The organism is Paenibacillus amylolyticus (assembly GCF_051136285.1).
GTDB lineage: Bacteria > Bacillota > Bacilli > Paenibacillales > Paenibacillaceae > Paenibacillus > Paenibacillus amylolyticus_F.
In genome coordinates this window covers 5,302,955-5,360,625 of the sequence record NZ_CP194938.1, presented here as the reverse complement: position 1 = coordinate 5,360,625, position 57,671 = coordinate 5,302,955, and the positions used below count along the sequence as shown (strand labels likewise).

General features: G+C 47.7%; 49 protein-coding genes, 9 tRNA genes, 3 rRNA genes and 2 other annotated features (1 of these 63 cut by a window edge). Of the genes, 2 read left to right on the top strand and 59 right to left on the bottom strand.

Annotated features, from left to right (window positions below; all coding sequences use genetic code 11):
• Positions 1-35 precede the first annotated feature (35 nt).
• From secF to ACR8BL_RS23345, 3 genes are all read right to left on the bottom strand, one after another.
• Entirely contained in the window at positions 36-944 is a 909-nt protein-coding gene (gene secF / locus ACR8BL_RS23355; protein ID WP_434749751.1) for a protein translocase subunit SecF, read from the bottom strand.
• Positions 934-2,184, bottom strand: coding sequence for a protein translocase subunit SecD (gene secD / locus ACR8BL_RS23350; protein ID WP_434756452.1), 1,251 nt, complete (start codon positions 2,182-2,184; stop codon positions 934-936). The genes secF and secD overlap by 11 nt, the downstream gene beginning before the upstream one ends.
• A gap of 91 nt (positions 2,185-2,275) precedes the next feature.
• Entirely contained in the window at positions 2,276-2,515 is a 240-nt protein-coding gene (locus tag ACR8BL_RS23345; RefSeq protein ID WP_036617497.1) for a post-transcriptional regulator, read from the bottom strand.
• A 227-nt stretch (positions 2,516-2,742) separates the two neighbouring features.
• Between ACR8BL_RS23345 and ACR8BL_RS23340 the strand changes: the two genes are divergently transcribed.
• Entirely contained in the window at positions 2,743-4,386 is a 1,644-nt protein-coding gene (locus ACR8BL_RS23340; protein WP_434749749.1) for a putative polysaccharide biosynthesis protein, read from the top strand.
• Between the two features lie 2 nt (positions 4,387-4,388).
• On the opposite strand, the gene ACR8BL_RS23335 is transcribed toward ACR8BL_RS23340, so the two are convergent.
• Complete coding sequence (locus ACR8BL_RS23335) at positions 4,389-5,135, bottom strand: YetF domain-containing protein (RefSeq protein WP_434749748.1); 747 nt, start codon at positions 5,133-5,135, stop codon at positions 4,389-4,391.
• A 181-nt stretch (positions 5,136-5,316) separates the two neighbouring features.
• On the opposite strand from ACR8BL_RS23335, the gene ACR8BL_RS23330 reads away from it, so the two are divergent.
• Positions 5,317-5,712: a TIGR04086 family membrane protein gene (locus tag ACR8BL_RS23330; RefSeq protein ID WP_434749747.1), complete on the top strand. Its 396-nt coding sequence runs from the start codon at positions 5,317-5,319 to the stop codon at positions 5,710-5,712.
• Between the two features lie 90 nt (positions 5,713-5,802).
• Here the strand turns inward: ACR8BL_RS23330 and yajC are convergent, their stop codons facing one another.
• From yajC to ccsA, 55 genes are all read right to left on the bottom strand, one after another.
• A complete protein-coding gene (gene yajC, locus ACR8BL_RS23325) occupies positions 5,803-6,114 on the bottom strand; it encodes a preprotein translocase subunit YajC (protein ID WP_434749746.1) in 312 nt (103 codons plus the stop codon).
• A gap of 67 nt (positions 6,115-6,181) precedes the next feature.
• Positions 6,182-7,318: a tRNA guanosine(34) transglycosylase Tgt gene (tgt, locus tag ACR8BL_RS23320; RefSeq protein ID WP_434749745.1), complete on the bottom strand. Its 1,137-nt coding sequence runs from the start codon at positions 7,316-7,318 to the stop codon at positions 6,182-6,184.
• Positions 7,319-7,351: 33 nt separating this feature from the next.
• Positions 7,352-8,380, bottom strand: coding sequence for a tRNA preQ1(34) S-adenosylmethionine ribosyltransferase-isomerase QueA (queA, locus tag ACR8BL_RS23315; RefSeq protein ID WP_434749744.1), 1,029 nt, complete (start codon positions 8,378-8,380; stop codon positions 7,352-7,354).
• Between the two features lie 33 nt (positions 8,381-8,413).
• Positions 8,414-10,498, bottom strand: a complete 2,085-nt coding sequence (locus tag ACR8BL_RS23310) for a SpoIID/LytB domain-containing protein (RefSeq protein WP_434749743.1) — start codon at positions 10,496-10,498, stop codon at positions 8,414-8,416.
• Positions 10,499-10,668: 170 nt separating this feature from the next.
• A complete protein-coding gene (gene ruvB, locus ACR8BL_RS23305) occupies positions 10,669-11,679 on the bottom strand; it encodes a Holliday junction branch migration DNA helicase RuvB (RefSeq protein ID WP_434749742.1) in 1,011 nt (336 codons plus the stop codon).
• A 55-nt stretch (positions 11,680-11,734) separates the two neighbouring features.
• Positions 11,735-12,349 (bottom strand): Holliday junction branch migration protein RuvA, encoded by a 615-nt coding sequence (ruvA, locus tag ACR8BL_RS23300; RefSeq protein WP_434749741.1) that lies wholly within the window; start codon positions 12,347-12,349, stop codon positions 11,735-11,737.
• Positions 12,346-12,849 (bottom strand): crossover junction endodeoxyribonuclease RuvC, encoded by a 504-nt coding sequence (ruvC, locus tag ACR8BL_RS23295; RefSeq protein WP_434749740.1) that lies wholly within the window; start codon positions 12,847-12,849, stop codon positions 12,346-12,348. The genes ruvA and ruvC overlap by 4 nt, the downstream gene beginning before the upstream one ends.
• A 277-nt stretch (positions 12,850-13,126) precedes the next feature.
• Positions 13,127-13,753 carry a BofC C-terminal domain-containing protein gene (locus ACR8BL_RS23290; RefSeq protein WP_434749739.1) on the bottom strand — a complete coding sequence of 209 codons (627 nt, stop codon included), beginning with the start codon at positions 13,751-13,753 and terminating at the stop codon, positions 13,127-13,129.
• Positions 13,754-14,005: 252 nt separating this feature from the next.
• Positions 14,006-14,079: transfer RNA gene (locus tag ACR8BL_RS23285), tRNA-Pro, on the bottom strand.
• A 7-nt stretch (positions 14,080-14,086) separates the two neighbouring features.
• Positions 14,087-14,165 (bottom strand) — tRNA-Leu (locus tag ACR8BL_RS23280).
• Between the two features lie 15 nt (positions 14,166-14,180).
• Positions 14,181-14,257 (bottom strand) — tRNA-Arg (locus tag ACR8BL_RS23275).
• A gap of 7 nt (positions 14,258-14,264) precedes the next feature.
• Positions 14,265-14,339, bottom strand: a tRNA-Gly gene (locus ACR8BL_RS23270).
• Between the two features lie 15 nt (positions 14,340-14,354).
• Positions 14,355-14,432: transfer RNA gene (locus ACR8BL_RS23265), tRNA-Asp, on the bottom strand.
• 27 nt (positions 14,433-14,459) lie between these two features.
• Positions 14,460-14,533 (bottom strand) — tRNA-Met (locus ACR8BL_RS23260).
• Between the two features lie 15 nt (positions 14,534-14,548).
• A tRNA-Val gene (locus ACR8BL_RS23255) sits at positions 14,549-14,624 on the bottom strand.
• Positions 14,625-14,747: 123 nt separating this feature from the next.
• Positions 14,748-14,819 (bottom strand) — tRNA-Glu (locus ACR8BL_RS23250).
• 4 nt (positions 14,820-14,823) lie between these two features.
• Positions 14,824-14,899, bottom strand: a tRNA-Asn gene (locus ACR8BL_RS23245).
• A gap of 85 nt (positions 14,900-14,984) precedes the next feature.
• Positions 14,985-15,101 (bottom strand): 5S ribosomal RNA (gene rrf, locus ACR8BL_RS23240).
• A gap of 96 nt (positions 15,102-15,197) precedes the next feature.
• Positions 15,198-18,245, bottom strand: a 23S ribosomal RNA gene (locus tag ACR8BL_RS23235).
• A gap of 365 nt (positions 18,246-18,610) precedes the next feature.
• A 16S ribosomal RNA gene (locus tag ACR8BL_RS23230) occupies positions 18,611-20,166 on the bottom strand.
• Together the 16S, 23S and 5S rRNA genes with 9 tRNA genes alongside form the textbook arrangement of a ribosomal RNA operon.
• Before the next feature lie 551 nt (positions 20,167-20,717).
• Positions 20,718-22,346, bottom strand: coding sequence for a LysM peptidoglycan-binding domain-containing protein (locus tag ACR8BL_RS23225; RefSeq protein ID WP_434749738.1), 1,629 nt, complete (start codon positions 22,344-22,346; stop codon positions 20,718-20,720).
• 200 nt (positions 22,347-22,546) lie between these two features.
• Positions 22,547-23,428, bottom strand: coding sequence for a branched-chain-amino-acid transaminase (gene ilvE / locus ACR8BL_RS23220; RefSeq protein ID WP_434749737.1), 882 nt, complete (start codon positions 23,426-23,428; stop codon positions 22,547-22,549).
• A 146-nt stretch (positions 23,429-23,574) separates the two neighbouring features.
• Complete coding sequence (gene pheA / locus ACR8BL_RS23215) at positions 23,575-24,450, bottom strand: prephenate dehydratase (protein ID WP_434749736.1); 876 nt, start codon at positions 24,448-24,450, stop codon at positions 23,575-23,577.
• Positions 24,447-25,415, bottom strand: coding sequence for a homoserine kinase (gene thrB / locus ACR8BL_RS23210; protein ID WP_434749735.1), 969 nt, complete (start codon positions 25,413-25,415; stop codon positions 24,447-24,449). The genes pheA and thrB overlap by 4 nt, the downstream gene beginning before the upstream one ends.
• Positions 25,412-26,482 (bottom strand): threonine synthase, encoded by a 1,071-nt coding sequence (thrC, locus tag ACR8BL_RS23205; protein ID WP_434749734.1) that lies wholly within the window; start codon positions 26,480-26,482, stop codon positions 25,412-25,414. Before thrC ends, thrB begins: the two co-directional genes overlap by 4 nt.
• 50 nt (positions 26,483-26,532) lie before the next feature.
• Entirely contained in the window at positions 26,533-27,819 is a 1,287-nt protein-coding gene (locus tag ACR8BL_RS23200; RefSeq protein WP_434749733.1) for a homoserine dehydrogenase, read from the bottom strand.
• A gap of 45 nt (positions 27,820-27,864) precedes the next feature.
• Positions 27,865-28,302: an ACT domain-containing protein gene (locus ACR8BL_RS23195; RefSeq protein WP_110898886.1), complete on the bottom strand. Its 438-nt coding sequence runs from the start codon at positions 28,300-28,302 to the stop codon at positions 27,865-27,867.
• Positions 28,303-28,516: 214 nt separating this feature from the next.
• Positions 28,517-29,827 carry a GTPase ObgE gene (gene obgE / locus ACR8BL_RS23190; protein ID WP_434749732.1) on the bottom strand — a complete coding sequence of 437 codons (1,311 nt, stop codon included), beginning with the start codon at positions 29,825-29,827 and terminating at the stop codon, positions 28,517-28,519.
• 16 nt (positions 29,828-29,843) lie between these two features.
• Positions 29,844-30,581 carry a Spo0B domain-containing protein gene (locus ACR8BL_RS23185; protein WP_434758274.1) on the bottom strand — a complete coding sequence of 246 codons (738 nt, stop codon included), beginning with the start codon at positions 30,579-30,581 and terminating at the stop codon, positions 29,844-29,846.
• 152 nt (positions 30,582-30,733) lie between these two features.
• A complete protein-coding gene (gene rpmA / locus ACR8BL_RS23180) occupies positions 30,734-31,045 on the bottom strand; it encodes a 50S ribosomal protein L27 (protein WP_017692622.1) in 312 nt (103 codons plus the stop codon).
• A 23-nt stretch (positions 31,046-31,068) separates the two neighbouring features.
• Positions 31,069-31,398, bottom strand: a complete 330-nt coding sequence (locus ACR8BL_RS23175; RefSeq protein ID WP_434749730.1) for a ribosomal-processing cysteine protease Prp — start codon at positions 31,396-31,398, stop codon at positions 31,069-31,071.
• A gap of 13 nt (positions 31,399-31,411) precedes the next feature.
• Complete coding sequence (rplU, locus tag ACR8BL_RS23170) at positions 31,412-31,723, bottom strand: 50S ribosomal protein L21 (protein WP_090919085.1); 312 nt, start codon at positions 31,721-31,723, stop codon at positions 31,412-31,414.
• A 14-nt stretch (positions 31,724-31,737) separates the two neighbouring features.
• Positions 31,738-31,821: a sequence feature (ribosomal protein L21 leader region), on the bottom strand.
• Positions 31,822-31,877: 56 nt separating this feature from the next.
• Positions 31,878-33,128 carry an Rne/Rng family ribonuclease gene (locus ACR8BL_RS23165; RefSeq protein ID WP_434749729.1) on the bottom strand — a complete coding sequence of 417 codons (1,251 nt, stop codon included), beginning with the start codon at positions 33,126-33,128 and terminating at the stop codon, positions 31,878-31,880.
• 107 nt (positions 33,129-33,235) lie between these two features.
• Positions 33,236-34,096, bottom strand: a complete 861-nt coding sequence (locus ACR8BL_RS23160) for a M50 family metallopeptidase (protein ID WP_434749728.1) — start codon at positions 34,094-34,096, stop codon at positions 33,236-33,238.
• Positions 34,089-34,976, bottom strand: coding sequence for a peptidoglycan DD-metalloendopeptidase family protein (locus tag ACR8BL_RS23155; protein WP_434749727.1), 888 nt, complete (start codon positions 34,974-34,976; stop codon positions 34,089-34,091). The genes ACR8BL_RS23160 and ACR8BL_RS23155 overlap by 8 nt, the downstream gene beginning before the upstream one ends.
• Before the next feature lie 194 nt (positions 34,977-35,170).
• Positions 35,171-35,965, bottom strand: a complete 795-nt coding sequence (gene minD / locus ACR8BL_RS23150; RefSeq protein WP_434749726.1) for a septum site-determining protein MinD — start codon at positions 35,963-35,965, stop codon at positions 35,171-35,173.
• Between the two features lie 3 nt (positions 35,966-35,968).
• Positions 35,969-36,631 carry a septum site-determining protein MinC gene (gene minC / locus ACR8BL_RS23145; protein ID WP_434749725.1) on the bottom strand — a complete coding sequence of 221 codons (663 nt, stop codon included), beginning with the start codon at positions 36,629-36,631 and terminating at the stop codon, positions 35,969-35,971.
• 74 nt (positions 36,632-36,705) lie between these two features.
• Entirely contained in the window at positions 36,706-37,239 is a 534-nt protein-coding gene (locus ACR8BL_RS23140) for a rod shape-determining protein MreD (RefSeq protein ID WP_434749724.1), read from the bottom strand.
• A complete protein-coding gene (gene mreC, locus ACR8BL_RS23135; RefSeq protein WP_434749723.1) occupies positions 37,239-38,111 on the bottom strand; it encodes a rod shape-determining protein MreC in 873 nt (290 codons plus the stop codon). Before mreC ends, ACR8BL_RS23140 begins: the two co-directional genes overlap by 1 nt.
• A 179-nt stretch (positions 38,112-38,290) precedes the next feature.
• Complete coding sequence (locus tag ACR8BL_RS23130) at positions 38,291-39,325, bottom strand: rod shape-determining protein (protein ID WP_434749722.1); 1,035 nt, start codon at positions 39,323-39,325, stop codon at positions 38,291-38,293.
• Between the two features lie 186 nt (positions 39,326-39,511).
• Positions 39,512-40,201 carry a RadC family protein gene (gene radC, locus ACR8BL_RS23125; protein WP_434749721.1) on the bottom strand — a complete coding sequence of 230 codons (690 nt, stop codon included), beginning with the start codon at positions 40,199-40,201 and terminating at the stop codon, positions 39,512-39,514.
• 31 nt (positions 40,202-40,232) lie between these two features.
• Complete coding sequence (locus ACR8BL_RS23120; protein WP_434749720.1) at positions 40,233-40,847, bottom strand: Maf family protein; 615 nt, start codon at positions 40,845-40,847, stop codon at positions 40,233-40,235.
• Between the two features lie 89 nt (positions 40,848-40,936).
• On the bottom strand, positions 40,937-41,179 hold the full coding sequence (locus tag ACR8BL_RS23115; RefSeq protein ID WP_434749719.1) for a DUF4321 domain-containing protein: 243 nt from the start codon (positions 41,177-41,179) through the stop codon (positions 40,937-40,939).
• Positions 41,180-41,325: 146 nt separating this feature from the next.
• On the bottom strand, positions 41,326-42,579 hold the full coding sequence (locus ACR8BL_RS23110) for an SPOR domain-containing protein (RefSeq protein ID WP_434749718.1): 1,254 nt from the start codon (positions 42,577-42,579) through the stop codon (positions 41,326-41,328).
• A gap of 182 nt (positions 42,580-42,761) precedes the next feature.
• A complete protein-coding gene (murC, locus tag ACR8BL_RS23105; RefSeq protein ID WP_434753217.1) occupies positions 42,762-44,081 on the bottom strand; it encodes a UDP-N-acetylmuramate--L-alanine ligase in 1,320 nt (439 codons plus the stop codon).
• 56 nt (positions 44,082-44,137) lie between these two features.
• Positions 44,138-45,514: a bifunctional folylpolyglutamate synthase/dihydrofolate synthase gene (locus ACR8BL_RS23100; protein WP_434753216.1), complete on the bottom strand. Its 1,377-nt coding sequence runs from the start codon at positions 45,512-45,514 to the stop codon at positions 44,138-44,140.
• Between the two features lie 87 nt (positions 45,515-45,601).
• Positions 45,602-48,265 carry a valine--tRNA ligase gene (locus ACR8BL_RS23095; protein ID WP_434749717.1) on the bottom strand — a complete coding sequence of 888 codons (2,664 nt, stop codon included), beginning with the start codon at positions 48,263-48,265 and terminating at the stop codon, positions 45,602-45,604.
• Positions 48,266-48,324: 59 nt separating this feature from the next.
• Positions 48,325-48,605 (bottom strand) — a binding site (T-box leader).
• 164 nt (positions 48,606-48,769) lie between these two features.
• Positions 48,770-50,248 carry a LysM peptidoglycan-binding domain-containing protein gene (locus ACR8BL_RS23090; RefSeq protein ID WP_434749716.1) on the bottom strand — a complete coding sequence of 493 codons (1,479 nt, stop codon included), beginning with the start codon at positions 50,246-50,248 and terminating at the stop codon, positions 48,770-48,772.
• Between the two features lie 247 nt (positions 50,249-50,495).
• Entirely contained in the window at positions 50,496-51,416 is a 921-nt protein-coding gene (locus ACR8BL_RS23085) for an RluA family pseudouridine synthase (RefSeq protein ID WP_434749715.1), read from the bottom strand.
• Positions 51,413-52,717: a glutamate-1-semialdehyde 2,1-aminomutase gene (gene hemL / locus ACR8BL_RS23080; protein ID WP_434749714.1), complete on the bottom strand. Its 1,305-nt coding sequence runs from the start codon at positions 52,715-52,717 to the stop codon at positions 51,413-51,415. Before hemL ends, ACR8BL_RS23085 begins: the two co-directional genes overlap by 4 nt.
• A 22-nt stretch (positions 52,718-52,739) precedes the next feature.
• Positions 52,740-53,741 carry a porphobilinogen synthase gene (gene hemB, locus ACR8BL_RS23075; protein WP_434749713.1) on the bottom strand — a complete coding sequence of 334 codons (1,002 nt, stop codon included), beginning with the start codon at positions 53,739-53,741 and terminating at the stop codon, positions 52,740-52,742.
• A gap of 86 nt (positions 53,742-53,827) precedes the next feature.
• Positions 53,828-55,387 (bottom strand): uroporphyrinogen-III C-methyltransferase, encoded by a 1,560-nt coding sequence (cobA, locus tag ACR8BL_RS23070; RefSeq protein ID WP_434749712.1) that lies wholly within the window; start codon positions 55,385-55,387, stop codon positions 53,828-53,830.
• Positions 55,388-55,391: 4 nt separating this feature from the next.
• Positions 55,392-56,345: a hydroxymethylbilane synthase gene (gene hemC / locus ACR8BL_RS23065; RefSeq protein WP_434758273.1), complete on the bottom strand. Its 954-nt coding sequence runs from the start codon at positions 56,343-56,345 to the stop codon at positions 55,392-55,394.
• A 2-nt stretch (positions 56,346-56,347) separates the two neighbouring features.
• Positions 56,348-56,998, bottom strand: coding sequence for a precorrin-2 dehydrogenase/sirohydrochlorin ferrochelatase family protein (locus ACR8BL_RS23060; RefSeq protein WP_434749711.1), 651 nt, complete (start codon positions 56,996-56,998; stop codon positions 56,348-56,350).
• Positions 56,999-57,003: 5 nt separating this feature from the next.
• Positions 57,004-57,671, bottom strand: the 3' portion of a protein-coding gene (ccsA, locus tag ACR8BL_RS23055) for a cytochrome c biogenesis protein CcsA (protein ID WP_434753215.1). The gene runs 160 nt beyond the window's last position; only the last 668 of its 828 coding nucleotides appear in the window; its start codon lies beyond the right edge, outside the window — the gene reads right to left on this strand; its stop codon occupies positions 57,004-57,006.

Below are 57,671 nucleotides of genomic sequence, written 5' to 3'. Positions count from 1 at the left end.
CCGCGCCTGGCAGACGCGGCTTTACATTCCGATGTTTAATTAGTAGCTTTAGCCGCTGTTTTTGGCTTATTGCTCTGTTTGCTTTTAAGTGTAAACCACAACGGAGCTGCAATGAAAATGGAAGAATACGCTCCGAAAAATGTTCCGATAACCATCGCAAGAGAGAACATGCGAATGGACTCGCCGCCAAAAATAAACAAGCAAAGTGAAGCAATAAATACGGTGAATGTTGTATTCAAGGAACGAGTCATCGTTTGAGCCAAACTATGATTCACCACTTCACGAAGATCAGCTTTTGTTGATTTTTTAGCAAAACGAAGATTTTCACGAATACGGTCAAAAATTACGATGGTATCGTTGATGGAGAAACCGACAATGGTAAGAACAGCCGTAATAAATGTTAGATTCACTTCAAGCCGGAAGATAGAAAATACACTGATAACCACAAAAGCATCATGGAATATAGACACAACCGCCGCAAGAGCGAAGCGCCATTCAAAGCGAATTGCAACATAGATCATAATCCCGATACTTGCAATAAGCACTGCATAGATTGCATTTCGTTCCAGTTCCTTGGCCATTTCAGGATCAACCGTATTGACCTCGTAGGAAGCTGTGGAATCCAGCTTGCTGAATTCCTTCTTGAATTTACTCTCCTGATTTTCATCCAATACGTTGGAAAAACGAACATTGACCCGATCTGCGCCCGGTGTGATGTGTACATCACCATCATCGACACCCATGTCCTTGATGATCGGATTAACTTGCTCTGTAGTAATGGCTTTGGATACCGTAATATCTACGTTGGAACCTGATTTAAAGTCAACTGCGTAATTCAGTCCCAGTCCGAGAACACTGACGATCCCCGCCACGGTCAAAATAATCGAAAAGATATAGGCAAACTTACTGCCTTTTACGTAATCATAATTCCAATTAAAGCGCACGAATTTCACTCTCCTTCACTCCGAAATACTTAGGCTTCTTGACCACGTTACCCCGTACAAGCAGGACTAACAGGAAGCGGGAGAAGAAAATATTCGTGATGATACTGGTCACAATATCGAAAATCAGTACGAGTGCAAAACCTTTAACCGCACCAGTACCCAAGAAGAACATCACAGCTGCTGCAATAATCGTTGTGATATTGGAGTCAATAATCGTACGGAAGGAGTGTTTGCCTCCCGCTTTAACGGACGACAGAATCGATTTACCGCTGCGCATCTCTTCCTTAATCCGTTCGTACGTAATGATGTTCGCATCAACCGCCATACCTATACCCAGGATGAAGGCTGCAATCCCTGGGAGTGTAAGCACAAATTCGCCCAGATAGAAAATCGCAAGTACTAGCCACGTGTGGGTGATCAGAGCGAAACTTGCGATGATACCCGGTATGCGATACAGTCCAATCATGAAGATCAGGATGATGACAGAGCCAATCAAACCGGCTTTGATCGTCTGATCCAGAGACAATTTACCGAGAGTTGCCCCTACGCTTTGGGAGTACTTCTCTGTAAGTTTCAACGGCAATGCACCCAGGTTAATGGTATCACGAAGCTGATTGGCTTCTTCACGTGTATACGAACCTGAGATTTGTGCCGATCCGTCGGTCAACTGTTGCTGCACGGTTGGTGCAGAAAGCAGTGTATCATCCAGATAAATAGCTAGAGGTTGTCCCATCAATCGTTTGGTGATTTCAGAGAATTTCGCTTTGTCTTTTACTTTAATGTCGATCATGGGCTGGTTCAAACTTGTAAAAACAACCTTGGCCGCATTTTCGACAAATTCATTCCCGCGAAGCTCAATTTTGGAGTACTCGCCTTCTTTGTCATTTGGTGCTTTACTCCGGAATGTCAGAACAGCGGGTTCTTTCATTTTGGCTCTAACCTCAGCCTCATCTGTAACCCCTGCCAGTTTCAACCGAATCCGGTTGTTTCCTTCTGTAGTTACTTCCGGCTCACTTGTTCCGAGCGCATTGGCACGGCTTTCGAGGCTTTTGGCTGTTTGCACCAAGGAAGCTTTGCTGAGTTGTTGCCCTGCTTCGAGCGGCTCTGCTTCATATAAAATCTCGTAGCCTCCTTTTAAATCAAGGCCCAATTTTATATTTTTGAGCAGCTCCGGGCTTGTACCCACCATAACCCCTGTGGTGACAAGCACAACCAGAATGAAACTGATAATTCTTTTCATGCCGTTCCTAGATCCCCTTTCGTTCTCAATATTCCTATTATAGCGATGCCGTAAAAAGCAGTCAATTTTCAACAAAAAAGATCCCTTTCGTCTAGAAAGAGGACCCCCGGTATGCAGACACCGTCATAAAGTTCATAAAGCTTGTTGCTTTCAGTGACAATATGTCGTTCACCAGTTGGTGAAGCGGTGGAATACCCTGTTTTTCGTATTTATGACTGACGCAATTCCATACATCTTTGCTGGTGACATATTCGTAACCGACAAGCCTTAATTCCTCTGCCTTACTTCGGCAGAGCATCTCTATTGACTGTTCCAACTCCACATCATTCATTTCTTCCAACGGGGAGCCTCCCTTCGTACATCCGAGCCTTTATGCGGCACCAATACTACATCATTCGACCTCACCCGATCATATTCCTTCTTGCCGGTTATGGTTCTTTTTGTTAATCGTGTCCAAGTTGTCATGAGATGATGAAAGACCGGCATAGGATGAAGTACAACGGCTTTGTCCCAATCATGAGGATAACCTGTACCTTCAACCGGGAAAGAGGGGTAGTTTTGAAGAAACAGACATTTATTCAGGGGGCTATGATCCTGCTCGCAGCAGGCATAATCAATCGGATTCTCGGCTTCATTCCGCGTATCGCACTGCCGCGAGTGATCGGTGCAGAGGGTGTAGGCATATATCAACTGAGCTATCCCTTTTTCATCGTGCTGGTGACGCTGATTACCGGTGGTATCCCTCTAGCTGTGGCCAAGCTTGTCGCGGAAGCTGAAACGGGTGCCAACCGTTATTCCCCCCAACGTATTTTGCAGATCAGCCTTAGCTTCACACTCACTCTCGGAGTTGTCTTTATGTTTTTATGTATCTTGTTTGCCCCCTGGATCACCCAATATGTCCTGACGGATGAGCGGGTATACCATACGTTTGTCAGTATGAGCCCTATGATTGCTATTATTGCCGTTTCAGCGGTATATAGGGGGTACTTCCAGGGCAAGCAAAATATGATGCCTACAGCCATCTCATCCATTACCGAAACGATTATCCGTATCGTTTGTGTCATCTGGTTTGCATGGCTTCTGTTGCCAAAAGGAATTGAACATGCGGCCGCTGGGGCAATGCTTGGTGCCATGGTCGGGGAACTGGGGGGCATGCTGGTTCTCCTGTGGAATTATGCAAGATTTAAAAAGGAGCCGCCCCTTACTCATCGTACGGAGCATGCCTCGTCTCCTTCATCGAGGTCTGTGACAGAAGCCCCGTCCAATACGGAGGAGAAAGAGGAGTTCTCTGCAGCATCTCCTTCTCAGAGAGGATTAATCCGACGCTTGCTGGCTATATCCGTCCCTGTTACAGCAGGTCGTCTTGTCGGTTCTCTATCCTATCTTGCTGAAACGATTGTAACCGCTCAGAGTCTCGCCCTTGCCGGTATCGCCAAGGGACTAGCCACAGCACAATATGGCGCTCTCCAAGGGATGGTCATCCCGTTGTTACTACTCCCTGGAGCACTGACCTCTTCTCTCGCGACTTCTCTCGTACCGTCCTTATCAGAAGCCGCTGCCCGAGGGGATCGTGCGCTTATTCATAAGCGAATGCATCAGGCTCTGCGGCTTGCTCTGGTCACTGGCGCACCATTTTCAGTTTTTATGTATGTGCTTGCCGAACCGATGTGTCTGCTGCTTTATGATGATGCATCGATTGGAAGCATGCTGAAGCTGATGGCCCCTTTTGCTTTGTTTATCTATATTCAAGCTCCGCTTCAGGCAGCGTTGCAGGCGCTTGATCGTCCAGGTAAAGCACTGCTGAATACGTTTGTCGGGGCTGTCATCAAAATCTCTTTAATTCTAATGTTGGCTTCACAGCCTGAATACGGCATTTTTGGTGCTGTCATTGCCATCTGTATTAATTCCATGATCGTGACTTTATTACACGCGCGTAGTGTGCGCCAGTTGTTAGATTTCCGCTTCAAGCTGATGGATTGGGTCAAAACAGGAGCTGGCATGTTCATTATGGGTGCTGGGACCTTGCTCATCTATGAGCACACAGCGGCCATATTTCCATTTTGGTTACGAATGATCACAGCCCCAGCGGCAGGCCTAATCATCTACTTTCTCGTTATGGGTATCACCAAAATGATAGACTTCCATGATCTGTCCCGTGCTCCACTCATTGGCTCATGGTTCAAACGCCGCTCCGGCAAATAATTTTATTTTTTGTCCTCCCGAGCACTGATATATAACTTGCCATTGTGGTCGATTGAACATATAAACACATTTTTGAAATCCGTAATGCCTTTTTGCTGAATTTGATTTTTCAACCAGAAACGAGTTTTCTCAATCATCTCCAGATTCTCATCCTGTACCTTCCCATCCATAATCAGCGGCACGGGTAGGCCTTCATACTTGATGCTAGGGAAGCCTTGTAATTTAATATTACCGTTTTGGCTTGATGACGAATTTCCAGAACTGGAACCGGAAGAACTGCTTCCTGAACTTTGATCCTTCGGAAACACAGTAAGCTTGCCCGTTGTCTCTAGCAACGCAAAATCCACATCTCCAATGCTATCAATATTCTGTTCCCGTAATTGCAGCAGCAGATCATCCAAGTTATAACGCTGCTTACGCATTTCATCCCGATGAAGCTTACCTTTAGAGATTAGAACCGTAGGCTTCCCATCAATCATCAAACGAAGCTTTCGGCTTTTTAAACCGACATAGGCCATACCAATCTGCATAATAATGACGGTCAGCATTGGCGCAATACCATGAGACAACGGCTTTTTAATATCCTCAATGACAAAAGCAGCCATTTCCGCAAGCATAATCGACACGACAAGATCAAACATGGACAGTTTACCGATCTCACGCTTGCCCATAACACGGATTGCGCAATATACCAGAAAATACATGAGTACGGTTCGAAATATGTGTGGGCCGATATCAGTGAAATTCATAACAGGGACCTCCTTCGAATTTCAGCATGTGGACAGATATCTGAAGTGCAATCCCTATTTTGACCTGAACCTGACATGCTCATACAGAAATAATCCGTTCATTTAATGGAAATCAGTTCATAAGTCAGAAGGCTTGACCATACACTGTAATAATTTCAAACTTGTACAAGGGGGTTGCTTCATGCAATTGATTCGCCGCTTGTTCTCATTTCGGATGTCCAATCCGATTCTGTCGGGTCTCAGTCATGCTTTTGTCTGGATGTTTATCGGCGCATTAATTCTTTCTTTCTTCCTGTGGATGAGTGGCATGCGAGAACAGGAACTCTCCACCTATACTTATGTGGTTCATGGTTTGTCACTGCTCATCGGCGGTTTCATTGCGGGCAAACGCTCTGGTGAGAAAGGATGGTATTACGGCGGAGTTACAGGCGTTGTTTACGGTCTTCTGGTGCTGCTCATCGGTTTCCTGGCACTGGACGCATCTTTTAACTGGAAGGACAGCTTACAGCTGATCAGCGCATTTATGCTTTCCGCTCTTGGCGGCATCTTTGGTGTAAACACACAGCGTTCATCGTAATTTACTCCCATAAAAAAAGAGAACCGGATCTGCTCAGATCCGATTCTCTGTTCGGGAATATGTGGGTGCATATTCTCATCATATATCCAATTATTCAGCCGTTTCACGACTTACTGCACTGCTGATGGCATTCCGGTCAAACGTAAGCTTGGTAACATCGTTAACACGCAATACCACTACGTCGTCTGTAATTTCAGCAATCGTACCGTGTAATCCACCGATCGTTACAATTTTATCGCCTTTTTTCAACTGGCCTAGCATCGCATTACGTGCCTTTTGCTTTTTGTTCTGTGGACGAATCATTAGGAAGTAGAAAATCGCTACCATCAATACCAAAGGTACGACCAACGAGAAAATTCCACCACCTGCATTAGGTGTTGTTGCAAACATTCCTTGAAACATCAAAACTCCCCCTTATCGACTATACGTACAGTTACTGCTTGTTGCACAGGCTCCGCAAAAACCTCAATTAGAAACCTCTGTCATTGTCATGCAGACCATATTGATCGAAAAATTCATCCCGGAAATCAAGCAAACGATCTTCCATTATGGCTTTGCGCACATTACGCATCAAGTTCTGTAGGAAATGAAGATTATGGATCGTTGTCAGACGCAAGCCAAACGTTTCGTCTGCTTTGATCAGATGGCGCAAGTACGCTCTGGAATAGTTGCGGCAAGTGTAGCAATCGCATTCCGGATCAAGCGGCCCAAAATCCGTTGCAAACTTGGCATTGCGAACGACCAGACGTCCCTGGCTTGTCATCGTTGTTCCGTTACGGGCAATTCGGGTCGGCAACACACAGTCAAACATGTCCACTCCACGAATCGATCCCTCAATCAATGCATCGGGTGAACCTACCCCCATCAAATAACGTGGTTTATTGGAAGGCAGCAAAGGCAGCGTATAATCCAATACACCATACATCAAATGTTTCGGCTCTCCAACACTCAGTCCACCAATAGCATACCCCGGGAAATCCATGGAAGTCAAATCAGCCGCGCTTTGACGACGGAGATCCTCATGCATGCCTCCCTGTACGATGGCAAACAATCCTTGATCATGGGGACGAGCATGACTTTCAAGACAGCGTTCCGCCCAGCGGCTTGTTCTTTCAAGTGACTTTTTAACGTATTCATATTCAGCTGGATAAGGAGGGCATTCATCAAAAGCCATCATGATATCCGATCCCAGGGCGTTCTGGATTTCCATTGCCACTTCCGGGGAAAGGAACTTTTTGTCTCCATTAAGATGGGAGCGGAAATGTACGCCCTCTTCGGTAATTTTACGCATCTCACTTAGGGAAAACACCTGAAATCCGCCACTGTCGGTCAAAATAGGCCGATCCCAGTTCATGAACTTGTGCAGACCGCCAGCCTGACGGATAATTTCATGTCCCGGTCTCAGGAACAAGTGATAGGTATTACTCAAGATAATCTGAGCATCCATTTCTTTCAGCTCTTCAGGACTCATCGTTTTTACAGTTGCTTGTGTGCCTACTGGCATAAAGGTTGGTGTTTCAATGATTCCATGGGGTGTATGTACACGTCCCAGACGCGCACCAGATTGTTTACATGTTTTGATATGTTCGTACGTAATTGCTGCCATTGGTTATAATCATCCTCTAAATTTAATCGTTTATTAATATATCAACATCGCATCGCCAAAGCTAAAGAAACGGTATTGCTCCTTGATCGCTTCCTCATACGCATGCATAATATGTTCTCGACCCGCAAGTGCACTAACGAGCATCACCAGTGTTGATTTGGGCAGGTGGAAATTCGTCAGCATTCCATCAATGATTTTGAAGGAGTATCCAGGATAGATGAAAATACTCGTCCAGCCGCTGCTTTCCTGCAACACACCATCTTCGAATTTACTGCCCACCGTCTCCAGCGTCCTGCAACTGGTCGTACCTACCGCAAAAACTTTATTGCCGCGCTGTTTGGTCTCGTTAATCAGATCGGCAGTTTCCTGTGACAAAGAATAATACTCTTCATGCATAACATGATCCTCGACTACGTCAACAGACATCGGTCTGAAAGTTCCTAGTCCAACATGAAGGGTGATAAAACCGATGTTCACACCTTTAGCACGAATCTGATCCAGCAACTCATCGGTAAAGTGTAAACCTGCTGTCGGTGCAGCGGCCGAGCCTTCGTGTTTGGCATATACCGTCTGATAACGCTCACGATCATCCAACGTCTCTTTAATATAAGGTGGCAGCGGCATTTCGCCCAAACGATCCAAAATCTCTTGAAAAATGCCGTTATACTCAAATGTTAGCGTACGTGCTCCCATCTCGCCTACTTCATTAATGACGGCCTTTAGTTCATCACTAAATACAATGACCGAACCGGCTCTCAGCTTTTTGCCCGGCTTGACCAGTGCTTCCCATTGATCACCTTCCACGTTTTTAAGCAGAAGTACCTCAGCTTTGGCTCCGGTGTCCTCTTTTGTACCAAACAGGCGGGCAGGCAATACACGTGTATCATTCAAAATCAGTGTATCCCCCGGCTCCAGAACGTTGATAATATGAGGAAAATGGTGATGGGCAACCTCACCCGTCTCTTTATTCAATGTAAGCAATCGAGAAGCCGTGCGATCCAGCAACGGTGTCTGAGCGATTAACTCTTCTGGTAATTCAAAATCATATAAGTTCACATTCATAATCAATTCATTCCTTAATGCAATAGTAGTCTTTTATTCCTTTACAATAACCGCATTTTGATAATAGTGTTTCAATATTGCCTGGTAATCATACCCTTCATCAGCCATACCTTTGGCTCCCCATTGGGATAAACCAAGCCCGTGGCCATTACCTTGACCAATAAACATAAAGGTCTGACCTTGTGTCACGGCTCTGGCTTGACCATCCGCACTCATGACAACCAGGGCACTGCTTGAAGAGGTTCCTTTGCCTGATGCAGATAATACAGATGCACCCTGCGATCCGGTCTTGCTTACTTTTTGTCCGTCAGCGCCTAATACAGTATAACTTCCGGTTCCTGCAATATCAAATAAAGTGCTTGGTAATCCGCCTAGTGCAGAACGATAGGTATCAGCATATTTGACTAGCATTGGTTGTCCGTTAGCTGTAACTTCGAGGGCTCTTCCCGAAGGTCCACGCTTGGTTACTTCAAGTGTTGAAATGGAAGATGGAACGGCTGCGGTCGTTTTGCCTTGAAGTGTCTTGACCAGTTGTGCCGAAGTAAATGGCCCTCTCACCCAAGCGTAATCATTAGATTGAGCGACTTTTGCCAATACAACAACCTCAGTTCCAGGATTGATCTTGGCAACCGGTTCAACATTGGATTGGATGAGCGGTATAGGTCTTACGTTTGTATTTGGAGCGGTTACGGTCACTTTGGAGAGACCCGCATCTGTTTTCGTCGTTAATTGTTTTACATTGTCCTCACGAACATATCCACTCACACCTGAGCTCAACAGAACATGATACCAAGTATGCAGCCCAGCCTGAGCAGACTGGTCACCCCGGCTGTTCACATTGGTAAACACGCCAGCCCCACCGTTCCAGACTTCCGAAGGATGAGCAGTTTGCCCTCCGGCGTTGGAAGAAAATACGGCTTCTACAATTTTGTCACCACTTTTGATTACTTCTCCAGCCGTTGCATCCACCGCACTCGATACTTTGTCGTTCTCGGAATTCATTCCGTTATACGCCTGACTAAGCGTTGTATCCACAACATTGGCGATCTTGAAACGCTCGCCTTGCTGAAGTGCGTAGGAACGGGCAGCAACAGCCTGCACTTTAAGTGCTTCAGCAGGCCAGGAAGAATATACTTCTGCACCAACAACCGAGTACAGATACTGTTCCAGCGGCACAACGTTAACCAAGGCTAAATCCCCATTAACGGTGCTGATCTCCATATCTCCGCGATATGTCCGCTGGGAGCGCTCCATAACTTTTATACCGTTGCCACTACCTTGCACCATCACTTTGGAATCCTTGCCTGTGATCGTATAATGTGGAGCTGTTTTAAGCGCATCCGTACTCAATCCTGCATCCTGGCGGATAATCAGACCCGCACTGTTACCTACAGGAGAAAGATTAATGCCAGCTGCACTTGCTTCCACACGCTGTTTTAATGTGGATAACTCTGCCGCAGATGTGGCTTCGCCTACCCATACCGTATAGGCTTGGCTGCTTCCATCCAACTGCAGTACCGGATACGCTGTAAATCCTGCTGACAGCAGATTTGCCTGCACTGCTTCTGCTTCCTGAAGAGAACTGTACGTGCCTGCTGACAGTCGTTCGCTTCCTGTTACAACGGGCTTCTGTCCCGCCAATTGAGCTGCGGCTGTCTTTTGCACTCGAGTGACGGCTTGCCCTGCCAGCACTGCTGTCCCATAATTGCCTGTGTACAGCTGATATAGTGTTGTGCCATTAAACGATGCTGCGAACAGCAAAGGTTTATCAGCGGTAGCTTGAAGCGATTTTGCTGCAGCTGCGGCTGTTTTAAAATCAGCAGTCTCTAATACTTTTACGCGAAATCCATCCGCACTAAAACGTGCTTGCCCAGATGAAAGAGTGACATTTGTTCCCCCGTCGGCCTGAAGAGTCCATGCCCCTGTCGATTCAAGTGTAATCAATGGTGTCGTTGATTTATATGTGCTCCCCAAATTCGCAAACAGGGCTACACGGATCAACTGTCCATCATTACCTGCCGCAAAAGCAGGCAATTGCAGACAGCCTACTGTCAACAGAGCAGCCGCCAGTACCTTCAATCGACGACTCCACTTCTTCGTGCGTATTGCTTTTCCCACAATCAGGCTCCTCTCCATGCATGTCTTTCATTTATATCGGTTAGATTCTCTTGAGATTTCAACTTCAATCTTGGCGACTTCCATTTTGGCTTATATCCAAGCTATATCTTCTTCGTCATTTATTGTCCCATAGTTCTCGTGTCCACGAGGTAAGGAGCCGAAGCAAAGCCTTACTTACCGTCCCTTGGCGGAACAGGCAAACCAAGGTGATGATAGGCCAAATCGGTTACGACTCGTCCTCTCGGCGTACGCTGAATCATACCGATCTGTAGCAGATATGGTTCATATACGTCCTCAATCGTCTGAGATTCTTCCCCAATTGTAGCCGCAATCGTATCCAGTCCAACGGGGCCTCCACGGAAGCTGTTAATCATGGATTTGAGCATCTTATGGTCGATTTCGTCTAATCCGCGTGGATCAATCTGCAGACGTTGCAATGCCTCTTCTGCCAGCACTTGCGTAATTATGCCGTCACCACGTACTTGTGCAAAATCACGTACTCGTTTCAACAAACGGTTCGCAATCCGTGGTGTACCGCGTGAACGTAGTGCTATCTCTTCCGCCGCATCCCCAACGATCTCTACACCCAGAATTTCAGTGGATCGTGAAACGATGTACGCAAGTTCATCAACGGTATAAAACTCCAGACGACTGATGACTCCAAAACGGTCACGAAGCGGAGCAGACAAAAGCCCTGCGCGCGTCGTAGCTCCAATCAATGTAAATGAAGGCAAGTCCAACCGAACGGAGCGTGCACTTGGCCCTTTGCCGATCATAATATCCAGAGCAGAGTCCTCCATCGCCGGATACATGACCTCTTCAACAGTACGATGAAGTCGATGAATCTCGTCAATAAATAGAACATCCCCTTCTTGCAGATTCGTCAGCAAAGCCGCCAGGTCACCTGGACGTTCAATTGCAGGGCCAGAAGTTGTTCTCAGGTTTACGCCGAGTTCATTAGCAATAATATTAGCGAGTGTTGTTTTGCCAAGTCCCGGAGGACCATATAACAGTACATGATCCAATGCTTCATTCCGTAACTTAGCAGCTTCAATATATATTTTAAGATTTTCCTTCACCTGATTTTGTCCAATATATTCATTTAAATATCGGGGACGAAGGCTTAATTCGACGTTCTGGTCCTCCATCATCAGGTTAGCGGATATTATCCGATCATCCATGTTTTTCCCACCTTTTTCTTGCAGGTTGCAACTCTAGTTCTACTATGAAAATAAATTATCCCGTAAATAACATCTGCAGTGCCCGCTTCATCAACACATCCACAGAATCTGCGGTTGTCACATCTTTTTTCAGCTTGAGCCATACTTTGTCCAGTTCACTATCCGTGTATCCAAGCGCCTTCAGGCCTTCTCGCGCCTCGTCCCATGCAGAACCGCTTCCAACCTCTTCGGATGGAGGTGCAAAAAGACCTGTTTCATACGCTGCTGTACCGAAACCGTCCAGTTTGTCCTTCAGATCGAGGATCATCCGCTGCGCTGTTTTCTTACCGATGCCTGGCAGTTTCGTGAGGAACGTCAGATTCTCCTGATAAATGGCTGTGACCACATGATCAGGCGTGCCTCCAGCAAGAATCCCTAATGCCACTTTTGGCCCAATACCAGATACTTCAATCAGTTTGCGGAACAAACGCTGCTCCTCTCGTGTCACAAATCCAAACAATAACATCGCATCTTCACGCACATGGTGATGGGTATATACGATAATTTCGCCTTCCTGCTTGGCAAACGCATAGGGGTTCGGGCAGAACACCCGATAACCTACCCCATGAACATCCAGCACAATATAATCACTTTCGACATGTATGAACTGTCCTCTTAAAAAATCAATCATTTTCGCAATACCTCATTCAACTTGGAATTTAGTGTATAAGAATGTGCATGACAAACAGCAACAGCCAGTGCATCTGCAACGTCATCCGGTTTAGGTACAACCTGCAGGCGAAGGAACATTTTGACCATCTCCTGCACTTGTTTTTTCTCCGCCTTGCCATATCCTACAATGGCCTGTTTGATCTGCATCGGAGTATACTCCGCAATAGGCAGACCTTTCTGGGCAGCTGCAAGGATCATAACACCTCTAGCCTGGCTGACAGACATCGCTGTTGTTACGTTCCGGTTAAAAAAGAGCTTCTCCAGTGCAACGGCATCAGGTTTATATTTATCAATCAGCTGCACAATGCCCTCATATACGTGAAGGAGTCGCTCTTCATCAGGAGTATGAGCCTCCGTCTGAATACATCCATATTGTACGGGCACAACTTTGCTCCCGATCTTATCCACAAAACCAAACCCCACAATCGCAATCCCCGGGTCAATTCCCAAAAAACGCAAAACCATCTCTCCCTTACAAAAGCGAACATATGTATCGTTCATTTCATTATAACAAAAGATAGGCCTTGCGGCAGGAAAAACTTTGTCTATGATAAACCTTGTTATATTTCGTGGACATTCCTCAAAATTCTTGTTCTATACAGACGGCTGGTTATTTTCAAAAACGAAAAAAAGGACATGCGTCCGATGTCCTTTGCTTAAAAATTTGCTCTATATGTTTTATTCAACATGTGTGCTTTATTCTACAGTGTTAAACTTATATTCCTTATCTCGTTGTTTACCCGCCATTTCGAAGCAATCGATGTCTTTCATCTACAGCAAAGTCACTAAATGTCGAGATCACACTATCATACTCATCTTTATCCTGAATACGAATACCTTCTTGCAATTGCTCCAGCACTCCTTCAGGCAGTGAGCTTTCCAGTGTACCTACATCGAGTTGAAAAAATGTGCGAATAACGTTTTCCTCAGCCGGTTTGCCCTCATACAAATTGAGATTACCGCCAGCATCGATACTAATGTATGCTTGTTGTTTACATATCGGTGAAAGATCATTTACGCTTTGACTCAGAAGTAAGGTATCCGATGAAGTAACCTTTGCCTCCCATTCCGGATGTTGAGCAAGTAGTGTTTTTAATTGGGGGATATCCATTCTGCCCAATTGCTCAGACTCCACACCGCAAATATATTCGGTTTGCAGAACAACACGTATTAACTGACTCCCCTCAGTTTCAAGCTGTTCTATAAGCACCTGAATCTCCTGTTCAGATCGTTTCTCCTGTTTGACCGTGCTCATAACACTTACGGCTTCTCCAAAATTGGTTGTTAATAAACGTTCAACTGCTGCAGAGATCGACAAACCTTGGTATGCCAATAATGTAACCGCGCATATAGCGACAGTCATCCACAATGTTCGTTTCCATCTCCGCCATCGTTTCCTTAATTGTTTTTTGAAGCTGAACCTGTTCACATAGACCCCTTCAATCACTTTTTTAAACCTATTGTGACCGATTGGATAAACCTTTATGCAAACCCACTCTGATTGTACCGATAAAAGCCTTGAGCGATGAATAACAATAATGCAGAACCCCGAATTGTATGCAGCTTTTATTTAAAACAAAAAAACACTATCTGATCAGATAGTGTTTTTTAGGAATCGGGATGACACGATTTGAACATGCGACCCCCTGGTCCCAAACCAGGTGCTCTACCAAGCTGAGCTACATCCCGTTATAAATACCGGCGAGAGGACTCGAACCTCCACGGTTTCCCACTCGATTTTGAGTCGAGCGCGTCTGCCATTCCGCCACGCCGGCAAACTATTAAAATAATGGCGCGCCCTGAGAGATTCGAACTCCCGGCCTTTTGATTCGTAGTCAAACGCTCTATCCAGCTGAGCTAAGGGCGCAAAATATTGGAGCGGAAGACGGGAATCGAACCCGCGACCCTCGCCTTGGCAAGGCGATGCTCTACCGCTGAGCCACTTCCGCAAAAAAATGTAAAGATGGCGGAACCGACGGGATTCGAACCCGCGATCTCCTGCGTGACAGGCAGGCATGTTAGGCCAACTACACCACGGTTCCAAAACACTTTCGCTTAGGAAAGTTTAATTGCGGGGGCAGGATTTGAACCTGCGGCCTTCGGGTTATGAGCCCGACGAGCTACCGGGCTGCTCCACCCCGCGTCATTAAAATATATATGGTGGAGGCTGAGGGGATCGAACCCCCGACCCTCTGCTTGTAAGGCAGATGCTCTCCCAGCTGAGCTAAGCCTCCATAATTATAACCCGTAGGGTATACTCTCACTTCGTTCGAGACTGCGAAGCAGCTGCTAACGATGTTGATCCTCCGACGAACCTTTGGGATTCTCATCCCACTCTTTAGTTATTAAAATAACTATGACCCGTAGGGGATTCGAACCCCTGTTACCTCCGTGAAAGGGAGGTGTCTTAACCCCTTGACCAACGGGCCTTAATGGCTCCCCGAACAGGACTCGAACCTGTGACAACTCGATTAACAGTCGAGTGCTCTACCAACTGAGCTATCAGGGAATAATTAAACATTTGCAATGCAAATGCAATTCATCGTACAACGTTCACATGCAGAGCTTGTTTTCTATGTATGATGAAAGAGTTCGCTTGGCGGCGTCCTACTCTCCCAGGACCCTGCGGTCCAAGTACCATCGGCGCTAGAGGGCTTAACGGTCGTGTTCGGGATGGGTACGTGTGGAACCCCTCCGCCATCGCCACCAAACGCGATTGGATCGAAGCATAGCTTCTTCCATTCATCAGAGTGTTGTTCTCTGAAAACTAGATTCGAAACGAAACTTACGCAAACTCAAACGTGCTATTGGATAAGCCCTCGACCGATTAGTACTGGTCAGCTCCATGCATTGCTGCACTTCCACCCCCAGCCTATCTACCTCGTCGTCTTCAAGGGGTCTTACATACTGGGAAATCTCATCTTGAGGGGGGCTTCACGCTTAGATGCTTTCAGCGCTTATCCCGTCCGTACATAGCTACCCAGCGGTGCTCCTGGCGGAACAACTGGTACACCAGCGGTACGTCCATCCCGGTCCTCTCGTACTAAGGACAGCTCCTCTCAAATTTCCTACGCCCACGACAGATAGGGACCGAACTGTCTCACGACGTTCTGAACCCAGCTCGCGTACCGCTTTAATGGGCGAACAGCCCAACCCTTGGGACCTACTTCAGCCCCAGGATGCGATGAGCCGACATCGAGGTGCCAAACCTCCCCGTCGATGTGGACTCTTGGGGGAGATAAGCCTGTTATCCCCAGGGTAGCTTTTATCCGTTGAGCGATGGCCCTTCCATGCGGTACCACCGGATCACTAAGCCCGACTTTCGTCCCTGCTCGACTTGTTGGTCTCGCAGTCAAGCTCCCTTATGCCTTTGCACTCTTCGAATGATTTCCAACCATTCTGAGGGAACCTTTGGGCGCCTCCGTTACTCTTTAGGAGGCGACCGCCCCAGTCAAACTGCCCACCTGACACTGTCCCCGTACCCGATGAGGGTACCAGGTTAGAACCTAGATACGATCAGGGTGGTATCCCAACGGTGCCTCCACACAAGCTGGCGCTCATGCTTCTAAGGCTCCCACCTATCCTGTACAGATCGTACCCAAATTCAATATCAAGCTGCAGTAAAGCTCCATGGGGTCTTTCCGTCTTGTCGCGGGTAACCTGCATCTTCACAGGTATTAAAATTTCACCGGATCTCTCGTTGAGACAGCGCCCAAGTCGTTACGCCATTCGTGCGGGTCAGAATTTACCTGACAAGGAATTTCGCTACCTTAGGACCGTTATAGTTACGGCCGCCGTTTACTGGGGCTTCGGTTCACAGCTTCGGATTACTCCTAACCACTCCCCTTAACCTTCCAGCACCGGGCAGGCGTCAGCCCGTATACTTCGCCTTACGGCTTCGCACAGACCTGTGTTTTTGCTAAACAGTCGCTTGGGCCTTTTCACTGCGGCCCCCTCGTGCTATTCACACTACCGGGGCACCCCTTCTCCCGAAGTTACGGGGTCATTTTGCCGAGTTCCTTAACGAGAGTTCTTCCGCGCGCCTTAGAATTCTCTTCTCGCCTACCTGTGTCGGTTTGCGGTACGGGCACCTTCATCTGGCTAGAGGCTTTTCTTGGCAGTGTGAGATCATGACCTTCGCTACTGTAATTTTCGCTCCCCATCACAGCTCAGCCTTACGATGTGCGGATTTGCCTACACATCAGCCTTACTGCTTAGACGGACATCCATCAGTCCGCGTCACTACCCTACTGCGTCCCCCCATTGCTCGTAACGATTTACGGTGGTACAGGAATTTCGACCTGTTGTCCTTCGACTACGCCTTTCGGCCTCGCCTTAGGTCCCGACTTACCCTGAGCGGACGAGCCTTCCTCAGGAACCCTTAGGCTTTCGGCGGATCAGATTCTCACTGATCTTTTCGTTACTCATACCGGCATTCTCACTTGTATAATGTCCAGCGCTCCTTACGGTACACCTTCAACCCTTATACAACGCTCCCCTACCCCTGGATCGACTTCACTCCAGCTTCGAAGTCCTGTGTTTATCCCCTGAGAAACATTTGGTCTTCCAAGATTACAACCCTTGTCTGACAAAAATGTCCTTGTGGTAAACACCGCCTCAAAGAAGCAGTGAAGTCGATCCAAGCCATAGCTTCGGTGGTGTGTTTAGCCCCGTTACATTTTCGGCGCAGAGTCACTCGACCAGTGAGCTATTACGCACTCTTTCAATGGTGGCTGCTTCTAAGCCAACATCCTGGTTGTCTGTGCAACTCCACATCCTTTCCCACTTAACACACACTTGGGGACCTTAGCTGATGGTCTGGGCTGTTTCCCTTTTGACAATGGATCTTAGCACTCACTGTCTGACTCCCGGAAGTAAGTCTATGGCATTCGGAGTTTGACTGAGCTTGGTAACCCTTGCGGGCCCCGCACCCAATCAGTGCTCTACCTCCACGACTCTGTTTTCCGAGGCTAGCCCTAAAGCTATTTCGGGGAGAACCAGCTATCTCCGAGTTCGATTGGAATTTCTCCGCTACCCCCACCTCATCCCCGCATTTTTCAACATGCGTGGGTTCGGGCCTCCAGTGCGTGTTACCGCACCTTCACCCTGGACAGGGGTAGATCACCCGGTTTCGGGTCTACGTCCACGTACTATGGCGCCCTATTCAGACTCGCTTTCGCTGCGGCTCCGGCTCTTCACCTTAACCTTGCACGGGAACGTAACTCGCCGGTTCATTCTACAAAAGGCACGCCATCACCCCTAAAACGGGCTCTGACTTTTTGTAAGCACACGGTTTCAGGTTCTATTTCACTCCCCTTCCGGGGTGCTTTTCACCTTTCCCTCACGGTACTGCTTCACTATCGGTCGCTAGGAAGTATTTAGCCTTGGCAGATGGTCCTGCCGGATTCATACGGGGTTTCACGTGCCCCGCACTACTCGGGATCCGTCTCGGAGGGAACCAACTTTCAACTACAGGGCTTTTACCTTCTTTGGCGGGCCTTTCCAGACCTCTTCGCTTAACCGGTTCCTTTGTAACTCCATGTGAGACGTCCCACAACCCCAAAGAGCAAGCTCCTTGGTTTGGGCTTCTCCGCGTTCGCTCGCCGCTACTGACGGAATCACTATTGTTTTCTCTTCCTCAAGGTACTTAGATGTTTCAGTTCCCTTGGTATGCCTCTGCACAACCTATGTATTCAGTTGTGAGTAACTGGATATTACCCCAGCTGGGTTTCCCCATTCGGACATCCCCGGATCAAAGCTTGCTTACAGCTCCCCGAGGCAGTTTCGTTGTTCGCCACGTCCTTCATCGGCTCCTAGCGCCTAGGCATCCTCCGTGTGCTCTTAGTAGCTTAACCATGACGCTCGTGTTCGAGCTGTCGCTCCGCTTGGTTTGCTTGCGCAAATCCAAAAGTCGCTCCATTTCGATCACTCGCTCCAGCAATCTACCTTATAAACACTTCACTTGTTTACACAAGTTCAGCTTAAAGGAATGTTCTAATTCGCGTTTGTTTCGTTTCGATATCTAGTTTTCAAAGAACAAATCGTTTCATTCGGGCCGTTCACAAGAAGTGTCGGTCGAATAAACGAAAAGTGTTGAGAGTTTGAGCTCTCAAAACTGAGCAACGAGTGAGTTGAAAGCTTTACGAAGTAAAGCTCGCTTCGGAAGCATACTTCCTGAAGACTTTTTGAATGTTTCCACGCGGGAAACGATTCTCCATAGAAAGGAGGTGATCCAGCCGCACCTTCCGATACGGCTACCTTGTTACGACTTCACCCCAATCATCTATCCCACCTTCGGCGGCTGGCTCCTTGCGGTTACCCCACCGACTTCGGGTGTTATAAACTCTCGTGGTGTGACGGGCGGTGTGTACAAGACCCGGGAACGTATTCACCGCGGCATGCTGATCCGCGATTACTAGCAATTCCGACTTCATGCAGGCGAGTTGCAGCCTGCAATCCGAACTGAGACCGGCTTTGTTGGGATTGGCTCCATCTCGCGATTTCGCTGCCCGTTGTACCGGCCATTGTAGTACGTGTGTAGCCCAGGTCATAAGGGGCATGATGATTTGACGTCATCCCCACCTTCCTCCGGTTTGTCACCGGCAGTCTATCTAGAGTGCCCACCCGAAGTGCTGGCAACTAAATATAAGGGTTGCGCTCGTTGCGGGACTTAACCCAACATCTCACGACACGAGCTGACGACAACCATGCACCACCTGTCTCAACTTTCCCCGAAGGGCACCTGATGCATCTCTGCTTCGTTAGTTGGATGTCAAGACCTGGTAAGGTTCTTCGCGTTGCTTCGAATTAAACCACATACTCCACTGCTTGTGCGGGTCCCCGTCAATTCCTTTGAGTTTCAGTCTTGCGACCGTACTCCCCAGGCGGAGTGCTTAATGTGTTAACTTCGGCACCAAGGGTATCGAAACCCCTAACACCTAGCACTCATCGTTTACGGCGTGGACTACCAGGGTATCTAATCCTGTTTGCTCCCCACGCTTTCGCGCCTCAGCGTCAGTTACAGCCCAGAGAGTCGCCTTCGCCACTGGTGTTCCTCCACATATCTACGCATTTCACCGCTACACGTGGAATTCCACTCTCCTCTTCTGCACTCAAGTCACGCAGTTTCCAGTGCGATCCGGGGTTGAGCCCCGGGATTAAACACCAGACTTACATGACCGCCTGCGCGCGCTTTACGCCCAATAATTCCGGACAACGCTTGCCCCCTACGTATTACCGCGGCTGCTGGCACGTAGTTAGCCGGGGCTTTCTTCTCAGGTACCGTCACCTTGAGAGCAGTTACTCTCCCAAGCGTTCTTCCCTGGCAACAGAGCTTTACGATCCGAAAACCTTCATCACTCACGCGGCATTGCTCCGTCAGGCTTTCGCCCATTGCGGAAGATTCCCTACTGCTGCCTCCCGTAGGAGTCTGGGCCGTGTCTCAGTCCCAGTGTGGCCGATCACCCTCTCAGGTCGGCTACGCATCGTCGCCTTGGTGAGCCGTTACCTCACCAACTAGCTAATGCGCCGCAGGCCCATCCCCAAGTGACAGATTGCTCCGTCTTTCCAGTTTCCTTCAGGCGAAGAAAACAAGTATTCGGTATTAGCTACCGTTTCCGGTAGTTGTCCCAAGCTTGAGGGCAGGTTGCCTACGTGTTACTCACCCGTCCGCCGCTAACCGTCCGAGAAGCAAGCTTCTCTTCAAGTCCGCTCGACTTGCATGTATTAGGCATGCCGCCAGCGTTCGTCCTGAGCCAGGATCAAACTCTCCAATGAAGATGAATTGGTCAGCGTCGTTAAACGCTGTCAAACTCATCGAGGTATTGAAAAGAGCGATAAGCTCATTTTGAATCTGACGAGATTAAAAATCTCATTTTTGCTCCAGTCGATCCAAGCCAAGGCTCGTTTCAAACTTTCGCGTTCATTCTGCAAGCAGAATGTTCACTCACTCGTTGTTCAGTTTTCAAAGATCAAACTTGTTTTTCTTCGCCAGCCCTGTGTTTCAGCGGCGACTTAAATAATGTATCATATCGCCAAATTTAATGCAAGTTTTTTTTAACAATAGTTCTAACTCCTCTTAAACTTTGCATATACACTTCACTTTCAAGCTTGTAGCAAGGTAAAAATAAAACGTATACATATTGTAACATACCTTTGAAAAGGCTTTCAAACATTATCACAGATATTTTGGTTTATCCACAAACTCCATCGTTTTGAGCATATCATTACATTCTTGTGATACACATACAAAAGTGAAAAGATCAGTTCCTAAGTATAGCAGAACTGATCTTTTCACAGAACTCTCAATAAATTTCTGTTAAAAACCCTTAATGTTGAATCCAGGGGTTACGACGTTTTTTAACAGGTTTCCGTGAATTAGATGAAGCCGAGTTTTCTCTGGAAGGTTTTCCAGAGACAGAAACCTTCGATTTATTTTTTGCAGTTGACTTATTTGTTCTCCGTTTTGTCGTTCCATTTTTAGCCGGAGTTGGTTTCGCCTCAGATTCAGCACCAGCTTCTTCGAATGCTGCCTGACTTAAGTTCGCATTGTCACGTCCTCCCTTTTTCCCACTATTGTCACTTTGGACTTGAGAAGGGTACATCTCCCCAAAAGCACCAAGTGGAGATGGAGGAACCATATTCTGAGCAGGATACGGATTTTGATAAGCATATTCCATCGGGTGATTCGGCATAACAGATGTGGACATTTCAGGAGGCATACCATTCGGATGACCATACATGCCCCAAACCGGTTCCTGATAACCATACGCAGGATAAGTATACTGAGGTGCATGTGTATGTGATCCACATCCGCATGGAGGGTACGGAAGCATCGAGTACGGAGACATCAATGGCGGCTGATGATTCATTTGGTTCTTTGCAGCTACAATACTCGGGAAAGGACTGTTCACCTGACCAGCTGGTGAAATTGGAAATGCATTATTCGCCATGTCTGGAGATACATTAGGCAAATTAGGCATGACATTATTGTGATTATAAGACTGTTCCGCTCCTGTCCACGGGCTGTTAGGCATATCCCCCATACTATAAGCACCAACATCCTGAACACCAGGGAACGGAGAGTTATTCGCCACTCCTGCGGTATACATGTTGTTTTGCTGCACAGCATACACCTCTTGTGCTGGCACCGGGACTTGCATATAAGGATGTTCTATCGGAGCATGGAGCATTTTTTGACCACAACCACAAGGAGCTTTAGTCACTGGTGCAGTATTCACAGGCGGCTCCATGTTAGGCATTACCGGTAAAGGCATCATATCAGGTGAGAGATTAGGCAAGGGAGATTTGTTAGCCTCGATCGCAGGTTTAACTTGAACCTCGGGCTTCATCTCCTCTTTTTTCTCCATTTTCTTCTCGGGTTTCATTTCAGGCATTTCCGGCAATTGCGGCAAAACCTCCAATTCAGGCATTACATTAGGCATAACCGGAGCAACAGGCGCAGGAGCTGGTACAGGGACTGGCTTTTCAACTGCCTGAGGTGGGGGAGATGGTACTACAGGTGCCGTTTCTTCTTTTACGCCTGTGTACTCTTTGCCTTCAGGTGATAATTTTTCTTGCGCACCAATATTGCCAATGTTGGTATTCACAGCCTGATTCCCTTGTGTATGCATGGAAGGAATGTAGACGGTCTCCCCTACCAGAAGAGCATTTGGGTTTTTCAATTGTGGATTAGCATTGATCATGTCTTTTAACGGAACACCCCAGGCTTGTGACAACTTCCATAACGAATCGCCTTGTACTACCTTGTGACTGTGCAGCACACCCTCTGGCTTTGGTGTTACTGGCTGTGCGGGAATTTTGACCTTCATTCCAATGTCCAGCTTGTCGGGATCTGCAATTTGTGGATTGGCCGCAATTAATTTGTCCAGCGCTACATTGTATTTTTGGGATAACAGATATAATGTATCGCCTTTTTTCACCATGTGTATTTTCACAGGGAACTAACCTCCTAGACGTCATACTTGGGCAGTACATTCGCCCATACCGTTACTACATCCTATGCAGCAACCGGGCTAATGACATCATTTGAACAAAAAAAATCCTCCCGTCTTCTAAAATCCTGCATACACAAGGCATGCTGCATTTTATCGGACAAGGAGAATCCCTGTAATTTATTTGGTTAAACGTAAACGATTTATTCCCACACCTTGTAACCATCTTTGTCAACAATCTGACGGAACGCTTCAAGTAACTTCAACGTTACCGGACCCGCTACACCAGAACCAATCGTTCTGCCATCTACTTCGCACGCCGCAATAACTTCCGCAGCTGTTCCTGTGAAGAATACCTCATCTGCAATATATACATCATGAAGCGTGAAAGGCACTTCTTTCAACTCAATGCCTAGATCCACACACAGATCAATAATCGCTTGACGTGTAATACCCTCAAGTGCCCCAAGGTAACAAGGAGGGGTATAGACCACACCGTTTTTGATAATGAAAATGTTATCACTTGAACCCTCGGTAACATAACCTTGAGAATTCAGCATAATAGCCTCACCAGCACCCGAATAGTTCGATTGTAATTTGACAAGGATGTTATTCAGATAGTTAAGAGATTTAATTTTCGGATTCAGCGCATCCGGGATGTTACGACGCTGCGATACGGACACAGCTTTCAATCCTGTGAGATACGCTTCTTCCGGATAGATCGCAAGCTGCTCCACGATAATAATGACGGAAGCCTTAGGACAGCGCATAGGGTCAAGACCCAGGTTCCCTGGTCCGCGTGACACAATAAGACGAATATAACCGTTACGCATATCATTGCGGCGCACCGTTTCAGCCATCACTTCAAGCATCTCGTCATAAGACAGAGGAATGTTCAAACTGATGGATTTTGCCGAATCATACAAACGATCCAGGTGAGCCTTACATCTGAAAATATTGCCATTGTAGATCCGAATACCTTCGAAGATTCCATCTCCGTACAAAAAACCATGGTCATACACCGAAACTTTTGCATTCTCCTTGGTTACATACTGACCATCCAAATAGATCCATTGTTCTGCCACGACTAACTGCACCTCCATTAGATATGCATATGCTGTATTTCCGAAACGTAATAAACCTGTCCATTGTACATCAAAAATAACAAAAAAACTCTCTTATATCACACAGACGCCGGAAGACCTCTTTGCATTATCCAACCACTATCCCGTTATTTCCGTGAAGGATATGTATAACATGGATAACTGCCCAGAACTCGTACCTGACAATTCAGCGCCTCGATTTCGGCCATAGCTGCCGTGAGCAATACGGAATCAACTGTTTCAATCACATCAATGTAAAAATAGTAGCTACCCAAACGTTTCTTCGTTGGACGAGATTCAAGACGGGTCAAGTTCAGCTTTCTCCAGGCAAAAGCTGATAACACTTGGTGGAGTGCACCCGGTGCATCCTCAGGTAATGTCACAAGCAAACTTGTCTTCATATGATCCGGTTCACGCGGAATGCTGACGGGTTCGTGACCAATCAGTACAAAACGGGTGTAGTTATTGTCATGATCCGTCACACGTTCAGCCATGATATCGAGACCATACTTTTGAGCCGCAAGCTTAGTGCCGATTGCCACCCAGCCTTTACCCGGATTTTTCTTCACAATCTCCACCGCTTCAGCTGTACTGTTCACACCTTCAAGGTCTGCATCAGGTGAATGCTGTCGAATAAAATTCTGACATTGCGGGATTGCCACCGGATGGGACATTATCTTGGTAATTTTGCCAAAATCATATGTGCCATCGCCCGTGATAAATTCATTCCCATGTCCAATGACATTCTGAATGGAGGGGTACACCCACTCCGCTTGCATCGGGATATCCACTTCATTAACAAGCCAGTCCATATGCAGGCTAACGGAACCCTCAATTGTATTTTCAATTGGAATCACACTGTACTGTACACTCCCGTTATCAACCGCACGAAAAATGTCCGAAATGAGTTTGGAGTGCTTCAAATCGAGGGCTTCCCCATCAAAAAGGAAATCTATTGCTTCGTGTGAGACTGAGCCTTCTGGTAATACTGCAATTCGTTTCATGCGTTAACTTCCCCTTTGATCCTTTCCAAAAAAGGACGTTCATCTTGATTCGGCAATATAAGGGCGCCGTCCAGATCCGGGTCCAGCCATAACGCAGAGGCCGTGATCCCCTCCTGCTTCATAACACCCATTAAGTACTGCTCCAACTCTGCTTTCCGTGTATCGTGTCGATCCACCAGTGTAAGAACTGTTGGCCCAGCCCCGCTCAATGCAGCGCCCAGTGCGCCATGTTCGGTAGCCCGTTCCAGAATCTCCGTCATTCCGGGTACCAGGGATGCACGATACGGCTGGTGAATCCGATCCGTCATCGCCTTTTGAATCATATCCAGCCGGCCGCTGGCTAAAGCAGCAACAAGTAATGAAGAACGGCTCACGTTGTGCACAACATCATGCATACCAAACTGCTGTGGAATAACATTCCTTGCTTTGGAAGTAGAGAGCTGGAAGTCTGGCACAATAACCAAAGCCTGCAAATCCTGGTGAGGCTCGATACGAATATAGTCTACACCTTGACCATCCCAAGCTGCGGTAATGATTCCCCCATATAAAGATGCACCGACATTGTCCGGATGTTTCTCCAGTGCTGTGGCCATATCCAGCAGTTTATCCTTGGATAAAGGACTACCAATCAATGCATTCGCACCGGCAAGTGCACCGACAATTGCCGAAGCGCTGCTTCCAAGTCCGCGAGTGAGAGGGATATCGGAATACATCGAAATTTCAAGCTCAGGCACAGTCACTCCAGCCTCATCAAATACCATCTGTGCGACTTCATAGATCAGATTTGACTTATCCGTAGGCAAACCTGTTAGATGATCTCCGTACAGATGAAATGTTGTCTGAGATGCAGGTTTGATCTCCAGCCAGGCATACAAAGACAAAGCCATGCCCAGGGTATCAAACCCTGGACCCAGATTGGCTGTGCTTGCCGGGATTTTTACGGTTACTTTTTCACGCGAGCTCATACAGACTGCTGCTCCAGTTGCGCAATAGCTGCCAAAACCGCTTCTTCTGTATCTTCAACCACCAGCGGCTCCACAGCTGCCGTTTTAATAGCCACATTCGGGTCTTTCAGGCCGTTACCTGTCAACACGCACACAACCGTTTCTCCGCCTTTGAAGTAGCCCTCACTATGCAATTTGTACACACCAGCCACAGATGCAGCAGAAGCAGGTTCAGCAAACACCCCTTCACGTGCCGCAATCGTGCGATACGCAGTCAAAATTTCTTCATCGGTCACATAGTTAATCTGTCCGCCAGACTCTTCTGCTGCAGCTACTGCTGTTTTCCAGCTGGCAGGGTTACCGATTCGAATGGCTGTAGCTACGGTTTCCGGCTCAAGAATTGGCTCTCCTTTAACGATTGCCATAGCTCCTTCTGCCTCGAATCCAACCATACGTGGCAATGTGCTCGATTTCCCCGCCTCTTTATACTCTTTAAAGCCTTTCCAGTATGCTGAAATATTACCCGCATTACCAACTGGAATAGCAAGAACGTCAGGTGCTTCACCCAATTGCTCAACCACTTCAAAAGCAGCAGTCTTCTGTCCCTCAATCCGATATGGGTTGACAGAGTTCACAAGTGTAATCGGATGTTTAGCGGTGATCTCACGTACGATCTCAAGCGCGCGGTCAAAGTTACCATTGATGGCAATAACTTTGGCACCGTAAATCATCGCTTGAGCGAGTTTACCCAGTGCAATATTGTTATTCGGAATCAGCACGATACAATTAAGCCCACCACGTGCGGCGTATGCTGCTGCTGCTGCGGATGTATTACCTGTGGATGCACACATAATTGTACGACTGCCTTCCTCTAGCGCTTTGGCAACAGCCATAACCATTCCGCGGTCTTTGAAAGAACCTGTAGGATTCAAACCTTCATATTTAAAGTATAAATTCAAACCGAGTTCCTTCGACAAATTCTCTGCATGAATCAGTGGTGTATTGCCTTCCTGAAGAGTAAGTTGAGGTGTATTTTCATTCACTGGAAGGTGCTCTTTGTACGTTTGCAATAATCCTTGATATCTCATTATGGGTAAACTCCTTTAGGTTTAATGATCTAGATTCATAAAATGAACAACTAACCTTCAACGCGGTAAACACTCTTGATCCGGCGAATCACGCTGAGTGATTCAAAATGTCTGAGTACCTTGTCCATGCTTGCCTTACTTGCACTATGCGTAACGATAATGATCTCAGCGTCTGGATTGTGCTCATTCGGCTGTTGAACAACGGAAGCGAGACTGACTTCATACTCCGCAAAAATCTGAGTAATCTGTGCCAGCACCCCTGCTTTGTCATCAACGTGTAATAATATAAAATTTTTCGAAAAAATCTGCTCATCACGCTGTAGTCTCTTCTGTTTATATGGCACGATTGCCTTTAATCCGTTTACACCCAGCTTGAGATTTTTGATCACAGCCACAATATCAGCGACTACCGAAGTGGCTGTCGGCATTTCTCCTGCACCTGCACCGTAAAACATCGTCTCGCCTACAGCCTCACCGTGAACATACACTGCGTTGAACACACCATTCACCGATGCAATCGGATGGTTCTGTCTTACCATTGTTGGTTGCACACTGATCGTAATCTCATCGTCGATACGATCTGCAATGCCAAGTAACTTCAACTCATACCCCAATCTTTTGGCGTACATGATATCCTCACGCGTAACAGAAGAGATTCCTTTAACGGTAACATCTTTCAATTCCACATTGGTCCGGAAACCGAGGGTGCTCAAGATTGCCATTTTACGAGCAGCATCGAGTCCTTCCACATCCGAGGTCGGGTCTGTCTCCGCATATCCTAAAGCCTGCGCTTCCGCCAGCACCTCTTCATAGGATGCACCTTCCTGACTCATTTTTGTCAAAATATAGTTCGTTGTACCGTTCACAATCCCCATAATTCGGGTGATCCGGTCAGAAGAGAAACCTTCAATCAGCGTGCGAATGATGGGGATACCACCAGCCACACTAGCCTCATAGAATACATCACATTGTTTTTCCTGTGCTTTAGCCAAAATCTCTGTACCGTGCAATGCCATAAGATCTTTGTTCGCTGTTACGATATGTTTCCCGCGTTCCAGTGCTTCAAGAATATATTCTTTCGTCTGATCAATACCACCCATCACTTCGACAATAACATCAATATCCGGGTGACGAATGACATCCCAAGGGTTCTCTGTCAGCTTCGCTCGGTCGATGGGGATAACACGATCTTTCTCTATGTTCTTCACAGCGATTTTCTCAATGATAATCGGTGAACCCACCTGACTGCTCAGATCCTCCTGATTCCCTTCCACAATTCGGACAACGCCCGTTCCAACCGTGCCCAGGCCCAACAATCCGACTTTTACCGGTTTCACTAACGACCTACCCCCTATTGTCTAATCCTGTATCTCAAAGCCCAATCAACCTTGGCCTACAATCCGTGTACGTTTCACCCCAGGCATATCTTGCATTCGATCCAGCATTTCTCCAATTTCTCCATGCAGATGTGTCGTTTCCACAGAAATGACAACATTGGCTCTTCCCTGAAGTGGAATGCTCTGATTAATCGTAAGTACATTAGCCCCATAACCTGCAAAATGACCAAGTACACGAGACAGAATACCTGACTGATGCTCCAGGTCAATTGAGATCGTTACGATTCGTTCACGCTCCAACTGATTGATCAGATGAATTCCATCTTTGTACTTGTAAAAGGCACTTCGACTTAATCCGACCTGCTCAACGGCCTCATGCACTGTCTTGACATCACCGGAAGCAAGCAGCTCTTTCACTTGCATTGTTTTCACCACAGCTTCTGGTAAAATATCTTCCCGCACTAAGTAATAGCGTTCGTTCACAGAACGTCCTCTCCTCAAAGACTCATGTATTCATATAGTGGACATTATATAGGACGAATCACAAAAGGGCAATACGTAACACGTCTATTTTTCAAAAACTGTTTCTCACAGTATACAGGCTTATGCCCCTCTCATGTCAGAAAAAAACAAAAAAAACGCAGTGTCACGGGTGACTTCCCGTTTCGCTGCGTCTCACATTATTTATTTTGGCGGCTTAGTAATAACTGCTGCTTTCCACGAATTCAAACTCAAAATCTCCGATGCGCACAATGGTACCTTCCACAGCCCCACGTTTGCGTAGCTCTTCATCCACGCCCATGTAACGAAGTGTACGTGCCAGCTTCAGAATAGCCTCGTGTGAGTTCAACTGCATCCGTTTCATCATGCGATCAATCTTGGCGCTTTCCACAATGAATGTATCGTTCTCACGCACAATACGGAAACCTTCGTCCTCTTTTTTCTCCAAGCTGTATACTTTGCGCTCGGAAAGATCGGACACTTCTTGCACCTCAGGCTCATCCGGAATTTGATCCAGCAGATCAGCCGCTCGGTATAACAGCTCCTGAATACCTTGACGGGTCAGCGAAGATATTGGCATCACTTCAATATCCGACTTCACTTCGCGAACCTGCTGCAAAAACTGCTCCAGATTAGCTTCGGAATCCGGCATATCCATTTTGTTCGCAGCTACAACCTGCGGTCTCTCTGCAAGCACCGGATTGTACAGTCTCAACTCATCATTGATTTTCTGCCAGTCTTCGAAAGGATCGCGTCCTTCCGATCCAGACATGTCCACAACATGAATGATAACCCGTGTCCGCTCAACGTGTCGCAGGAACTCATGTCCTAATCCAATACCCTCATGTGCCCCTTCAATCAGGCCTGGCAAATCCGCCATAACAAAACTGCGGCCTTCACCCACATCAACAACACCCAAGTTAGGTGTAATGGTTGTAAAGTGATACGCCCCAATTTTCGGTTTAGCAGCAGATACAACAGACAACAAGGTAGATTTACCCACACTCGGGAAACCGACCAGACCCACATCTGCCATTACTTTAAGCTCAAGTACGATATAACGCTCTTCGCCTTCTTCACCATTCTCGGCAAGTTCAGGAGCCGGGTTTCTTGGCGTAGCAAAACGAATGTTCCCGCGGCCTCCGCGGCCTCCTTTGGCAACAACAACCTGCTGTCCATGACGTGTTAGGTCAGCTAACACTTCCCCGCTGTCTTCATCCACAATAGTCGTACCTGGCGGGATGCGAACAATCATATTCTCCGCATTTGCACCATGCTGACTTTTGTTACGCCCCTTCTCCCCGCGCGGGGCTTTAAAGTGACGCTGATAACGAAAGTCCATCAAGGTTCGCAGACCTTCATCTACCCGGAAAATAATATCGGCACCTCGGCCGCCATCGCCGCCAGCAGGACCACCCTCCGGTACATATTTCTCACGACGGAAAGAGACGATGCCGTCTCCCCCATCTCCAGCTTTTACATAAATCTTCGCTTTATCAACAAACATTGGTTACCCCTTCTTCCTATATTCCACAAGGCATTCTGAATTGTACAAACGTATCCTCAGACGGAAGCTGCTCCGTTCTGACTTTTTTACCTTTGAGTACTGCCGTTAATTGCCGCAGCGCTTCCGGATCAAGAGTTTGATCCCCGTCCAGCCTGACGACGACATCTCCATGATCCTGCCCGAAGTTCAAGGTCAGTTTGCGCACCTCTCCCCAAGACGACCGGCCACCGCCATATTGATAGGCCCGAATTGCATCCGCAATCGCCCCCGTAAGCGACTCGCCATCCTCGGGAGAGACCAGAGCACTGAGCTGCAACTCTTCCTCCACCTGCACATGCAAATCCAGCGCAACTCCACTGGCTCGAAAAGACTGCAAATAAAATACGAGAGAAGGAATGCCTAATTTGGATATCCGACTTTCTTCCGTAACCCGCTCTTTTATTCTTTCCACACATTGCAGGGATTTATCAAGTTTGCCCAGCCGAAGATATCCATATAACACCTGAAGATCGTTCATCCAGTCATGCCGATGATGATTTAATGAAGCTATTGCTGTTCTTTCCATGGATTGTATGATGGTTTTGCGTTCCGCCTCCGCCTGCCTCTTCATCGCATATACAGAAATGGACATCGCTGCAACGGACCACAATGCGCATACGACGCTCGCGAAGGCCGCCGGATACAGCATAACGAAAACCAAAGGAATCACAAGTGAACATGCCGCAATCCACGGCACTCTTTTCCAGGATTTCATGGCTTCTCCCCGTTCTACAGTACTCGGTTGGTTTAAACCCACCGTAACCAAGTATAACATGTCTTATCTACCAGTTCATTATCGAATAGTCTTTGAATGCAAAAAAAACCTCCGGCAAAAATGCCGAAGGCTCCTTGGGCGGAATGCCGATATTACGCTTCTACTGCAGCTGCTACTGGAGCAACATTTACAGGGTAGATGCTTACTTTTTTGCGATCGCGACCCCAACGTTCGAATTTAACAACGCCGTCGATTTTCGCGAACAAAGTGTCATCTTTACCGATTCCCACGTTTGTTCCTGGGTGAATTTTCGTTCCGCGTTGGCGAACGAGAATGCTACCACCAGTTACAGTTTGGCCATCTGCACGTTTAACACCCAGACGTTGTGCATTACTGTCACGTCCGTTCTTCGTGGAACCTACACCTTTTTTCGATGCGAACAACTGAAGATTTAATTTCAACATGATTGGTTTTCCTCCTTCTTCGCTTATTGGTGTTGCTCTATTTGAATATACTTCCCGTATGACTCTTCAATATTAGAGAGCATAACTACCATGGATTCGAGCAACAACTGTACCTGAGAAAAGGTTTCCCCTTTTGTCAGCATCGGTAAAGAACCGCTTAAAAAACCATTCTTCATCTTGGCATCCATCTCGACACCAGTCAATGCCTCAATCGAGTTCACCGTACCTACTGTAACAGCAGATACCCCGGCACATACGATATCTTCTCCACGCTTGGCAAAATTGGCATGCCCTTCGATGGAAAAGCGCTCGATGTTCCCGTCCTTATCACGAAAGATTTGAACGATAATCACTTATCGCACCTTCTTACGCTTTGATTTTTTCGATAGTTACTTTAGTGTACGGTTGACGGTGACCTTGCTTCACATGGTAGTTCTTTTTCGGTTTGTATTTGTATACAACAACCTTTTGACCTTTGCCATGTTTCTCCACTTTAGCCGTTACAGTAGCTCCGGAAACCAATGGTGTACCTGCTGTCAAACCTTGATCGTTAGATACAGCCAGGACACGGTCGAACGTTACGCTTTCGCCGTCGTTCGCATTCAATTTTTCGATGAACAGAACATCGCCCTCTTGGACTTTGTACTGTTTGCCGCCTGTTTCAATAATTGCGTACATTTGCCTTGCACCTCCTCATGTCTCAGACTCGCCCGTTCTCAGGTGACAGTGCCTTGCGGAACTGTGCTTGTACCTGGCCAGTGCGGTTACAGCATGTGCAAGACCAATAGGCTAAACACATACTTGACTATTATATCACGCAGCATAATAAAAATCAATGCAAAGGTAAAATATATCTTTTGCCCGTCCCGTGACAGGAAGAGCAAGGCTCCACGTAAGGCAGAGTGCTCTCTTCCCTCACCTTTTTACGAGTCAGTTCAAGCAATCCCAGCTTGGTCCACCCCAGAACAAAAGCCTTCGTTCGATCCTTCCGCAATTCCTGCTCCAGCGCCGCGGCCACCTCATACCGGTTTGACGCCTCTTCCATATCAATAAAATCCACGATAATCATACCGCCAATATCTCTCAGTCTCATTAACCTTGCAATCTCGACTGCAGCCTGCATGTTGGTTTCGGTTACCGTTTCTTCCAGACTGTCTCCGCCAGCCCCTGTATATTTCCCCGTATTAACATCAACCACCGTCAGCGCTTCAGTATGCTCAATGACGATATAACCGCCTCCAGGCAGCCAGACTTTACGGGCAAAATCCTTGTTCAGCTGTTCCTGCACGCCGTATGCATCAAAGATAGATTCCATTCCCGAGTATACTTGAACTTGAGGCTCGTGCCCTGGACAGATCTCTTCAAGTAACGCCTGGATTACCCGAGCCTGACCTTCACTATCCGTAATCACCTCGTCACTCCCCGGAGTATACACATCTCTAATAACTCTTTGAATCATACTCTGATCCTGGTGCAACAGGCTTGGAGAAGGCAAACTGTCTGCTTTTTCTCGAATTAGAAGCCACTGAGCGCGTAATGTCTCCAGGTCGGTCTGAATTGCCTCATACTGTTCTTCAGCAGATACGGTACGAATAATTAACCCTTCTTCGTCCCGGCAAAGCTGCTCTCCCATCACTTTGAGACGGGAACGATCCCCCTCCCGGGCAATTTTCTTGGAAACAGCCACATAACCCGCTACAGGCATGTAGACAAGCCAGCGGCCCGGAAGTGAGTAATGCGTGGTCACCCGGGCTCCTTTGCTTCCTACTGGTTCCTTCAGCACTTGTACAATTAATTCCTGACCCGGACGCAGCAGCTCCGAGATGGAAGGTTTTACTTTGGGCTGCTTTTCGAGATGGGGATGAAGCACATCATCCACATACAGAAATGCATTCTTTTTCTGACCAATATCCACAAAGGCAGCCTGCATACCCGGTAGCACATTCACGACACGCCCCTTGAAAAAGGAACCCAGCAACCCGCGCTCGCGAGTACGCTCTGCCGTGAATTCCACAGCTTTGCCTTCTTCCAGAAGCGCCATTTGCATGAGGTTAGGTTCATTATGTATTATCATTTGTTTCATGGCTTCACCTCTAGAAGACCCTTCAATTCATCCACATCCATTTCATATTATGGAAATACGTATTATAAATGTATTACCCCATTTGAGAGCAGGTTCATCAGCAGTCATCACAATTTATCTGTATTTTGTTGGAAATAAGACCCAATCACGCGCTGCTCAGGCAAAACTGCCATAATACGTCCCTGTTTGTTCATCACGTATACCATGTGATATCTTTCCCTTTTAAATAGACGCAAAATAGTATCCAAAGGTTTCGCCGGAAACGATATTATTGGCTGAGCCAAGCTGCCTGCAGCTGCATGCCGGACGAAAACAGCTTCCCGGTTCATCAGAAAACGGATAAATCGATAAGGCACGTTACGATAGTCGGTAAAATTGGAGTAAAACAAAAAAAGGCCGATTAACAAAAGGTTTAACGGAAGGCCGTAATTACCTGAAAACCACTGGCTAATCGCAGCCAAAATAACCCCTGCGCTGCACAGGATACTGATGCGATAAGTCCACATGAGTGTGGTATAGTATGGAGCCCACAGGCTGACCATAGCTTGAACAATCTTCCCTCCATCCAGCGGTAATACAGGCAGCAGATTAAATAGAGCAATAAGCAGGTTCGCCTGAATGATATAGTCCAGAAACACCGGATCACCCAACTGAAATTGACGCAACAACAATACAACACCAACCATTAACACGTTCTGTAGCGGGCCTGCCAAGGCAATGACCATCTCGCGATAAGCTGTGAGCTTACCCCCATCTTCGATAACAGCCACCCCTCCGAAAGGAAGCATCTGTATGGACAGTACACGACAGCCCAGAAGGGCTGCCGCAGCAGCATGTCCACATTCATGAATAAATACGATAGCAAACAACGTAATCAGTTCAATAAAATGTCCAGTTAACAGAGAGGTCATCATGATAATGACAAAAAACGGGTGAAGCGAGATTCGCACACCCCACACCCTAATCAAGGGCAACCACTTCCGCAGGGTCCACGTACTCTTCTCCTTCTTTTATCGCAAAATAAAGCGTAGCTGGCTGTTCCGTACTCCCGGCCTTTAAACTTCCCACGGCATTCCCCGCTTCGACCCAATCATTCACCTGCACGTCACTTTCATTCATCCGGCCATATATGGCTGTTACCTTCCCGGCGTGCTGAATAACAACGGTATAGCCGGTGGAAGCATCACCGAGAACTTCGAGTACACGTCCCGCGCCCGAGCTGACTACTTGCACCAGTCCTGCAGTTGTTGCTGCCTCAGGAACAATCTCAATCCCCTTCATGCTCAGCGCAAACGGCTGCACGACCGTTCCCGAGATTGGTTTACCCAGGAGAGGCCGGATTCCCGAGCCGTTCACTACGTCGGTGGTGTGTCCCAGCACTGGCAAGAAAGAAGGTGTTCCACCAAAATTCCGTTCATACCATGCCGTAGCCGCAGCGAAATCCATATCGTTATGAAGCACATCAGCAATGACGGTCTTGGGTGCTACTGTCCACGATGCATTCAGTTGGAACAGGCCCCACACACCTGCAAATATAACGGCACTAACTACCGTGCGCCGCAGCAATGATCGAAACAATTTAAAACCGGAACGCCCTGCAGGGCCAAAATGTCCGTTCTCCTTTTTCCACAGCCATTCCGGGTCTCTTTCCGGAGGTTCCTCTACCAAAACAAACGGCTTCTGCCGGATCGCTTTATCATGCTCTCTATTTCTGTCCTGATCTCTTTCATTTTCTCTGTCCCATCGAAAAGCCGACCTTTGTTCTTGTAATGCATCATGAACCGCCCCATCCATTAGCCGCCGAATGCGCTCTTCTCTTCTCTGTTTGATTCTCCGTTTTGTATTCATGCCATGTCCTCCCGCTGAGGCTTGTTTACTACATCCTATGAAACAGCCACGGAGAATATGAACAAGCCTGCCTACTGAACTGTAAATTAAGCTACAGCTGGAACAAAGGAAAAAGAAAAAAGCCGGGCACGATGCCCGGCTGTAAGCGTAATATAATCACTATGTTTGTTTTGAAGCTTGCCGAATTATATGATTTAACCCATTCCAAAAAATTTCTTGAAACGGGAAAACGCACCCTTTTTCTGATCCAGCTGCATTAATGGCACGGTATCTCCCAAAATTCGTCTTGCGATATTGCGATATGCAATAGCTGCAAGTGAATCCGGGTTCATCACTGTAGGTTCGCCTGAATTGGCAGCCTTGATGACAAGTTCATCATCCGGCACAATGCCAATCAGGTCGATGTTAAGTACTTGTAAAATACCATCGATATCCAGCATGTCACCTGACTTCACCATATTGTTGCGAATCCGGTTAACCACCAGCTTCGGTGACTGGATGTGTGAACTCTCAAGCAAACCGATGACCCGATCTGCATCACGCACTGCTGCATTTTCCGGTGTAGTGACCACGATGGCCTGATCTGCTCCTGCTACCGCATTTTTGAATCCCTGCTCAATACCGGCCGGGCAATCAATAATGACATATTCAAAATCTTTTTTAAGTTCCAGGATGATATCCTTCACCTGTTCTGGCGATACAGAGTTTTTGTCTCTCGTCTGCGCTGCAGGCAACATGTATAATTCTTCGAAACGCTTGTCCTTGACTAAAGCCTGATTCAGACGGCAACGGCCGTCTGCAACATCGCACAGATCGTAAATAATGCGGTTCTCGAGTCCCATCACAACATCCAGATTACGCAGGCCGATATCGGTATCGACCAGACAAACCTTTTTGCCAAGCAGCGCCAGCGCTGTCCCGATGTTTGCCGAGGTGGTCGTTTTACCCACGCCGCCCTTACCCGAAGTGATCACGATCGCCTCTCCCATGAGCTACACTCCTTTAAACACATTAAAATCTCGGCGCAACCGAACGATATTGCTCATCTTGTCGATCTGCATCTGATTGTCCTGCAAATAAGCAAATTCCATTGCGGTTTCACGGCTCTCCCATTCATCCGGAGGACGGCTGATCACATCTGCAATACGCAATTGTGTCGGTGCAAACACCGATGCTGCAATGATAGCCTCTTCGTCCCCGCTGATTCCCGCATGAGCCATACCTCTGAGTGAACCCAATATATATATATCCCCAGTACACGTCACCGTGCCGCCTGGATTGATATCTCCAAGAAAAAGGAGATTCCCCTCATGATGAAGCACCTGACCTGACCGTACCATGCCGCACATCGTCTCAATCGGAGGTGGGCCTTTGACCTCCTGTACAAGTGCAGGTGAGTCAATGGAACGAATCAGCAGATTCCCTTTTTGCTTCAAAATATCCAAAATCTCTTCTTTCTGGCCTTCTGTAACTTCCCGCGCTCCCAGCTTGATATCCACATGAACAATCGGTCCGGTCAAAATGTTTTGATGGCTGTGTTCCAGCTTATAGCGGAGCTCATAGAGCAATTCCTCGAATTCACATTGATCGTCCAACAGGAAAACCAAGCCGTCTCGGATGCCTTTAATCGTTACGTGATTCGATTTTACCGTCATAAGCCTGTCCCTCCCATCTCATAACATTTCGTGCCCCGGTTCCCAAGTTCCTGCTTCTTGCTCCATAAATGTCATCAGGAAGCTTCGTCTACCTTACTTTTAGGTATACCGATCTTCTCCAGCTGTTTGCGCAGCGGCACATAAATGATCAGGGCAAACACAAAGTGAACAAACAGATTAGGGATCATGTATTCAATCAGTGCCCAGTCAAAGGTCACATGATTGAGTTGGAAGAGTCTGTATAAGAAAAATAACATCGTATCATTCAGCAAACTCCCAAGCAGGACAACCGAAACCATGATCGGCAACGGTGCACGAGGTGCTTGGAATATCAATCCCATCATATAAGCAGATAACCCCATTGAGAATCCATAAGGGCCGATCATCTCCCCATAGAAGACCACATCATGCAAGAGTCCAAATAAGATACCCAGCACCAGAGCCGTGTGCCTGTGATGATAGACAGCGAAAAACAGAATAACGATATACACCAGATTGGCTGAAATACGCATCTGCCAAGCCGAAGGAATCAATAGTGGCAGGATAGTATCCTCGGCAATGAACAGAACGAACAGTAACAGAAACAGAACCTGTTTGCGCGTAACCATTATTGTTTAACCTCAGGTGGAATGATCACGATCAGCTCTTTCCAATCAAGGAAGTTGGCATACGGCTCAATGGTAGCTGTCTTGGTCAAACCATATTCACTTTTCTCAACACTCTTTACTTTACCAATACGCATGTATTTTGGAAAATTGTTGATGATGCCAGAAGAGATGATTTCGTCGTCTTTGGCAATATTGGAATCCTCTGCGATCTTGGTCATCTTCAGCGTGCCACTTTTCGGATCATAACTCTCAATCATGCCAAACACCTTCTCTTTGCCTACAGCCGTAGCTGCAATCGCATTGGATGTTGGATCATTGGCATTCATTGAAGTTAGCAGATTCACCGTGGATGTATACGAGCTGACGTGACTGATTACCCCAACCAGCCCTTCCTGTGAAGTAACGGCCATACCTGGTTTGAGGCCTGCGTTTTCCCCAATATCAATATTAATCGTTCTGCTATTCGGATCTGAATTGGCACTGATAACTTGTGCAATCCGAGAGCCGTAGTTGTATCGATTCTTCTGTTCTTCCGTGAAGTTGAGTTCCTTCTGAAGCTGCAAATTTGTCTGCTCCAGATCATTGTACTTCAACCGGTCACGCGTGTAATGCCCCATGGCGATGCGTAGCTCTTCATTTTCCTCGTACACCGTACGCATGTTCGCCACATCTTTGAAAAAGCCCGCTACATAAGAAGCGGGCTTGTAAAATACGTATTGTACAAATCCAACTGAATCCTTCAGGAATTTCTCCGGCCAGGATAAATTGGCTCGCGGACTAAGCGTAAAGCCCATCAGCGCGATAAATGTAACAAGGCCCACCAGCAAAACAAAAAGTCTTTTGTTGCCAAGCAGTTTAAACAGTTCCAACACCCTCTAACATCCATTATTCTCTTCCGAGCCCAGCCCGGCGGGGAGATATCAGGCCTGAAGTCCCTGCGAGAATATCAGTCGATCTCCCCTGTTAAGCGGGTTATAGCTCTCCCGGGATATCCGGGCATTCTAGATTGACGTGCTGTCATCTAATCGGGGATTAGACAACCAGCACCCCATTAACGCTTGGAACGAACTGCTGAACTGCTTCTGCTTTTGAACATATGGATATTTTCCAGTGCTTTACCTGTCCCGATCGCTACACAATCCAGCGGGTTCTCGGCAACAATGACAGGCATTCCTGTCTCACCAGCAAGCAGCTTATCCAGATTACGAAGCAATGCTCCGCCGCCTGTCAGAACAATTCCACGATCCATAATATCCGCTGCAAGCTCAGGAGGGCACTTCTCCAACGTTACTTTCACCGCTTCAACAATAGCATTCACGGTATCTGCCAGAGCTTCGCTGATCTCATCAGAAGTAATGGTGATCGTCTTCGGCAATCCTGTCACGAGGTCACGTCCACGAATCTCCATCGTTTCCACTTGCTCCAGTGGCATAGCTGAACCGATATCCATCTTCAATTGCTCGGACGTACGTTCACCGATCATCAGATTGTATTGGCGTTTGATGTACTGAATCACGGATTCATCCATCTCGTCACCTGCTACACGCACCGAACGGCTAGTTACGATACCGCCAAGAGAAATGACAGCCACTTCAGTTGTACCGCCGCCAATATCAACGACCATACTACCTGTAGGTTCCCATACGGGCAGATCCGCACCAATGGCAGCTGCAAATGGTTCTTCAATCGTGTACGCCTCACGTGCTCCCGCCTGCTTCGTCGCATCTTCAACTGCACGCTGCTCTACTGCTGTGATTCCAGATGGTACACATACCATCACGTTAGGATGACGCTGGAACATCGAGCGTTGCTTCTGCGCCTGACGAATGAAATATTTGAGCATTGTTGCTGTTGTATCAAAGTCAGCGATTACGCCGTCTTTCATTGGACGAATGGCACGAATGTTGCCAGGTGTACGCCCGATCATTTTTTTGGCAGACTCACCCACCGCTTCAATGCTTTTCGTATCTGTACGCAGTGCAACGACCGAAGGTTCGCGCACCACAATTCCTTTACCTCGAACATAAACCAGCGTATTCGCTGTCCCCAAATCAATACCCAAATCTTTCGTAAAACCACCAAACATGACGTATTCTCCTTTTCTGCCTCATATTGCCGCTCCTATTTCGTTGCATGAGCGTAATTTTCATTTCCACGATCCGTGGAGCTAATATTTGCATTTTGTATTTTGAATCTGAAAAGTAAAGTGAACCTATCTTTGACGGACACGTCCGTTATCATTCATAGGAAAACATCAACGCCAACCATTATATTATACCAAGCCCTTCTCCTTCAAACTTACGTATGTTCCATCACCAATAACGAGATGATCCAGAACGTCAATACCCACGATCGCGCCAGCTTCAATCAATCTTTTGGTTATCTGAATATCTTCCGGGCTGGGCGTTGGATCACCGCTAGGATGGTTATGTGCACACACAATTGAGGCACTGCTGCATTTGATCGCAGCACGAAATACTTCACGCGGATGTACAATCGAAGCATTCAGGCTGCCCATGGAGAGTGTTTCCTGAGCTATGATATGATTTTTGCTATTCAAAAAAAGACACACAAAATGTTCTTTCTGCAAATACCGCAGTTGTTCCATCAGAATATCCGCAGCATCACGCGGTGTACGGATCGTTGTCGAAGGAGCAAGCCTGCTCTTGGCGATCCGATGGCCCAGTTCAATGCCCGCTTTAAGCTGAACCGCCTTGGCCTGTCCGATGCCCTTCATAGCCGTCAGCTCTTCAAGGCTTAGATCCATCAACGAGCGGATTCCACCTGCTTCGCTTAGTATCCGCTGTGCCATATGCACTGCTGATTCCTGTCTTGTTCCTGTACGAAGTAATATAGCAAGCAATTCGGTATGACTCAAGGCGCCCGCCCCATATTCCATCATGCGTTCTCTCGGGCGTTCTTCCTGGGGGATGTCGCGCATCATGTGTTGAGGCGACTCCATATGTTCCCTCTTTTCACAGCATCCATTTTAATTAAGTCTGTGGCAACACGTACACCCCAAATCCCTCCAGCATGTCACTGAGTAAGGATAGAGGCAAACCTACCACATTAAAATAACATCCTTCAATGCGATCGATCAGTGAAGCGCCAATACCTTGGATAGCGTAAGATCCTGCTTTGTCCGAAGGTTCTCCTGTATTCACATAAGCGCGGATGGTGGCTTCAGACAACGCCTTCATCGTCACATCGGTCTGACGATAATGCACCACCGAATGTCCACTTACTGCATCAATACAAGCAACGCCGGTGAACACACGATGCTCCCGTCCTTGCAGCCGTGACAACATCTGTTCAGCATCCGCCTCATCAACAGGTTTACCCAGAATTTCGTTATCCAGCACAACTACGGTGTCACTTCCAACGATAATAGCGTCCCGCCCGCGACCCTCGAGTCCACGAAACACAGCAAGCGCCTTGCGCAGAGCAAGTTCCTGCACCGTCTGTTCCGGTGTCCATTCCGATGGTGTACTCTCGTCTGCATAACTTGGTATAACTTCAAACGCTAAATGGAGTGACGCGATCAGTTCCTTGCGCCGTGGCGATGTGGAGGCCAGAATAATCGGGCGCTGCTCTGTGTTATTCAACATTAACGGCTCCTTATACTATGGCAACACCTGCTCGAATCACAATAATAGATGTCACTAGTTTATTTTTTTGGTCAACATTCGTCATTCTCCTACAGTCTGCGATACAGCCATAAAGCCGCAATAATACCAATCAGACTTAAGAGGCTCATTTGAAATTGAAATGAAAGGTCATAACTGAAAATATCCAGATCAGCCTGAGGCGACCAGCGAATCGTCGTGACTTTGGTTAGAAAGGCTACGGCCTTTACAGGCTGCAGTGCCTTGGCGATCCACGCTCCAGCCATCCAGCCGAGCAGCAGAAACAATAATAACACGCCGAAGTTTTTTTTCATCGGTTAATCTTCCCTCGCCATTTTTTGACACCCACATTATTATACGGGGTTTTGTACGTCAATACAAACACAAATCCGGCAGGGGGAACTATTTCCAGTTCCTTGCCGGACAGAGATTTTAAGGCGTTGTTATGGGAAAGATATGCTTACTGTTTTATAGACTCAAGCCACTTCTTCTGTTGTAGCACATACTCCATCAAATCGGACTGAACCGCCCACATATGAACGACATCCGGATTTTTGTTATACTCGGAAACTGCTGTTATGGCGCTGTTCATGGATTTCTCCATGTTGGATACAACAGGTTGCACATCAGCTGCCATTCCAGATGCGAGGCTTTTCATGCCGGTCATCCATGTTTGATGCTGAGTTTGTAGTGCTGCCATCATATCCGGTGCAATAGCTGCCTGAACCGACTGACCCAGCTGCTGGATCGACAGGGTTGATAACTGATCAACAAGAGCCGAACTACTGTTGAAGAAAAGAGCGGCGTCCTCCTGTTTGTTACCAAAAATTGCAGGATTCACTTCCGGGTTGACGATCTCTTTCACATACAGTTCGACTCCCTGGGACTTTAGTCTGGTACTAAGGAGTTTGGCCTCCTCACGATCAGCAGAGATACCTGCATAGATGCGATTTCCATCTTCAGGATCTGAACCCGCAGCGATGCCTGCTTGGGTGAGTTCAAGCTTCGCTTGCTCCGCTCGTTCCGGGGAACTGAATACCCCGTATTGAAGGGCATAATATGTTCCACCCGCAGAGGTAGTTTCAAGTTGCCCTGCTGTTCCGGCAGCCCCCTCCTGACCTGTCACAGCAGAAACGGTCTGATTTACAGGAAGCATTTCATCCGGTTTTGCCGTACCATCCTTGTTAAAAAAAGACAAGACAACCATCCCGAACAGCGCTCCAGTTACCAGTGCACCTGAAACAGATCCAATCATCTTCCATCCCTTGGGAGGTCGATTTCGTTTATATGAATAGTTCTCTGAATCCACCATCCAGTTATGACCCTGATCCAGGTCGTGACTTCTTTCAATGTCATACGGATCATGCTTCGTATTTAAATCTGATGTGTAGTCTGTATAGGTTGAACGAGGATCAGAACCCACATCGGGATCAGAACTCTGGTACTTTAGCGAGTCCGTGTGTTTCGAACGTTCGGATTCAGATCGGGAAGCGTCTGCCAGAATCGTTCCTCCCCAGTCCACAGGCATGTCCTCAGCTATCCATGATGGTACTGTCGCGTTGTTTTGGTCTAGCCCAGGCTTCGGTAGCGGCTGTAATGTATCAGGCAAGTCTTCGTTCATTGTGACCAGTGGATTGGATGCCGGCATCTCCTGGTTACCCAGCTTGTCCGACTCGTGATCTCCGAAGCGAAACGTCATTCTGGCATTGCTCACCCGTACCCTCTCCTTTGTCCCATTTATATCAGCTATATGCTGTAAATAAAGACAATATTCCATGAATCGGTAAAAAGAATCAGTCCCTGCATGTACCCCGTTATCAATGCACATACCAAAAACGCCTGGCTTCACGAAGAAGACAGACGTTTGAAGTATTCACCTTTTAACTTATATCCCTTTTATTTCAAGCCTTTGGCGAGTATGTCGCCTACTTTCCAAATATCCCCCGCACCCATCGTAAGCACAAGATCTCCTGGCTGAAGCCGCGGCTGCAGATCAGCCACAACTTCCTCTTTGGTAGGCAGGTATCTTGCTGTTGCATTACTGTTCTGTACGATCAGTTCAACCAGTCTAGCCGAGTGCACACCTTCAATCTGCTTTTCACCAGCCGGAGAGTAGATATCGGTAATCAGTACCTCATCCGCCTCGGCAAAAGCCCGACTGAACGCATCCAGCAGGAAAAATGTACGTGTATAACGCTGCGGCTGGAATACGGCAATAATCCGTTTCCCTGTCGCTTTTGCCGCACTGATCGTAGCTTCTATTTCCGTAGGATGGTGAGCATAGTCGTCAATAATCAACATGTCATGCGCTTCACCGAGCACTTGAAATCTTCGCTTGGCCCCATGAAACTGCACGATGGCCGCTGTAATTTTCTCAAACGGAATGCCCGCCTCAAGACATGTAATAACTGTGGCCATCGCATTATACACATTGTGCTTGCCTGGTACCGACAATTCAACGGTCCCCATGGCAGCACCCTGATGGTTCATCGTGAAGGAAATGCGGCGATCCCCAAGTACGATATCGGTAGCTGTGTAATCAGCAGCCTGATCAATGCCATAAGTTGTAATGCGAGACTTAAGGTGCGGCAGGATAGCCTGCACATTTTCGTCATCAGCACATACGATGGCTGTACCTTCTGGACGAATCTGACTGAGGAATTGTACATAGGCTTTCTTGAGTTCCTCGAAATCACTATTGTAATTTTCCAGATGGTCAGCTTCAATGTTCGTTACGATGCCGAGCCAAGGATGGTATTGCAAAAAGGAGCCGTCGCTCTCGTCCGCTTCCGCGACAACCCACTCGCCTTGACCCGCTTTCGCGTTTGTACCCAAATTCATGATCTCTCCGCCAATAATATAGGTCGGATCTGTGTCACATTGCTCCATGACCAGTGCAATCATCGAAGAAGTCGTCGTTTTGCCGTGCGCCCCTGCAACGGCTACGCCTTTGCGTTCGTTTAACAAACGTGCTAACATCTGCGCGCGATGAAGAATAGGTATGTTTAGCTGCTCTGCAGCCACACGTTCCACATTATCCGCAGGAGCTGCTGTAGAGTAGACCACCAGATCCGCTCCGTTCACATGCTCTGCGGTATGTCCAATATATATTTTCGCCCCTTTGGCTGCCAACTTCTCCGTCAATTCCTGTGAAGCGACATCCGATCCGGTAACGGTGTATCCCATCTCCAGCATAACCCGGGCGATGGCACTCATGCCATAACCGCCAATCCCTATAAAATGAACGTGTTCCGATGTATTTAACAAAACTTTCACCAACCTTTTTCAGAATCGGTTTGATGCAAAAGGGCTGCCCGCACGTCCGCAATCAGATAAAGCGTGCCGGAAACCACCCCCAGATCCTCCGCTTCCGTCCGTGACTTCAATAGATCAAGTGCCTTTGCCCAATCAGGCTCGACGATGATATCCAGTTCCTGCTTCGCAATGGCGGGGCGTACCCGATCGACAATCTGCAACAATTCGGTTGCAGCCATTCTACGGCGGAAATCTGGCTCGGTCAGGATCAGCGTATCCACTAGTGGCAGTATATGCTGCAAATACGCTTCGTGATGCTTATTCGCCAGCATACCCATCATCAAAATTAACTTTTTTTGGGGATAACCGTCGATAATGCTCTTGGCAAGCGACTCTGCCCCTTCAGGATTATGAGCTCCATCGAGTACAATCAAAGGATTGTCGCTAACTTTCTCAAATCTTCCCGCCCAGAAGGCATGCTCAAAACCAAGTTTAATATCGTCTTCATCCAGCATAAATGCCATATATTGTCTTAGTAATTCAAGAGACATTAATGCAGCAGCAGCATTATCACATTGATATACACCTTGCATACGAATGTGAATGTCCAAATCACGGAATGGGCCAGAAAAATGGAGACTTTGCCCCTCCTTATTGCTATCCAGTCTGCGGTAGGAAAATTGATTTCCAGCCAAATACATCGTTGATCTTAGCTGCTTCGCTCGCTCCTGAATAACCTTTACGGCTTCAGGCTGTAACGCACAGGTCACAACAGGTACCCCCGGCTTAATGATACCTGCTTTTTCCCATGCAATCTGCTCAATCGTATCTCCAAGCACATCCGTATGATCCATACCAATATTGGTGATGACAGACACAACGGGAGTAACAATATTCGTTACGTCCATCCTTCCCCCCAGCCCTGTCTCCCATACTACAATATCCGGGTAACACTCTTCCGCATAATAAAGCAGTGCCAGAGCCGTGGATACTTCAAACATCGTTGGTGAACCCAGCGGTGTAGACGCCATCTCCAACACGAATGGACGCAAGCGATTCGACAGTTTTAACAATGTTTCTTCCGGGATGTCTTCACCGTTATATTGAAAACGATTTGTAAACTTGGTGATATAAGGTGATGTATACGTTCCGACATCATACCCCGCTTGAAGCAGCACAGACGTCAAAAAAGCGCAAGTCGAACCTTTACCGTTCGTTCCCGCGACATGAATGAATTTGAGCCGTTGGTGCGGATTGCCAAGTTGTGACATCAGGCTCTCGATTCGTTCCAGCCCAGGCCTGATACCAAAAGGAATAAGGCCATTGATCCAGTCCACGGCCTCGCCATATGTTTGTAAAGGAGTTGCAGTATCTGTACCGTTTAATTCCGTCATCTGATTCACCTTCGGTTCTCTGTTTGATTGAAGATTGAAAAAAGCAGCCGGATGGCCTGCGAGCATTCCATCCGACCCTTTTCCATATTAAGCTTTCAGCTCTTTGATCCGTGCAATGACTTTATCCCGTTTATCGGAATAATCCGCTTGTTTGGCACGTTCTTCCTCGATGACTTTAGCCGGAGCTTTTGCAACGAAACCTTGATTCGTCAGTTTTTTCTCCACGCGGAGCACTTCGCCTTCGAGGTTCTGAAGTTCTTTCTCCAGACGAGCCACTTCCTGCTCAATATCAATCAGACCTGCCAGCGGCAAATATAACTCTGCTCCCGTGATGATCGCTGTCATCGCTTTGTCTGGTGAATTCAGATTCAATCCACTCTCGAATTCGGAAGTGTTACAGAAGCGTTTGATGTAATGACTGTTGCGCTCAATAATGCTGGACGTTTCATCACTATTCGCTTTGACCATTAATTCGATTTTTTTGCTCATCGGCACATTCACTTCAGCACGAATGTTCCGAACGGCACGAATGGTATCCATCAGCAAGTTCATCTCGGCAACAGCTTCCGGATTCTCCAGCGCAGGATCGTATACCGGCCAGGAAGCGAGTGTGATCGTCTCCCCATCATGAGGCAGATGTTGCCAGATCTCTTCAGAGATATAAGGCATAAACGGATGAATCAGGCGCATAGTCTGATCCAGCACGTAAGCCAGCACTGATTGTGTTTTCTTCTTCGCAACCGGATCTTCTCCGTAGAATGACAGCTTGGCGAATTCGATATACCAGTCACACAGATCATCCCAGATGAAGTTGTACAATACGCGGCCTGTTTCCCCAAACTCATACGCATCGATTAGACGCGTAATATCACGGGAAGTTTCGTTCAGGCGGTGCAAAATCCAATAATCCGCTGTTCCGAGCTCACCGCTGATGTCACGTTCCTCGTACGTGAACCCTTCCAGATTCATCAATGCAAAGCGGGAAGCGTTCCAGATTTTGTTGGCAAAGTTACGGGCCTGTTCCACCCGCTCCCAGCGGAAACGCAAATCCTGTCCCGGCGTACTGCTGGTGGAGATCATGTAACGCATTGCATCTGCACCATACTTCTCAATAACATCCAGCGGGTCTACACCGTTACCAAGAGACTTGGACATTTTACGTCCATCTGCGTCACGTACAAGACCGTGCATCAACACATCCTTGAACGGAATTTCATCGGTGAATTCTAGAGCCGTAAAGATCATGCGGGACACCCAGAAATAAATGATGTCATATCCAGTTACAAGCACATTCGTTGGATAGTAACGCTGCAAATCTTCCGTTTCTTCCGGCCATCCCAGTGTGGAGAAAGGCCAGAGCGCAGAGCTGAACCAAGTATCCAGAACATCTTCATCCTGTCTCAGTTTGCGTCCTGCATATTCAGGCATCGTAGTCGGGTCTTCAGCAGTGACAATGATCTCACCTGTCTCTTCATCATACCAGGCAGGAATACGATGTCCCCACCAAAGCTGACGTGAAATACACCAGTCACGAACATTTTCGATCCAGTTCAAATACGTTTTTTCAAATCGTTCGGGCACAAAGCTTACACCGTCTCCACTTTTTTGTTTCTGAATCGCTCTCTCTGCGAGAGGTTTCATCTCAACAAACCATTGGGTGGACAGATAAGGCTCAACTACAGCCCCCGTACGTTCACTATGTCCAACCTGATGCATGTGGTCTTCAATGTTAATTAAAACACCCAGTTCTTTCAGGTCAGCCACAATTTGTTTGCGGCAATCACTGCGATCCAGTCCCTGATATTTGCCGGCGTCAGCATTCATCGTTCCAGTCTCATCCATCACTGTAATCTGTGGAAGATCATGACGAAGACCTACTTCAAAGTCATTCGGATCATGTGCTGGAGTAATCTTCACCGCGCCACTGCCGAACTCTTTGTCTACGTAATCATCTGCAATGACCGGAATTTCGCGTCCAATGATTGGCAGTACAAGGGTTTTGCCGATCATGTCAGCATAACGCTCATCCTTAGGATGAACGGCAACAGCGGTATCACCCAGCATGGTTTCCGGACGTGTCGTTGCCACGGTAATGTGACCACTACCGTCTGAGAGCGGATAACGCAGATGATAGAGATGTCCCTGAACTTCTTTATATTCAACCTCAATGTCTGAGAGCGCCGTACGGTTTACCGGATCCCAGTTGATAATGCGTTTACCTCTGTAAATGAGGCCTTTTTCATACAGTTGTACAAACACTTTACGCACCGCTTTGGACAGACCTTCATCCAGTGTAAAACGTTCACGCGAATAATCGAGCGATAGCCCCATTTTACCCCATTGCTGACGAATGGTAGTCGCATACTGATCTTTCCAGTCCCATACTTTCTCCAGAAACTTCTCACGTCCCAGATCGTACCGCGTCAACCCCTCTTCACGTAGCTTCTGTTCTACCTTCGTTTGGGTCGCAATCCCTGCATGGTCAGAGCCTGGCAACCACAGGGCATCGTATCCCTGCATCCGTTTCGTACGAATAAGGATATCCTGCAGTGTGAAGTCCAGCGCATGCCCGATATGAAGCATCCCTGTTACGTTTGGCGGCGGAATTACAATAGTGTACGGCTCAGCATCCTTGCGCATACCTGCTTGGAAATATCCGCGCTCCGTCCAGGTGGAGTACCATTTGTCCTCTGCAGCCTTCGGATCGTATGTGGTCGGCATTTCTGTTGTTGCTTTTTTTTGTTCAGACATGTGTCATTCCTCCGTTACTTCATCATCATCGCTAAAAAAACCAAAAAACCTTTCATCCATCAAAGGACGAAAGGTTAGCTTTCGCGGTACCACCTTTGTTTCACGCTGACAGCAGGATAACCAAATATCCTCCAGACCTAGCGTGACACTTCAAGCAGATAACGGCTGCGACCGGCCCATCCTACCTCTGAAGTTAATGAATGTACAACATCCACCTCCAGTGCTCAAACAGGCAACTCCCGGGCGACTTCGATCAGTTGGTTCCTGCGGAATCTCACAGCGTATCAATTCCACTCTCTGAAAGGTCATACTGTCTACTACTCCCGATCCACGTCATTATTCAAAAAAACCTAAACACATCATACCTTGCTCGTGCGTGATAGTCAACCTGGCAACAGCGGAACCAGGCTATTGGACAACTGGAATGTTAAAAATCAAGTAAAACCCGTAATCCTGGCAAAGGATTACGGGTAACTTAAACTATGATTACCTTAGTTAGTTTAACTAAGGAATATATAGAATCTGTCCTTCTTCAACAACCTGTTCGGTCAATCGATTATATAACTGAAGCTCTCTGGTGCTCAGCTGGTACCTGTCTGCAATAGAATCAAGTGTTTCTTCACGTTGTACAATGCACAGTTTGACTTTGCGGAAAGGCGTCTGATCTACAATCGTACCCAAAAACAGATTTTTCCACTCCACATCTTCTGAATGGCTATCCTCTTCCGGAACAATTCCAGCGGGAATGTCCTCGCTGCGTTCGCCCTCACCTTCACGGACGGCACGGCCGGATGATAAGAGAGAAGAAATGCCCACGCCCTCTTCTTCTCTTCTTGATGATTCTTTCTTACTGCCAAAAGCAACCTTAAGCTCCGGCTTGTCTTCCGCCTCGGCTAACGCTTCAGGAATAGCTCCCTCACTGGGAAGAAAGATACTTTCCTCCGCAGTTTCCAGCGAAGAACGCTCCTCTTCTGACTGAGCTGCTTCAGATGTTGCAAATACCTCTTGCCAATTCTCAGTCTGCGTCTGGGTGGAAGCATTTGACATCAGCTGTTCTCCTTGCGGGCCACCTGACCGCGATTCTTCAAAGTGCCACACCTCAGGCGTAGTCTCCTCAAGTGGCTTCCATTCTGCTTCAGAACGATCCTCCACCGAAGTCTCTGTACTCCATGATCCCGGACTCTCGGATATGCTATTTACTGAAGGTTCAGACCATGCCGAGGCTTCATCCTCTATTGGAAGCAGTGGCTCGGATTCAGAATAGGAAGCCAATCTGTCAGCCGTCTCAGCCATGAATGACGAAATTGGTGAAGGTGCTTCATCCGTTGAGGTAACATCAGATACTAACGGCTCGGCTGCCTGATTCCAGTAGGCTTGAGAGAGCTCTTCAACCCCTGATTCTTGCCCACCCCTTGGAGATAAATCCGCTGATTCCGGAGAACCGTACGCGGCAAGCTCGGCTGCATTCGCCAGCTCTTCCTCTTCATTGCGCAGCCTGGCTTGTTCTGACAATTCAAACGGCTCGGTCTGATGCAACTCACTCTCCCTGTTGTCTGCCTGAGCTTCAGACGAATGAACAACCGTGAACTCATCTGCTGACCATACCTGCGGTTCTTCTACCGGGAAACCTTCAATACCTCGCAGGGACAATACACCTGTGATATTCAGACTCCGGCTGGATAACAGATCTACATCGAAATTTTCAATTTCAATCGAAATATCATCAATGGATCTCACCCTGTTCAATGGCACGGTAATTTCGACAGGAATAAAATGTTTTAACTCCTCCGAATCTTCGCTTTCTCCCCGGTACGTTCCAGTAAGCAGCAGATGCCCCCTCAAGGTAGCATGGTCGTCCTGTCCAATCACCTGAATGCGCGGATATAGTTCGATTTCCTCCAGTTCCTCTATGGCCGGCACTCCCTCAGACAAATGAACGCGCTCGTAAATATCGAACCGCAAACCATAAGGTTGATTCAACAAAGGTGGCGTCCTCCTTTCGGCATATGTTCACCATGATCCTTCTCATGGGACTGATCCATGGTTCAATCCTTCGTTACCCATCTATATGCCTTAAATGGGATGGGCATGCCACCTTTTGTGAAAAAGCCCGTTCTATATAAGTTGAACTCCTCTCCGTTAACGTATAAAGGAATAGTTCAACTTATATAGTTACTACATTTATGGAGAGCCGAGGGGGAGCCTAAAACAAAAAGACAGACCCGCTAACTCAGGTCTGTCTTTCTACGCGGTTACTCTCCCTTACTGCCAATTGTTCGAAATCGACTGGCCAAGGGTCCTGCACTTCAATTAAGGCTCCAGTTAAAGGGTGGTTAAAGCTCAGCACTTCGCCATGCAATGCCTGCCTGCCAATGATGTCTGCACGCCCTCCATAAAGATTGTCACCTACAAGTGGATGACCGGCATAACTGAGGTGCACACGAATCTGATGTGTACGTCCGGTCTCCAGCTTCAAACGTACAAGTGTTGCCCTGTCCCATACATGTACGATGTCAACATGAGTAACCGCGTCTTGCCCTCCTTCAGAGACACGTCTGCGCTGCTTATGGTGCCTGTCCTTGCCAATCGGGGCATCAATCTTGCGCAGATTGCTGGAAACTTGGCCGTCTGCAATGGCAACATACTGGCGATCAATCGCTTTGCACCGCATTGCTTCGTCCAATTTGGCAAGCGCAAATGCATTTTTGGCATATAAAACAGGGCCAGTTGTATCTTCATCCAGACGATGAACATGACGCACCCTGGTTTCGATTCCATTCATCTCATAATACGAAGCCACCGCATGATCCAGCGTAATGGGCTGATCTTCACGGCTTCCATCGGGATGAAGCTTCATTCCCGCCGGTTTGTGCACAACCAGACAGAAATCATCTTCGTACAACACATCCAGATCAGCCCAGCGTGGCTCCACATCCAGTGGCTGCACAGCAAAAAGAGCCAGCCGAAGCCGGTCCCCTGCTAGCTGTATACCATGAGCTGCCTTGAGCTGGCGAAGCAGCTTCTCCGGAAATTGAAGCTCGGACAGGAGCCACTGTTCAGCGGCAGCCTGTCTGTCCTCTTTTCCAGTTACTGCCTTGCCCGGCATCAGCTCAAGCCATTGTGCTCGGCGTTTCCAGCTTTTTATACTCATAACGATTGCAAAGCCTTGCGGTTCGCCTCGATGGTATCCTCAATATCCTGCTCCGTATGCACACCAGACACAAACATTCCTTCATATTGGGAAGGCGCCACACTAACTCCTTGTTCGATCATGGAAGCAAAATAACGGCGGAACTGATCCAGATTGCTTTCCTTTGCAATATCATAGTTCGTTACTGGAACAGCACTGAAGAACGGGCATACCATTGAACCGACACGGTTAATTGTTACTGCAACGCCTGCTTCTGCTGCATTTTTCTCGAATCCCGCCTGCAAACGTGCAGACAACATCTCCAGACGATCATATACTTCCGGTGTCAAAAGTTTCAGTGTCGTGTAACCGGCCGCCATAGCCAGCGGATTACCACTTAGTGTACCCGCCTGATAGATTGGCCCTGTCGGCGCAATCTGTTCCATCAGATCCCGGCGACCACCGTAAGCACCTACCGGAAGCCCACCGCCGATGACTTTACCCAGACATGTCAAATCCGGTGTAACGCCGAATCGGCCTTGTGCACAGTTAAGTCCTACACGAAAACCGGTCATAACCTCGTCAAAGATCAACAGGCTTCCGTACTCCGTGGTCACACTGCGCAGCCCCTCCAGAAAACCGGTAGCCGGAGGTACTACACCCATATTGCCAGCAACCGGCTCCACGATCACAGCCGCGATCTCTTCTCCGAATTTTTCAAAGGCCAGCCGCACGGACTGCAAATCATTGTAAGGAACCGTGATGGTGTTCACAGCCACCCCTTCAGGCACTCCCGGGCTATCCGGCAATCCCAGCGTAGCTACTCCCGATCCAGCTTTGATAAGCAAGCTGTCTGCATGTCCATGATAAGAGCCCTCAAATTTCAGAATTTTACTGCGTCCAGTTGCCCCGCGAGCCAATCGAATTGCACTCATCGTGGCTTCCGTACCGGAATTGACCATACGCACGATATCGATGGAAGGTACACGCTCACACACAAGCTTTGCCATCTCTGTCTCAAGCAGAGTTGGTGCACCAAAGCTTGTACCTTTAAGAGCTGTCTCCCGAAGTGCCTCCACAACCTCAGGATGAGCATGTCCCATAATCAGTGGTCCCCATGACCCTACATAATCAATAAACACATTGCCATCAATATCGTAGATTCTGGAGCCTTCCCCGCGCTCGGCATAGATCGGCGTGAGTCCCACGGATTTGAATGCCCGGACCGGACTGTTCACTCCACCTGGTATGTACTGCTTGGCTTCCTCAAATGCGCTGCGTGAGCGCTCATCATTGCGGCGATTGCCTTGTTGTACAGTCATAAACATCCTCCTTAATATAAATTTACTTTTCAGCCAGCCAGCGGGATGCATCTTTGGCGTAATAGGTAATAATCATATCTGCCCCTGCACGCTTCATGCTAAGCAAGATTTCCATGGCCACCTTTTTCTCATCAATCCATCCCTGAATTGCAGCCGCCTTCACCATCGCATATTCTCCGCTTACATTGTAAGCAACGAGCGGAAGATCAAACTGATCCTTAATGGTACGCATAATATCCAGATAGGACAGAGAGGGTTTGACCATCAACATGTCCGCTCCCTCCAGCACGTCAGTTTCAGCTTCGCGCAATGCTTCCCGAGCATTCGCCGGGTCCATCTGATACGATTTTCGGTCCCCAAATTGTGGTGTAGAATCCGCCGCTTCACGGAAGGGGCCATAGAATGCCGAAGCGTATTTAACAGAATACGACATAATCGGAATATGGTTGAATCCATTCTCATCCAATCCTGCTCGAATCGCTTGTACAAAACCATCCATCATATTCGATGGTGCAATAATATCTGCGCCTGCTTTAGCTTGCGATACCGCTGTTTTCACAAGTAAATCCAAGGACTCGTCATTCAGAACATCACCACAGATGTGTCCATCAATCTCCGTGGTGTGCACCATGCCACAGTGGCCATGATCGGTAAATTCACATAGACATGTGTCTGCAATTACCAACAGCTCGGGATACCAGGATTTGATCAATCTCGTCGCTTCCTGCACAATACCATCCTCTGCAAAACCAGACGAACCTACACTGTCTTTCGTTTCCGGAATACCGAACAATAGCACTGCCGGAATGCCCAACTCAGCAATTTCTTTGACTTCTTCCTGTAGGCGATCCAGCGAGAAGCGGAACACACCTGGCATCGATTTGATCTCAGACTTTACATTGTTGCCATATGTGACATAGATCGGTTGAATGAAATCATCCACAGTCAAGTGTGTCTCTCTCACCATGTTGCGAATACCTGCCGATTGACGTAAACGGCGATGACGTACGATTGGAAAACCCATGTACAATATACCTCCCTGAAATTTCAATATCTAAAAAGGGAAGCGCGCTGGTTCATCTCGAATTCAGCACGCTTCATATGTCCAGCCTAATTGCTACCAACAACGCTCCCGGCAGCACGTTTCCACTCACATAAAACATCGATCAAGCTGTTCATCGTGGCTTCCTTTGCCATCAAAGTAACCTCAAGTCCGGCAGCCTTTGCGGTTTCGGCTGTAACCGGCCCAATACACGCAACCTGCACTCCCTTGAGCAAGGGTAACGGGTCTTCCAGCCCCATACGCTTCAACATCTTCATGAAGTTCTTCACGGTCGATGAACTGGTAAAGGTCACCGCATGGATACCGCCCTCTTCAAGCAGTTTGAGCAATTCATCGTCATCCTCACCTGCGAGAATCGTGTCATAGATGATGGCCTCCGTAACGTGCAGTCCTCGCTCTCTCAACTGCTCCGGCAACCAAGACCGTGCAAGATCCCCGTGTGGAATCAACACCTTTTGATTGACCTCCAGTTCACTTTCGAACGCTTCAAGCATGCCCTCCGCTTGAAAAGGCCCTTTGACAACTTCAGGCGCGATACCGTGCTTGCGCAGTGCTTCTGCCGTCGAGGGTCCAACTGCTGCAATTCTTGCCTGATGAAGTGAACGAATGTCCTTGCCTTCGTTTTCCAGATGACGGAAGAAAAACTCTACGCCATTGACACTTGTGAAAAAGACCCAATCAAATGTATTTAACGCATGCAGTGCATCTTTGACACTTTGTTTGGAGGATTCGCTGGACGGCATAACCGTCTCAATGACCGGGAACTCATATGGTTCACCACCGAGTTCTTCGATGCGGTTCACCAGTTCACTCGCCTGACTGCGGGCACGGGTAACCAGAATTCGTTTGCCAAACAGCGGCAGCACCTCTGCCCATTTCAATTGCTCCCGCTGTCTGACCACATCTCCAACGACGATCACAGCTGGTGGCTGAAAATTCGCCGCAATGACTTTGGCTTCGATATCCTCCAGCGTTCCCGTAATAGTGTCCTGTTCCGCCCGAGTCCCCCAACGTACAAGCGCCACGGGTGTGGTAGCCGGACGACCATGACGAATGAGCTGCTCGCTAATATAACCAATCTTGGCAACACCCATCATAAACACCAGTGTGCCCGTTGCGTTCGTTACTTTATCCCACTGAATGCTGCGATCCAGCTTGTCCGGACTTTCATGTCCGGTAATGATGGAGATGGAGGAGGCATAATCCCGGTGTGTCACCGGAATACCCGCATACGCAGGCACGCTGATTGCTGCTGTTACACCAGGTACAATCTCAAACGGAATGCCGTTTTTGTGCAACAATTCCGCTTCTTCCCCTACCCGTCCAAATATGGTCGGATCTCCACCTTTCAAACGCACAACCACTTTGCCTTCAAGAGCCAGATCCACAAGGAGCTGGTTAATCTCTTCCTGTTTCATCGTATGTCGATCCGGTCGTTTCCCCACATAAATTTTAACTGCACCGGGTTTCATTAGTTTCAGCAATCGTGGACTTGCGAGCCGATCATAAACAACGGCATCTGCCTTGCCAATGCTCTCCCACCCTTTTACCGTAATCAGTCTTGCGTCTCCAGGACCCGCACCTACCAAAAAGACCTTCCCCGCCATGCCTTCATCCCCTAACTTCTGCCAGTATCTGTTCAGCTCCGCGATCAATTAATCTCCAAGCTACTTCTTCTCCCAGGCGAACCGGATCTTTACCGCTCAATGTCTCCTTCAAAATCAGTCCACCATCCGGCGTACCGACCATACCTGTTAATTGTAACTTGTTTTCATTGTTCAGGGAATCTGCTTCTTCCGGCACCCACACCGCATGTGCACCAATCGGTACCTGACAACCTCCGTTTAACACGCTCAGGAAACGGCGCTCTGCCATGACTGGCGAAGCTGTTGCCGGATCGTTATAGAGGGACAACAGATGTAGTAACTCCTCATCATCCTCACGGCACTCGATGCCAAGAGCCCCTTGGCCCACAGCCGGAAGGCAGGCTTCCTCAGTCAAATATTCCGTAATCCGATCCTCCCAGCCCATCCGATACAGGCCTGCTGCTGCCAAAATGATGGCGTCCAGTCCCTCGGTTTCAAGCTTCCGCAGGCGTGAGTCGATATTGCCACGGATAGATTCCAGCTGCAGGTCTGGGCGATACGCCTTTAACTGACTTGATCTTCGCAGACTGCTCGTCCCAACCCTTGCTCCCTCTGGCAACTGGTCCAGCGTAAGGTCGCCGCGAGATACGAGTGCATCCCGAGGATCTGCCCGCCGGGGAACTGCACCATTAACCAACCCTTCGGGAAGCTCGGAGGGCATGTCCTTCATACTGTGCACAGCCATATCGATGGTACGATCCATCATCGCCTGTTCAATCTCTTTGACAAACAATCCTTTGCCGCCCACTTTGGACAAGGTGACATCCAGAATGAGGTCTCCCTTTGTCACGATCTTATGTACCTCAAAGTCAAAAGCTAAACCTTCCCGCTTACAAATATCACGTAAATCTTGAATCACATACCCGGTCTGGGTTAACGCCAGAGCACTTTGCCTGCTGCCCACTTTAATTGTACGCATATCTACATTTCCTCCTGATTACGGGATATCCAGTTCCCGATTTCTTCTTCGGTCCACCATTCAAACTTCCCCGCACGTATCGTATCCAGCATATCCATTTCCGTCAGACGCCGCAGCAATGTTCTTCTGGCAGCTTGAGGAAGTCCACGGGACTTGATCTCCATTCTCATCTGGTGTAAAAAATCAAGATACGTCTCGTATTCATCTCCGAACTGCTGTTCAAGCAAAGCACGAATCTCGGCCGCCGCCGCAGGTCCTGCACCGGCAGTCGAGATGGCAATACTTAATCGCCCTCGTCTGACCACACTCGGCGTAATAAAGCTGCTATTGCCAGAAGACATCGCATCATTCACCAGTATTGCCTCCGCTTCAGCCTCTTGAACTATAGCATGATTCACATTCTGATCATCCGTTGCTGCATATACGAGAAAGGCCCCCCGCAAATCTCCATTGCGGTAGGACCGGGCTATCCAATCGATTCGGAATTCCTGATGCAATTGTTCGAGAGCAGGCGTAAGCAGAGGGCTAACCACCGTAATTCGGGCTTCCGTCTGTAGCAATCCCTTCACCTTACGCTCAGCGACACGCCCGCCGCCGATCACAAGTATGGATCTGTCTGAAGTATTCACATATATCGGCGTGTAGTGTTCCATGCCCTTCACTCTCCCGTCCAGCGATGAAACGCCGAATACGCATTGGATAAAAAGCTGATGATGACAAGCGCATAGCCAATCAATGTCCATCTGGACATGACCATCATCGAAAACTGTTTTCTTCTCTTCACGATAAAATAGCCAACATAGATGGCAATCGCCAGACCTGTCGAAATTACCTTCAGATCCAGCAATAGATGCCAGCGCCGTTCCGCCACGATGGACAACACAGCCAGCACAACAGATACTCCCAGAAGCGGCGTACCAATCAGTGTTGCGCCATCCATATATTTTCCAATGACCTCCAGGCTGGGCAGACGCCGCACCGTGTCATTCCATTTTTTGTTTTTCAACTTGTGATGAAGGAATAGATACAACAGAGCGAATACGGAAGCAACCGTTAATGCCGCAAAGCCCAGGTTGGCGAGCGTAATGTGCATGATCAGCAAACCATGAACTGTCTGCCAGTTGTGCAGCGAAATTTCACCTGCTGTAAACCATAACCGGTTCAGTACGGTCACCGAGAATCCAACGATGTTGAGCAACAAGATAACAAACTCCGAGCGCTGTACCCGGGTCATGATCAATGACATCAGAACGATGCTGAAAGAGAAAATAAACAGAAAATCAAAGGTAGTATAAATAGGGAAGTGACCTTCGATCCACATGTGCA

Excerpts from the sequence above, each read along its gene's own strand:
- ruvB (WP_434749742.1), bottom strand. The coding sequence starts at position 11,679 with ATGGATGATCGGATAATATCCGCTAACCTGATGATGGAGGACCAGAAC.
- hemB (WP_434749713.1), bottom strand. The coding sequence starts at position 53,741 with ATGGGTTTTCCAATCGTACGTCATCGCCGTTTACGTCAATCGGCAGGT.
- pheA (WP_434749736.1), bottom strand. The coding sequence starts at position 24,450 with ATGAAACGAATTGCAGTATTACCAGAAGGCTCAGTCTCACACGAAGCA.
- yajC (WP_434749746.1), bottom strand. The coding sequence starts at position 6,114 with ATGTTTCAAGGAATGTTTGCAACAACACCTAATGCAGGTGGTGGAATT.
- thrB (WP_434749735.1), bottom strand. The coding sequence starts at position 25,415 with ATGAGCTCGCGTGAAAAAGTAACCGTAAAAATCCCGGCAAGCACAGCC.
- ruvA (WP_434749741.1), bottom strand. The coding sequence starts at position 12,349 with ATGATTGATTTTTTAAGAGGACAGTTCATACATGTCGAAAGTGATTAT.
- ACR8BL_RS23165 (WP_434749729.1), bottom strand. The coding sequence starts at position 33,128 with ATGAAACAAATGATAATACATAATGAACCTAACCTCATGCAAATGGCG.
- ACR8BL_RS23095 (WP_434749717.1), bottom strand. The coding sequence starts at position 48,265 with ATGTCTGAACAAAAAAAAGCAACAACAGAAATGCCGACCACATACGAT.
- queA (WP_434749744.1), bottom strand. The coding sequence starts at position 8,380 with ATGAATGTGAACTTATATGATTTTGAATTACCAGAAGAGTTAATCGCT.
- minC (WP_434749725.1), bottom strand. The coding sequence starts at position 36,631 with ATGACGGTAAAATCGAATCACGTAACGATTAAAGGCATCCGAGACGGC.
- radC (WP_434749721.1), bottom strand. The coding sequence starts at position 40,201 with ATGGAGTCGCCTCAACACATGATGCGCGACATCCCCCAGGAAGAACGC.
- ACR8BL_RS23290 (WP_434749739.1), bottom strand. The coding sequence starts at position 13,753 with ATGACTGTCGCTATATGCGCGGTTACATTATTGGCATACCAAGGTTTG.
- ACR8BL_RS23100 (WP_434753216.1), bottom strand. The coding sequence starts at position 45,514 with ATGACGGAATTAAACGGTACAGATACTGCAACTCCTTTACAAACATAT.
- ACR8BL_RS23185 (WP_434758274.1), bottom strand. The coding sequence starts at position 30,581 with ATGAAATCCTGGAAAAGAGTGCCGTGGATTGCGGCATGTTCACTTGTG.
- ACR8BL_RS23115 (WP_434749719.1), bottom strand. The coding sequence starts at position 41,179 with ATGAAAAAAAACTTCGGCGTGTTATTATTGTTTCTGCTGCTCGGCTGG.
- hemL (WP_434749714.1), bottom strand. The coding sequence starts at position 52,717 with ATGACTGTACAACAAGGCAATCGCCGCAATGATGAGCGCTCACGCAGC.
- obgE (WP_434749732.1), bottom strand. The coding sequence starts at position 29,827 with ATGTTTGTTGATAAAGCGAAGATTTATGTAAAAGCTGGAGATGGGGGA.
- ACR8BL_RS23345 (WP_036617497.1), bottom strand. The coding sequence starts at position 2,515 with ATGAATGATGTGGAGTTGGAACAGTCAATAGAGATGCTCTGCCGAAGT.
- ACR8BL_RS23085 (WP_434749715.1), bottom strand. The coding sequence starts at position 51,416 with ATGAGTATAAAAAGCTGGAAACGCCGAGCACAATGGCTTGAGCTGATG.
- cobA (WP_434749712.1), bottom strand. The coding sequence starts at position 55,387 with ATGGCGGGGAAGGTCTTTTTGGTAGGTGCGGGTCCTGGAGACGCAAGA.
- rpmA (WP_017692622.1), bottom strand. The coding sequence starts at position 31,045 with ATGTTGAAATTAAATCTTCAGTTGTTCGCATCGAAAAAAGGTGTAGGT.
- ACR8BL_RS23130 (WP_434749722.1), bottom strand. The coding sequence starts at position 39,325 with ATGTTTGGTGGTTTTACGAAAGATTTGGGTATTGATTTGGGGACAGCG.
- ACR8BL_RS23335 (WP_434749748.1), bottom strand. The coding sequence starts at position 5,135 with ATGAATTTCACTGATATCGGCCCACACATATTTCGAACCGTACTCATG.
- ACR8BL_RS23060 (WP_434749711.1), bottom strand. The coding sequence starts at position 56,998 with ATGGAACACTACACGCCGATATATGTGAATACTTCAGACAGATCCATA.
- thrC (WP_434749734.1), bottom strand. The coding sequence starts at position 26,482 with ATGAGATATCAAGGATTATTGCAAACGTACAAAGAGCACCTTCCAGTG.
- tgt (WP_434749745.1), bottom strand. The coding sequence starts at position 7,318 with ATGGCAGCAATTACGTACGAACATATCAAAACATGTAAACAATCTGGT.
- minD (WP_434749726.1), bottom strand. The coding sequence starts at position 35,965 with ATGGGAGAGGCGATCGTGATCACTTCGGGTAAGGGCGGCGTGGGTAAA.
- ACR8BL_RS23330 (WP_434749747.1), top strand. The coding sequence starts at position 5,317 with ATGCAATTGATTCGCCGCTTGTTCTCATTTCGGATGTCCAATCCGATT.
- secD (WP_434756452.1), bottom strand. The coding sequence starts at position 2,184 with ATGAAAAGAATTATCAGTTTCATTCTGGTTGTGCTTGTCACCACAGGG.
- hemC (WP_434758273.1), bottom strand. The coding sequence starts at position 56,345 with ATGCGTACAATTAAAGTGGGCAGCAGGCAAAGTGCTCTGGCGTTAACC.
- ACR8BL_RS23120 (WP_434749720.1), bottom strand. The coding sequence starts at position 40,847 with ATGTTGAATAACACAGAGCAGCGCCCGATTATTCTGGCCTCCACATCG.
- rplU (WP_090919085.1), bottom strand. The coding sequence starts at position 31,723 with ATGTACGCAATTATTGAAACAGGCGGCAAACAGTACAAAGTCCAAGAG.
- murC (WP_434753217.1), bottom strand. The coding sequence starts at position 44,081 with ATGAGTGCCATCGCCCGGGTTATGCTGGAGATGGGATACACCGTTACC.
- ACR8BL_RS23155 (WP_434749727.1), bottom strand. The coding sequence starts at position 34,976 with ATGAATACAAAACGGAGAATCAAACAGAGAAGAGAAGAGCGCATTCGG.
- ACR8BL_RS23140 (WP_434749724.1), bottom strand. The coding sequence starts at position 37,239 with ATGGTTACGCGCAAACAGGTTCTGTTTCTGTTACTGTTCGTTCTGTTC.